The sequence below is a fragment of the Pseudomonas sp. GW822-FHT04H02 genome, from assembly GCF_058800645.1.
In genome coordinates, this window is the sequence record NZ_JBXAMM010000004.1 from 222,097 (window position 1) to 279,767 (window position 57,671).

A 57,671-nucleotide genomic window follows, 5' to 3' on the forward strand; every position below is an offset into this window, starting at 1 on the left:
AGCTCGGCGGCGGCAGCTGCGAGGTCAGGGCCGAGAGCCCGGCATCGGCGACAAAACCGTTGGGGCTGCTGTCCGGGTGATGGCCGATGGTGGCCTGGGCCTCGCCCTGCAGCGCCTTGACCCGCGCGGCGTCTATGCCGCCGCGCTTGAGCATGGCGCGGTTGGCCCAGCCGGTGTGGTAGTCCCAGCCAACGAACAGAATCGGTACATCGGCCCATTCGCCCTGGTTGAAGCGCTGTTCCAGGGCGTCCACCTGGCTCCAGTAGGTCGAGGGAAAACCGCTGACGCTGAGGATCTCGCCATGCCGCGCCTTGCCGTCATCGCGCCAGCCGCGCAGGCGCTGCTCCAGCTCGTCCAGGGGCAGTTGCTGGGTTTCCAGGTCGGCGGCCTTGAGCTTCAGGCCCCCGAAGATGGCATGACTGTGGCTGTCGATGAACCCCGGCATCAGCACCTTGCCCTGCAGGTCGATAACCTGGGTGCCCGGAGCCTTCAGCGCCAGCACCTGGGCATCGCTGCCGACCATGGCGATACGCCCCTGCTCCACCGCCACCGCCTGTTGCAGGGGCTGGCCCTGCTCGGCGGTGAACACCTTGGCGTTGTGCAGCACCAGGTCCACCGCGGCCTGGCTGTACAGCGAGACCAGGGCCAGGGCCGAGGCCAGCGTGATATTCAGCGTCTTTTTCATTGTTGTTCGCACCCTTGGCTCAGAATGCGCCAGAGACTAGCCAAGTCACCGGTGCTTAAGAATACTGCTTCGCGCAACCCATCCTTTCCAAAGAGGCAAGACTGCAATGGACCAGCTGGGCGCCATCACCATGTTCGTGACCACGGTCGATCAGGGCAGCTTCACCCGCGCCGCCGCGTGCCTGGGCAAGACCACCTCGGCCCTGACCAAGGCAGTGAGCCACCTGGAGAGCCAGCTCGGCACCCGCTTGCTGGAGCGCTCCACACGCCGGATCGCCCTCACCGAGGCCGGGCATATCTACCTGGCCAGCGCCCGGCAGGTATTGCGCCAGCTGCAACAGGCCGGGGAAGACATCGAGCGCCTGCAGCAGGAAATGTGCGGCACCCTGCGCCTGGTGGCGCCGCCCTCCTTCGCCCCGGCCTTTCTCAATGGCGCCTGCTACGGCTTTCTTGAGCAGTACCCGCAGATGCGCCTGGACGTGGAGCTCACCGACGAATTCGTCGACCTGCAAAGTGGCGGCTATGACCTGGCCGTGCGCGACGGGCCGGTGGAACTGCCGGACCTGATCGCCCGCCCGTTGACGGCCAACCGCATCCTGCTCTGCGCCAGCCCGCGCTATCTGCAGCGCCAGCCCTTGCCGGTGACCCCGGCGCATTTTGCCGAGCATGACTGGCTGATCTTCCGTCACCCGGCATTGAACCCGCATTTCTGGCGCTTCACCTTGAATGGCGAGCAGCAGCGTGTGCCCCAGCCGGTGCCGCGGCTGGCCAGTGACAATTACGATTTCCTGTTCGGTGCCCTACTGGCCGGGCTGGGCCTGCAACTGTGCCCGCAGTGGAGCGCCGCGCCCTACCTGCGTCGCGGCGAGCTGGTGCAACTGCTGCCCGAGGCGCAGCTGGACCCGGAGCAGTTCGGCCCGAGGATCCATGTGATCTACCCCGCCCACAGGCGCCAGACCCGCAAGCACCAGGCCTTCATCCAATGCCTGAACCGCTACCTGGACGAGCAGCAATTGCATTGATGGGCCAGCTCCCGGCCCATCTGGCGCTGGCAGCCCTGTCGAGTGCGGCCGCAGCCACCACGGGTCGGATTGCGCCAGAGCCCAGGCATACACATCAACCAGTGGTTTGGCCGGGCAATGAATACTGGGGCAAATAGGCTTTTGCGATTGAGTGACTATCACATCATGAATGTGACTAAAGACCTGGTGAAATCAATTCATTAGTACTCAATTAATAGCTCGACATAAGATGCGCCTCAATAATAGACAACATAAAGACTACCGAGAAAAAGTAGCCAGGAACAAAACTGGAAAGCACTGAAAGCCAACAAACAAGTTCAGGACTTATCTCGGAAATCAGGATGCCAGATCACAATGAACAACGATTTCACATTCACCATCAAGAGCATTTGCTTCGACGAAGATTATCACCCGTCCGAGAATACGCGCATCACCACCAACTTTGCCAACCTGGCCAGGGGCAAGAGTCGCCAAGAAAACTTGCGCAATACCTTGAGGATGATTGACAACCGCTTCAATGCCTTGGCGCATTGGGACAACCCCAAGGGCGATCGTTATACAGTCGAGCTTGAAATCATCTCCGTGGAGATGGACATCGACACTCAAAGCAGTGGCCATGCCATCCCTCTGATTGAAATATTGAAAACCAATATTTTCGATCGAAAGACCAACGAACGCTTTGAGGGCGTTGTAGGAAACAACTTTTCCTCTTACGTACGGGACTACGACTTCAGCGTGCTATTGCCGGAGCACAACAGGGAGCGACCAAAGTTCAGCATTCCGGAAAACTTCGGAGAGCTGCATGGAAAGCTATTCAAGCATTTCATCAACTCCAGCACTTACAAGGAAAACTTCAACAAGCCACCGGTGATCTGCCTGAGCGTTTCGAGCAGCAAGACCTACCATCGGACTGAAAACCAGCACCCTGTACTGGGCATTGAATACCAGCAGGACGAATATTCTCTAACAGATGAATACTTCAACAAGATGGGGTTGAAAGTTCGCTACTTCATGCCGTCCAACAGCGTTGCGCCTTTGGCTTTCTACTTTGCCGGCGATTTGCTCAGTGATTACACCAACCTGGAACTGATCAGCACCATCAGCACGATGGACACCTTCCAGAAGATTTACCGGCCAGAGATCTACAATGCCAACTCTGCGGCAGGCAAATCCTATCAACCGAGCCTGAAGCACCAGGACTATTCATTGACTCGAATTGTCTATGACCGAGAAGAACGTAGCCGCCTGGCGATTGAGCAAGGGCAGTTTGTCGAGAACAACTTCATCAAGCCATACCAGAACATTCTTGAGCAGTGGTCCGCCAATTACGCTCTTTGACTCATCAAAAATACAAGGTCACCCATGATGAAAAAGTTGTTACCCACTTCAACTGCCGGCAGCTTGCCTAAACCTTCCTGGCTTGCACAGCCTGAAACGCTCTGGTCGCCCTGGAAGTTGCAAGAGGAAGAACTGGTTGAAGGCAAGCAGGACGCCTTGCGCTTGTCACTGCAAGAACAACAGCAAGCAGGCATTGATATCGTCAGTGATGGCGAGCAGACACGTCAGCACTTTGTCACGACGTTCATCGAACACCTCAGCGGCGTTGATTTTGCAAAACGTGAAACCGTCAGGATTCGTGATCGCTATGATGCGAGCGTCCCCACGGTGGTGGGGGCTGTCAGTCGCCAGAAGCCGGTTTTCGTGGAAGATGCCAGGTTTCTGCGCCAGCAGACCGAGCAACCCATAAAGTGGGCGCTGCCAGGCCCGATGACGATGATCGACACGCTTTATGACAGCCATTACAAAAGCCGCGAAAAACTGGCCTGGGAATTCGCCAAGATCCTCAACCAGGAAGCCAGGGAGCTGGAGGCGGCCGGCGTGGATATCATCCAGTTTGATGAGCCCGCCTTTAACGTCTTCTTCGATGAAGTGAATGACTGGGGTGTGGCCACCCTGGAAAGAGCCATTGAAGGTCTTAAATGCGAAACGGCGGTGCACATTTGCTATGGCTATGGCATCAAGGCCAATACGGACTGGAAAAAGACCCTGGGCTCAGAGTGGCGGCAATATGAAGAGGCGTTCCCCAAGCTGCAGAAATCCAGTATCGATATAGTCTCGCTGGAATGTCACAACTCTCATGTCCCAATGGATCTCATTGAACTCATCAGAGGCAAGAAGGTGATGGTCGGGGCCATTGATGTGGCCTCCAACACCATTGAAACACCCGAGGAAGTGGCCGACACCTTGCGCAAGGCATTGCAGTTCGTGGATGCCGACAAGCTCTATCCCTGCACCAACTGTGGCATGGCACCCTTATCCCGTGGCGTGGCAAGGGGCAAGCTGAAGGCTTTGAGTGCCGGCGCAGAAATCATCCGCAGAGAACTCTCGAACCTGCGCTGAGCTAAAGCCGCAAGTGGTGTGCCAGAGGGGTGAAGCGGTGGATTGAAAAGCCGCCGCTTCACCCCTCTGCGCGCTGTCGGACAGTACCCAATATTCAGGACCCGCCATGTCACTTCCCAGTACGGCTATCGAGCCAATGCGCTTTCGCGAAGCGCTCGGGCACTACGCATCCGGCATCACGGTGATTACCTCACAGGTTGATGGCGAGCCGCTCGGCTTCACGTGCCAGTCGTTCTATAGCGTGTCGATGAGCCCGCCGCTGGTGTCATTCAGCGTCATGTCCAGCTCGGCCAGCTACCCCAAGATTCGTCAGGCGGGCCGCTTCATGGTCAATATCCTCTCAGGCGAGCAGGTCAGGATTTCCAACCAGTTCGCAAGCAAAGGCACGGACAAGTGGCAGGGAGTTCAATGGCAGGAGTCGCCGCTGGGCAACCCGATCATTGCCGGCAGCCTGCACTGGCTCGATTGTGAAATTCACGCCGAACACGTCGCAGGTGACCACCTGATCGTGATAGGTGAAGTCAAGGCGCTGAACCTGCAGCAAGCGGCTGCTGCGCAGCCATTGCTGTATTTCAAAGGACAATATTGCAACCTCGCGGCCCCGGGCGCGGTGTGAACCCTGGCCGGCGCTCCTTCGCTTTGGGCCTGTTTCAGACAGCAAGGTTGCTTGTGAATCGCAAGGACGCTGGCGCCCCACCTGCGCTCACTCTTGTACCGGAATCTGCCGCAACGGCTTGACCGACTTGAAGGAAAAACTCGAATAGATCTCCTTCACCGCCGGCAGGGTCTGCAACACTTCACGGGCGAATTCGCCGAAGGATTCCAAGTCCTTGGCCAGCACTTCGAGGAGAAAGTCGTAGCGCCCGGAGACGTTGTGGCAGGCGATGATTTCCGGGATCTCCAGCAGCCGTTGTTCGAAGGCCCGGGCGGTGTCCTGGGAGTGGGATTCCATCATCACGCTGACAAAGGCGGTGACCCCATAGCCCAGCGCCTTGGGCGAGAGGATCGCCTGGTAACCGGTAATCACCCCGCTCTCTTCGAGAATCTTCACCCGGCGCCAGCACGGCGAGGTGGTCAAGGCGACGCTGTCCGCCAGCTCGGCGTTGGTCAGCCGGGCGTTGTCTTGCAGGGCGATCAGCAGGGCTTTGTCGATACGGTCCAGATCGAGGGGCATGTCTTACCTTTTTATCTTATTTTTATGGTTATTTATTCCAATTATTCGGTTTTAAAGGGCCGATATTGGAAATTATTGCGCCGGGTTTGAGCATAGCATTAGAGCAAATCCGGGAGCGTTCACCATGAACAATAAAAACAGTGACCTTGGTTTTTCCACCCGTGCCATCCATCACGGCTACAACCCCCAGGAGCATCAGGGCGCGCTGATCCCGCCGATCTACCTGACCTCCACCTTCACCTTCGCCACCGCCGAATACGGCGCCTGCTGTTTTGCCGGTGAAGAACCCGGCTACTTCTATACCCGCATCGGCAACCCGACCCTGGCGTTGCTGGAAGCGCGCATGGCTGCCCTGGAAAACGGCGAAGCGGCCGTAGCGTTCGGCTCCGGCATGGGGGCGATTGCCGCGACCTTGTGGACCCTGCTGCGCCCGGGCGACGAGGTCATCGTCGGCCAGACTTTGTACGGTTGCACCTTTGCCCTGCTGCACCACGGCCTTGGCGAATTCGGCGTCAAGGTACGCCATGTCGACCTGACCGACCTGGGCGAGCTACGGGCGGCCATCGGCCCGGCCACGCGGATGATCTATTTCGAAACCCCGGCCAACCCCAACATGCAACTGGTGGACATCGCCGCCGTGGCCCAGGTGGCCCGCCAGCATCCCGGCCTGCTCGTGGCGGTGGACAACACCTACTGCACACCTTACCTGCAGCGCCCGCTGGAACTGGGCGCCGACCTGGTGCTGCACTCGGCCACCAAGTACCTCAGCGGCCATGGCGACATCACCGCCGGCATCGTGGTCACCGGCCAGGCCCTGGCCGAACGCATCCGCCTGCAGGGCCTGAAGGACCTGACCGGCGCGGTGCTCTCGCCCCAGGACGCTTTTCTCCTGATGCGCGGCCTCAAGACCCTGGCCCTGCGCATGGATCGCCATTGCGCCAACGCCCAGGCCGTCGCCCAGTTCCTCCAGGACCACCCCGCCGTGGCCTGGGTCGCCTACCCGGGGCTGGCATCCTTTGCCCAACACGCCCTGGCCGCAAGACAGATGAAGCTGCCCGGCGGCATGATCGCCTTCGAACTCAAGGGCGGGCTGGCCAGCGGGCGACGCTTCATGAACGCCCTGGGGCTGTTCAGCCGCGCGGTCAGCCTGGGGGATGCCGAATCCCTGGCCCAGCACCCGGCGAGCATGACCCATTCCACCTACACCCAGGAGGAACGGGCCGAACACGGCATCGCCGAGGGCCTGGTACGGCTGTCGGTGGGGCTGGAAGACATCGCCGACCTGCTGGCCGACATCGCCCAGGCCCTGGACGCCAGCGCCGAACCCGCGCGCCCCACCCTGGAGGCCGTGAGCCGAATCGGCAAGGCCCTGCCTTGAGCAGGATCAGCACATCTGGCGGCAAAGCCGACTACAACACCCTGCCGGCGCCCGGGCCCCGGCAGTCCAGGCAACACCCGCAACACCCTTAGAACCGTAACCCACAGGAGTGGAACAACCCATGAGTCGTATCAATAACAAAGCCACCCAACTGCTCAGCGCCATGATCCTTGCCGGCCTGGCCTGCCATTCCATGGCAGCCGACAGCATCCGGATCGGCATCGCCGGGGCCAAGACCGGCCCGGTGGCGCAATACGGTGACATGCAGTTCAGCGGCGCGCGCATGGCCATCGAGCAGATCAACGCCAAGGGTGGCGTCGACGGCAAGCAACTGGTGGCCGTGGAATACGACGATGCCTGCGACCCCAAGCAAGCGGTCGCCGTGGCCAACAAGGTGGTCAACGACGGCGTCAAGTTCGTGGTCGGACACCTGTGCTCCAGCTCCACCCAACCCGCGTCGGACATCTACGAAGACGAAGGCATCGTGATGATCACCCCGGCCGCCACCAGCCCAGAGCTGACCGCCCGTGGCTACAAGATGGTGTTCCGCACCATCGGCCTGGACAACGCCCAGGGCCCGGCGGCGGCACGCTACATCGCCCAGCTCAAGCCGACCAATGTGGCGGTGCTGCACGACAAGCAACAGTACGGCGAAGGCATTGCCAGCTCGGTCAAGGACATCCTCGGCAAGGAAGGCATCAAGGTGGCGATGTTCGAAGGCATCAACGTCGGCGAACGCGACTACTCCTCGATCCTGGCCAAGCTCAAGCAGGCCAATGTGGATTTCGTCTACTTCGGCGGCTACCACCCGGAAATGGGCCTGCTGTTGCGCCAGGCCAAGGAAAAGGGCCTGACCGCACGCTTCATGGGGCCTGAAGGCGTGGGCAACGACTCGATCTCGCAGATCGCCAAGGACGCTTCCGAAGGCATGCTGGTGACCCTGCCCAAGTCCTTCGACCAGGACCCGGCCAACAAGGCCCTGGTGGAGGCCTTCGAAGCCAAGAAGGAAAACCCCAGCGGCCCGTTCGTGCTGCCGTCCTACTCGGCCGTGGAAGTGATTGCCGGAGGCATCGCCGCAGCCAAGAGCGAAGACCCGGAAAAAGTCGCCGAGGCGATCCACAAGGGCACCTTCAAGACCCCCACCGGCGACCTGAGCTTCGACGAGAAAGGCGATCTCAAGGACTTCAAGTTCGTGGTCTATGAGTGGCACTACGGCAAGCCGAAAAGCGTAGCGGCGGAAAACGCCGGGCTCTAAGCCGGGCACCGGGTGCCGCCTGCCAGGGCAGCGGCGCCCTACCCGTTTCAGGTGCAAGGCCTGAAAGAAACTCTGCACACCGTTTGAACAACGCCCTTCAAGCCAGACTTAAAGCACTAATTCCCGAGTATTCTAGTTGGGAACAACTTAAAGAACGGGTAACAACAAGGACCGCTTCGGGTAACACTTTCCAAAGCCTCTGCTTATACTCCAGAACCCTCCCCATGGAAGCGGCCCATGCTTCCCGCCCAGGAAGATCGTTAGCCTGCTTTGTTTTCTTCTGAACTTTTCACTGCCGTCTCCCGCTCAACTAGAGCTCGTGATGAAAGGGCCTGAAAAGCCCGAACTAGAGGACTTTCGCGAGCAGCGCAATAACCCCCCGCCCACCCGCCGCAAGCCAGCATTCGATAGCCCCAAGCCCCTTATCCTTAGTGCCAAGCCGCTAGGCATGAGGCTTACCGCGCTGCGCTTATGCAGCAACTAAAACGTTAAAGCACAAGACTGTGACGCGCATCGAATGTTACCGATCAAGATGAACTTAATGTTACCGACCAAGTAAAAAAGATAAGCCGAAAACCCACTAACACCGGGAAGTAGTTCCTCTTTTTTCATGGATAGAAATACTGTTTGCTAACTAAATTCGATTTTGTATATCGTGCGCAACATCAAATTGCCAGCTGCGGAAAGTACTTCTGCCAGGCCTTTTTTCAAGGAGCGAAGAACATGGAACCCTTTCTCGGCGAGATTCGTCTGTTCCCTTGGGCCTGGGCCCCACAAGGCTGGCTTTTGTGTCAGGGCCAGGTGCTGGCGGTAAACGACTACATGGCGCTGGCAACACTGCTCGGCAACCGTTACGGCGGCGACGGCCGAACCACCTTCGGCCTGCCGGACCTGCGAGGCCGGGCAGCACTGGGGGAGAATCTCGATGCTTCGACCGCCCCTTTGCTGGATCTGCGGGAGCTGGCCAGCATGGACGGAACCGAACTGGTCGCGCTGAATGCCAGCAACCTGGCAACCCACAGCCATATCGCCAACGTCTCAACCGCAGCAGGTGTCGCCGGGCCGGCGGGCAATATTCCCGCCATCAGTTCGAACTCCAAAGGCGCTGTCTCGAGATCCACCTATGTAGCCTTCGGCGATACAAGTCACGTGACGCTCAACATCACCACGGTGGTGAGCCCCCCCGGCCTTCCGATGTTGAACATCCAGCCGTCGATCGGCGGCAACTTCTGCATTGCCATCACTGGTACCTACCCACCTCGGTAAGCAAACGCCCACAGCCTAACGACTAAGGAAAGCAATATGTCTGATGCATACCTCGGAGAGATCCGTATGTTTGCCGGCAACTTCGCCCCCAAGGGCTGGGCCTTGTGCAATGGCACCGAGTTGCCGGTCAAGGGCAACGACGCCCTGTTCAGCTTGATCGGCAGTACCTATGGTGGCGATGGCCGGAACACCTTCAAGCTCCCGGACTACCGCGGCAGAACCCCTGTCGGTCAGGGCAGCGGACCGGGCTTGTCTAGCTGGTCCCTGGCCGAGAGGGCGGGCGTCGAGCAGATCACTCTCACAGCAGAGAACACGCCGCCGCATATTCATGGATTCCAGGTCAGTGCCAACGAGGCGGCATCCGCCGTGCCGGTTGCCATCACCCCACCGATCAATAGCCTGAGTTTCGGCAAGTTCAAGCGGGTAAGCCCGACAGACAGCGTCACCGGGCTTTACAGCAAGGGAACCAACAATTCCACGATGGTCAGCTTGAACCCGAGTTTTCTCAGCCCGGCCCTGGGCGTGGCCAATAAATCGGTCGCCCCCCACAGCAACATGATGGGGTCCCTGGTGATCAACTACATCATCTGCATGACGGGCCTCTACCCATCGAAGCCCTAGTCCCTCTTTTTTCAGGAACGATCGACCATGGATGCTTTTACTGGTGAAATTCGGCTTTTTCCCTTCAACTTCGCCCCTGTGGACTGGGCCGTCTGCGACGGTCGACTGTTGCTCGTGAATGAGTATCAAGCGCTCTATTCAGTGATCGCCAACATTTATGGTGGCAGTAACGGGATCAACTTCAATCTGCCCGATCTCCGCGGCCGCGTCGCCATAGGTGAGGGTCAGGCCCCCACCCTGAGCATGCGCACCCTGGGCCAGAAACTGGGCGGCGATAAGACCATCTTGAAACCGGAAAACTTCGCCCCCCACACCCATCAGGTATTGGCCCAGGATGGTAGCGACAACGCCATGGCCCTGGACCTAGCCGATAACACGGCCTACCTGGCACAACCACGGGGGATTCGCTTGTACAACGCCAGAGTGCAGGCCACTGGCGGGCCCAGCCTGCACCCCGATACGGTGGCCCCTGCCGGGATGGACACCGCCAAGGCCGAGTCGCAGCGTTATGCGATGCAACCCTTTCTGACGCTGCGCTATTGCATCTGCCTGAACGGCGAGTATCCACAAAGGTGGTGATAAGCCCAGCCTGCGCCCCCCTCCTGCAAGCGGTGCTGCCGGTCGGTGGCGCTCTGCGCCTGCAGAACACCACCGACCAGGCCTTCCTGCGGGAGTTGTTCGTGTCTCGCCGCTGGGCCGAGGTCCGTGCCGTACCCGGCTGGAGCGACGCCCAGCGCCACGCATTCCTGCACAGCCAAGCCGAGCTGCAACGCCAGCACTATGAGCGGCACTACCCGGGAGCACAGTGGCTGATCATCGAACAGGCCGGCGAAGCAATCGGCCGCCTGTGCCTGCATCGGCAAGCCACTGACCTGCGCGTCGTCGATATCGCCCTGCTGCCTCACTGCCAGGGCCTGGGCCTGGGCAGCGCATTGCTGCGGGAAATCCTGACCGAAGCCGATACCCAGGGCCACTCTTGTAGCCTGAGCGTCGAACTCGGCAGCCGGGCCCAGGGCCTGTACCAGCGCCTAGGGTTTCTGGCCGGTGACGAAAACGGCCTGTATGTGCAAATGCGGCGCCCGGCACGGCAATTGCCTCGGGAGGAGCTGGACAACCCCTGAAAGCCCGGATGACGGCTGTAGGCAGGTCTCGCGGAACGGCGACCTGAATTTTACCCTTTGACCTTGACTCATTTAACGCTGGATGCGGCCGCGACAAAGCTGATCGCAAATGGCAGGGAGCCTTTATGAAAACATCGCGCAGTAGTTTCCACGGTTCGCTGGCACGTTCGCTGGTCCTGCTTTTTCTGCTTTTGAGCCTGCCAACGGCCGCCATGGCGCTGCTGCCGCCCCCCGTGATCACAAGTCCGGGGACGGGCACCACGCTGCCATCGGTCACGGTGGGCCAGTCGATGAGTATCCAGATCCTTTCCAGCGGCGGTGAAATGCCCCTGGATAAGTGGTACCAGTGTGATATCGACGATCCAGACGATACGGCCCCCTGCCTGCCACCGGGGCTGATCCTCGATGCCTCACCCAACAGTCCGACCACCACGCTGCATGGTGCACCTACCATCGCCGGCAACTACACCTTCAACATTTCCCTGAATGACGGCAGAAACCAGGCCGGGGTCGCCACCTATACCCTGGAGGTTACCGGCGCGGCGACCCCGACCCTGACCTCGGTTGCCCCCAACTCCGGCAGCACCGCTGGCGCCACCGCCGTCACCCTCACCGGCAGCAATTTTACCGGCGCCACCTCGGTCAGCTTCGGCGGCACGGCGGCCCCCAGTTATACCGTCAACAACGCCACGACCATCACGGCCACCACACCGGCTCATGCCGCGGGCGCAGTGAACGTAACGATCATTACCCCTGGCGGCAGCGCGACCCTGACCAATGGCTATACCTACGCCGTGCCCACCCCCACAGTCGGCCCGGTCAGCGCCACGGTGGCCGCCAACAGCAGCGCCAACTCGATCACTCTGAGCCTCAGTGGCGGCGCCGCCACCAGCGTCGCCGTGGCCAGCGCCGCCAGCCATGGGACTGCCACGGCCAGCGGCACCAGCATCAGCTACACCCCCACCGCCGGTTTCTCCGGCACCGACAGCTTCACCTATACCGCCACCAACGCCAGCGGCACTTCCAGCCCGGCTACGGTGACCATCACCGTCACCCCGCCCACCCTGGCGATAACACCGACGACTCTGCCCAACGGCACTCAAAGCACGGCCTACAGCCAGACCCTGAGCACCTCCGCGGGCACCGCCCCCTACAGCTACGCGATCACTGCCGGCAGCCTGCCGGCCGGCATGAGCCTGAACACCGGCACCGGTACACTCAGCGGCACCCCCACTGCCGGTGGTGCCTTCAACCTGACCATCACCGCCACCGACGCCTACAGCGCCACCGGCTCTCGCGCCTACACCTTGTTGATCAACGGCCTGCCACCAGTTGCCAACGCACTGAGCACCACGGTCGCGGCCAACAGCAGCGCCAACACGATTCCCTTGAACATCACCGGTGGTGCCGCCACCAGCGTCGCCGTGGCCAGCGCCCCCAGCCATGGCAGCGCCACGGCCAGCGGGACCAGCATCAGCTACACGCCTGCCGCCGGTTTCTCCGGTGCCGACAGTTTCACCTACACCGCCACCAACGCCAGCGGCACTTCCAGCCCGGCCACGGTGAGCATCACCGTCGGTGCCCCGAGCATCACCCTGAGCCCCGGTTCCCTGAGCAACGGCACCGCCGGCACGCCCTATAGCGCTACCCTCAACGCCACCGGCGGCACTGTGCCCTACAGCTACAGCATCACATCCGGCAGCCTGCCGACCGGCCTCAGCCTGAACACCGGCACCGGTGCGATTAGCGGCATACCAAGCGCCGCTGGCACCTTCAACCTGACCATCACCGCCACCGATACCAACGGCGCCACCGGGTCCCAGGCCTACTCGATCACCATCAATATTCAGGCACCGGTTGCCAGCGCCGTCAGCGCCACGGTCGCGGCCAACAGCAGCGCCAACCCGATCCCTCTGAGCCTCAGTGGCGGCGCCGCCACCAGCGTCGCCGTGGCCAGCGCCGCCAGCCACGGGACTGCCACGGCCAGCGGCACCAGCATCAGCTACACCCCCACCGCCGGTTTCTCCGGCGCCGACAGTTTCACCTACACCGCCACCAACGCCAGCGGCACTTCCAGCCCGGCCACGGTGAGCATTACCGTCAGCGCGCCCAGCCTGGTACTGACCCCGGCGTCCCTGGGGGCCGGCACGGCAGGCAGCCCCTACGGCGCAACTCTCAGCGCCACCGGTGGCACCGTTCCCTACAGCTACAGCATCACCAGCGGTAGCCTGCCGACGGGCCTGAGCCTGAACTCTGCCAGCGGCCTGATCAGCGGTACGCCGACTACCAGCGGCAGCAGCAACCTGGTCATCACCGCCACCGATGCCAACGGTGCCACGGGCTCACAGGCCTATTCGATCACCATCGCTGCCGTGGCGATCACCGTGCCCGCCTCCAGCCAGATCCTCGCAGCGGGCCAGTCGGCCACCGTCGACTTGACCCAGGGCGCCACCGGCGGCCCGTTCACCCACGCCACCCTGGGCACGGTGACCCCGGCCTCGGCCGGCCGGGCGATGATGATGGGCCCCTTCTCGATGCGCTTCGTGCCATCGGCGGCCTTCGCCGGTACGGCGGTCGTCAGCTTCGGCCTGCACAACCTCAGCGGTTCCAGCGCCTCCAGCACCATGAGCTTCATCATCCAGACCCGTGCGGACCCGACCAGGGACGCCGAGGTCATCGGCCTGCTCAACGCCCAGACCCGCGCCGCGGAACGCTTTGCCAGTACCCAGATGGACAACTTCAACCAGCGTATGGAGCAGTTGCACCAGATGCGCTGCGACCGCAATTCGTTCAACGCCAGCTTGCGCAAGGACGGCAGCAACGTACCGCTGGGCGAGGTCGCCAAGGTGATCAAGGAACAACTGGGAGATTCGGCCCACCAGACCGAGCAGGAAAAACGCGAGGCCGCCGCGGCCGCGCAGGACAACTGCAAGCAGGATGACCTGGCGTTCTGGAGCGACGGTTTCGTCAACACCGGCTCGACCCACGCCCGTGGCGCCCAGGGCAACAGTTTCACCACCCTGGGCCTGAGCGCCGGCGTCGACTATCGGCTGTCGCCCACGCTGATCGCCGGGGTCGGGATCGGCTACGGCAACGACCGCAGCGAGATCGGCAGCAACAAGACCCGCAGCGATGCGGACGCCATCGGCATCGCCACCTACCTGAGCCTGAACCTGGCGCCCCAGGTGTTTGTCGACGGCCTGCTGGGCTACAACCGCATCAGCTTCGACTCGCGTCGCTACATCACGGGCAGTAACGACGACTATGCCCGTGGCTCGCGCGATGCCGACCAGTTGTTCGCCTCGCTGACCGCCAGCTACGAGTACCGCCAGGGACCACTGTCGCTGACCCCCTACAGCCGCTTGAACGCCAGCGTCACACGCCTGGACGCCTTCAGTGAAAAAGGCGGAGGCATCTACGGGCTTTCCTATGACGAGCAAAACCAGCAGAACTTCACTTCCTACCTGGGCCTGCGCACCGGTTACGACCTGATGACCCGGGTCGGCGTGGTCACCCCCAAGGTCGGCCTGGCCTGGGGTCACAACTTCAGTAGCAGCAGCGACTACAAGATGCGCTATACCGACCAGGGCGATGAAGGCCTTCTCTACCGGCTCAAGCCCGACGCCCTGGACCGCGACTTCGCCAGCCTGGACATGGGTGTTGACTTCAACCTCGGGCGTGCCTGGCAAATGGGCTTCTCCTATAAGACCGCGCTGGGTTCGGATGAACGCAACGACAGCCTGCGCATCGGTTTGAACGGGAAGTTCTAGAGGCTGACCACAGGCTAACGCCCCATCACCGGGGCATGCAGAAGGAAATGCTTCCCCTGCCGAGTGACAGGTAAAAAAAAGCCGCCGCAGCCAGGCTGCGGCGGGTGATGCCACTCAAGGGGGGCGGGTCTGTGTCGCGCTTAGCTGCTCGGCAGGGTACCGGCCTCGATTTCCCCGGCGGTGCGTTCCACTGCGCGGCGGGTCTTGTCCACCAGCTCGTCAATGTCGCCACGGCTGGCCACCAGGGCCGGGGCCATGATCATCCGCCCGAAGGTCGAGCGAATGATCACCCCCTCTTCGAAGCCCAGGGTGCGGCAGCGCCAGGCGATGTCGTTCTCGTTGGCGAAACGCTTGCGGCTGGCCTTGTCCTCGGCGAACTGCAACGCCGCCACCAGCCCGGTGCCCTGGATCTCGCCGATCAGCGGGTGGTTGCCGAACACTTCCCGCAGGCACTGCTGCAGGTAGGGGCCGGTATCGTTCTTGACCTGGCTCACCACCCCTTCATCGCGCAGGGCCTTGAGGTTGGCGATGGCCACGGCCGCTGCCACCGGGTGCCCGGAATAGGTCAGGCCGTGGGCGAACACCCCGCCCTGCTCCACCAGTACCTGGGCAATGCGCTTGCTCAGCACCAGGCCGCCCATGGGGATGTAGCCGGAGGTCAGGCCCTTGGCGATGGACAGGGTATCGGGCTCGAAACCGAAATGCTGGTGGGCGAACCATTCGCCGGTACGACCGAAACCACCGATCACTTCGTCGGCGCACAGCAGCACGTCGTACTGACGACAGATGCGCTGGATTTGTGGCCAGTAGCTTTCCGGCGGGAAGATCATGCCGCCCGCGCCCTGGAACGGCTCGGCTATGAAACCGGCGACGTTCTCGGCCCCCAGTTCGAGGATCTTCTCCTCCAGCTGGCGGGCGCAGCGCAGGCCGAATTCGGCGGGTGTCAGGTTGCCTTCGTGGGCGAACCAGTAAGGCTCGTCGATATGCGCCACGTCCGGGATCAACCCGCCCATGTCGTGCATGAACTTCATTCCGCCCAGGGCCGTGGCCGCCAGGGTCGAGCCGTGGTAGCCATTCCAGCGGCCGATCATCACCTTCTTCTGCGGCTGGCCGAGGATCTGCCAGTAGCGGCGCACGCTGCGGATCAGCACCTCGTTGGCCTCGGAACCGGAGTTGGTGTAGATGGCGTGGCTGTAGTGCCCGGGCAGCAGGCTGAACAGCAACTCGGACAGCTCCACCACCGCCGGGTGGGTGGTGTGGAAGAACATGTTGTAGTACGGCAATTGCTCCAGCTGGGCGCTGGCGGCAGCGGCCAGGTCCTTGCGGCCATAGCCCAGGTTGGTGCACCACAGGCCGGACATGCCGTCCAGGTAGCGCTTGCCGTCGTTGTCCCACAGGTGCAGGCCCTCACCGCGGACGATCACCCGCGGGCCCTCGGCGTTCAGCGCCTTCTGGTCGAGGAAGGCATGGATATGGTGCGCGGCGTCGGCGGCCTGGTAGTCCTGGGTGCTGCGGGGCGCGGCCGGCTGCGGCTGTTGGTTGGAGGTGCTCATGGTCATTCTCCTGCACGGTAGGCGGGTTCAAGGGAAGGTTGGGTTGCCAGGGTCGGTTCGCCGGGCAGCAGCGGTTCGGGAACGAACAGCGGCTTGCGCATCACCAGCTTGATCCAGACCACGGCGATCAGCGAAATCACCCCCAGCACCACGCCGGCACTGCCGAAGATCCGCGCGGTCATCTCGGGGGATGGGGAAACGTGGTAGATCGCAAACAGCATGCCGACGATACCCAGCACCTGGGGCCAGGGGTAGAACGGCGAGCGGAACGGCCGTGGCGCATCGGGGTAGCGGCGGCGCAGGGCGATCACGTCGATGTGCACGACGATATAGGCCAGCAGCCACGCCAGGGCGGCGGCCAACAGCAGCAGGCTGATGGAATCCGGGTCCTGGCCCAGCAGCAGGATCGGCAGCCCGGTCAGCGCCGCCACGAACAGCACCGCCACCCAGGGCGTACGGCCACGGGGGCTCAAGCGCTTGAACTGGGGAAAGGCCTGGCCGTTCTGGGCCATGCCGTAGAGCATCCGCGGCAGCGCCGCCAGGGACGAGTTGACCGTGCTGCAGGTGGCAGTGATCACCGCCCCCACCAGGAACAGCTTGCCGGCCTCGCCGAACACCGTGGTGGCGAACAGGAAATGCGGCAGCGGATCGCTGGCCAGTTGCGCCCGCGGCACACAGAGCAAGGCGCCCAGGCAATAGAGGGTAATCACCAGGAAGATCACGCTCAGGCCGATGATCATCGAACGCGGGATATTGCGCTCCGGGTTGCGGGTTTCCTCCACCAGCGGGCAGACGAACTCGGCACCGACAAAGCCCCAGATGGCCATGGCCGCCAGCGCCAGGGCGCCGACTTGCAAGGGGTTCCAGCCCTGGTCCAGGGGCAGTTGCAGGTCGGCCTGGGCACTGCTCACCGCGCCCAGGCCCAGGGTCAGCAGGATCACCACCATCACCACCGCCAGCACCGTCTGCAGCTTGGCGAAGACGTCGATGCCCAACAGGTTGAGCAAGGTGAACACCCCGAGTACCCCATAGGCCACCAGCATCGGCGGCAACGCGCCGGGGTAGACCTTGCCGATGATCAGGTCCAGGAGCAGCAGCTCGGCGGACAGGGCGAACATCGCCACCACCATGTAGCCGGAGAAGGTCGCGAGGATCGCCGGGAAATGCCCGATGGCCACCTCGGTGTAGCTGCTCAGGCTGCCGGCCCGGGGCACCATCAGCGCCAGTTCGGAAAACGACAGGGCATAGGTCAGGGCCAGCAGGTAGGCCAGCAGCAGCGGGATGAAGAAGCCCAGCCCGGCCATCCCCGCCCCTTGCAGCATCAGCACCATCACCCCCTGGGACACCACCAGGCCGACAGCCACCGAGACCAGTGAACCCAGGCCCAGGACCCGGCGCAGGCCGCCCTTGCTGGTGGGGCTCAAGGCCCCCGTGGAGAGATTTGCAGTCATGGCACGCACTCCGTTCTTATTGTTGTTGTGGGCCTGCCGCCGGGGCGGCAGGTGCAGCGGCGCCAGCCCGGCGCCGCAGAGGGTTCACAGCGCTCAGCGCAGCTGGAACCAGGTGGTTTTCAGTTGGGTGTACTTGTCGAAGGCATGCAGCGACAGGTCGCGACCGAACCCCGACTGCCGGCCACCGCCAAACGGCACGGTGACGTCCAGGGCATCCACGGTATTGACCGACACCGTGCCGGCCCGCAAGCGCCCGGCGACCCGGTGGGCGCGGTTGAGGTCGTCGCTCCACAGCGAGGCGGCCAGGCCGTAGACGCTGTCATTGGCCAGCGCAATGGCCTGTTCCTCGTCGTCGAACGGCGTCACCGCCAGCACCGGGCCGAACACTTCTTCCCGGGCGATGGCCATCGCCGGGCCCACGCCGGTGAGGATGGTCGGCTCGATGTAGTTGTCGCTGCCATCGATGCTCAGTTGCCGGCCGCCACAGGCCAGCTGCGCGCCCTGCTCCCGGGCCACCGCGATATGCCCCATGACGCTGGCGGTCTGGCGCGCGTCGACCATGGCCCCGGCACGGCTGGCCGGGTCCAGCGGGTTGCCCGGCCGCCAGTCCCCGGCCTTGGCCTTGAGGCGCTCCACAAACTGTTCATGGATGCTGCGCTGCACCAGCAGCCGCGAGTTGGCGGAACACACCTCGCCCTGATTGAAGAAGATGCCGAAGGCGGCCTTCTCTGCGGCCAGGTCCAGGTCCTGGCAGTCGTCGAACACCAGGTTCGGGCTCTTGCCACCGCATTCGAGCCAGACCTGCTTGAGGTTGGACTGCGCCGAATACTGCATGAAGAACTTGCCCACCTCGGTGGAGCCGGTGAACACCAGGCAATCCACGTCCGGGTGCAGGCCCAGGGCCCGTCCGGCTTCGCTGCCCAGGCCCGGCACCACGTTGAGCACGCCTTCCGGCAAACCGGCCTCCAGGGCCAGTTCGGCCAGGCGCAGCGCCGAGAACGGCGACTGCTCGGCGGGCTTGAGCACCACCGAGTTGCCCACCGCCAGAGCCGGCGCCAGCTTCCAGGCGGCCATGTCCAGGGGGAAGTTCCAGGGCACCACCGCGCCGATCACCCCCAGGGGCACGCGGCTGATGCTGGCGTGGCTGTTGCGGGCGCCGGGGGCCACTTGATCGTAGAGCTTGTCGATGCTTTCGGCGTACCAGGCGAAGACATTGGCCGCGCCGGGCACGTCGATGTTCCAGGCGTCCATCACCGGCTTGCCCATGTTCAGGCTGTCCAGCAGGGCCAGTTCCTCGCGGTGGGCCAGCATCAGTTCGGCCAGGCGCAGCAGGACCTTCTTGCGCTCCACCGGGGCCATGCGCGCCCAGGGCCCGTGCTCGAAGGCCCGACGCGCGGCGGCCACCGCCAGGTCCACCTCGGCTGCGCCACAGGCGCTGACCCGGGCCAGCACCTGGCGGGTGGCCGGGTTGATGGCATCGAAGGTAGCGCCGGATTCGGCGGACAACCGCTGGCCGCCGATCAGCGCCTGGTCAATGAATGTTTGTCGGGCAGCCCGCTGCTGCCAGTAACCGAGATCGAACACGCTGCATTCCCTCGTCGGCCGTTGCGACGGCCTGCTGGTTATTGGGTCCAGAGCGATGGTGCGTCACAGCGGGCCAGAGGAAAAATACTAAAAATATGTTCGAGTCCCATGAAAAAGCTCTGCAACCAGACGGCCTGGCGCCCCACGCAAAACGCCGCCATCCGGAGGTCCGGATGGCGGCGAATGGGCACTGTCCCGTGGCTAGGGCGCCTGGGTGGAGCGCATCCGGTTCAGGCCGGGTGCTCCAGCCAGTCGCCCAGGCGCAGCAACAGGGCGTCGCAGGCGTGCAGTTGCTCAAGGCTGATGAACTCGTCGGGCTTGTGGCCCTGGTCCATGCTGCCCGGGCCGCAGACCACCGTGGGAATCCCGGCCTGATGGAACAGCCCGCCCTCGGTGCCGAAGGCCACGGTGCCGAACTCCCGCGAGCCGCTGAGCAGCGCCAGCAGTTCGGCGGCCTCGCTGTCGGCAGCGGTGGCCAGCCCCGGGTAGGCACTCAGAGGTTGCAGGGCGATCCCGGTGTCGGCCTGCACCGCCTGCATCTGCGGCAGCAGCTGTTCCCGGGCATAGCCTTGCAACTGGTCCACCACCGCCTGGGCGTCATAGCCCGGCAGGGTGCGCACCTCGAAATCGAACTGGCACTCGGCCGGCACAATGTTCAGGGCCCGGCCGCCCTGGATGGTGCCGGTCTGCACCGTGGAGAACGGCGGATCGAAACGTGGGTCGTGGTGCTCGGGTTGCGCCAAGCGGCTGCCTATCTCCCCCAGCTTGCCAATCAGCCGCGCCGCGTACTCGATGGCATTGACCCCATAGGGCGCATAGGCGGAATGGCAGGCCGCGCCGCGCACCTGGCAACGCATGGCCAGCTTGCCCTTGTGGCCGAGCACCGGGCGCAGCTCGGTGGGCTCGCCGATCAGGCACAGCAGCGGTTTGTGCGGCCGCTGCTGCATTCGTTCAAGCATCGGCCGCACCCCCAGGCACCCCACCTCCTCGTCATAGGAAAAGGCCAGGTGCACCGGCAGCCGCAAGCGGCGCCGGGTCAGGCCCGGCACCGCAGCCAGCACCGAGGCGATGAAACCTTTCATGTCGGCGGTACCGCGGCCGTACAGGCGCCCTTCGCGCTCGCTGAGGACAAAGGGCTCGACGCTCCAGGCCTGGCCGTCCACTGGCACCACGTCGGTGTGGCCGGACAGCACCACACCGCCACGATCCTCGGGGCCGATGCTGGCAAACAGGTTGGCCTTGGTCCGCTCCGGGTTGTAGATCAGCTCGCTGTGCACGCCATGGCTGGCCAGGTAATCGCGGATGAAGCCGATCAGCTCCAGGTTGGAGTCGCGGCTGACCGTGGCAAAGCCCACCAGCCGCGCCAACAACTCGCGGCTCGATTGTTCACTCATTGCCCGGCACTCCGTAGCTGGGCGCCGCTGTCGGGTCCAGGGCGCGGGTCAGGTAGTCCTGCATCTGCGGCCGGTAGGCCTGCCACAGGCCGGCGAGCTGGCCGATGGGGTCGGCGTCGGCCCAGTCCACCCGCAAGTCGACGATGGGCCAGGTCAGGTCGTCCACCACGCTCAGCGCCGCCGAATGCACCGGCCCCGCCTCGCCCCCCGCCGCCATCGCTGCCTGCATCGCCGCCAGCAGGCGCTCCACCAGCATGCCCGGGGTGTTTTCAAAGGCCTGGACCATGGCCTCGATCACCTGCGGGCCTGCCAGCAGGTTGCCGGCCGCCACGCACTGCTCCCCCGCCACAGCGTTGTGCTGGCCCAGGGCTTCCTGGCCGCTGAACAACGCGGTGCGGCCCTGGCTGTCGATCACCGTGACCTGGCGATACTGGCTCCAGCCGTTGCTGCCCAGGGCCCGGTCCAGGGCGCTGGCCGGGTCGAGCTTCTGGCCCTCCAGCAGGTCGAGGATCTGCGGGCCCAGGGCCGGCAAGGTGACGTTCTGGGTCGCCACCGCGCCCACTCCGGCCCGCACCCAGGGGCAGCGCGCGCCCACGGCGATGCTGGAAGAACTGATGGCGATGCCCAGCTGGCCGGTTTCGGCGCAGCGTCCAACGATGGAAAAAGTCATGCAAACTCCCTGGCCCACAGGGCCTTGTGGCAAGCGCGGCACAAGGCCGCCGGAACCTTCGGCAACCCCCTCACTCGGGGATCACCGCGATCACGTCGATCTCCATCAGCCACTGCGGCTGGCCGAGGGCCGAGACCACCAGCCCGGTGGAGATCGGGAACACCCCCTTGAGCCACTTGCCTACCTCCTGGTACACCGGCTCGCGATAGCGCGGGTCGGTGAGGTAGGTGGTGGTCTTGACGATGTGGCTCAGATCGCTGCCGGCCTCTTCCAGCAGTTGCTTGACGTTTTTCATCGCCTGCTCGGCCTGGGCCCGCGGGTCGCCGAGGCCGACCAGCCGGCCGTCGAAGTCGGTGCCGACCTGGCCGCGCACATACACCGTGTTGCCGGCGCGCACGGCCTGGCACAGGTCGTTGTCCAGGGACTGGTTGGGGTAGGTGTCCTTGGTGTTGAACATGCGGATGCGAGTATGAGTAGGCATCAGTGGGCTCCCACGGGGCTGAGGTTGAGGGCCGGTGCTTCGGCGGTAGCCACCGGCTGCCGGGCGTCGCTGTAGGCCTGGTACTTGCGCTGGGTGGCGATGTGATCGGCGACATGCTTGGCGTCGTGCCACACCCCCCAGATAAACGACGAGCCACGGCGCGACAGCCAGGGCAGGCCGAGGAAGTAGACCCCCGGCTCGCGGGACACGCCGCGCTGGTGCAGGGGCTTGCCCTGTTCGCTGAAGGTGTCGACCTGCAGCCAGGAAAAGTCCACGGCGTAGCCGGTGGCCCAGATGATCGAGGTGATGCCGGCCTGTTGCAGGTCGAGTTCGAGGATCGGCTGCTTGACGCAGTCCGGGTCCGGCAGGCGCCGGCGGGCTTCGGGCTCCAGGGGCAGGTCGAGGCCGTTGCGGGCGATGTAGGCATCCGCCGCGTCCAGCAATGCCAGGTAGTTCTCGTCGCCCCGGGCCAGGTTGTCCAGCAGGTCGGCCTGGAAGGTCACGTGCTCGCCGGCAAAGGCCTTGGTCAGCCCCACCAGGGTGATGCCCTGGTGCGCCAGGGCGCGGAAGTCGATGGTCTGGCCGCCGCGGGCGCCGCTGACGGCAATGGTCACGTGCTCGCGCCCCGGCTTGGCGATCTCGGCGTCCCACTCTCCCAGCACCCCGAGCCACCAGCAGAAATCCCGGTTGCGATAGGAGCGCGGTGGCCGGTCGTGAGCCCCCACCGACAGGTAGACCCGGCGCCCCGCACGCTGCAGCTCATCGGCGATCTGCACCCCGGACGACCCCGCGCCCACCACCAGCACCGCGCCCTCGGGCAGTTGCTGCGGGTTGCGGTATTCGGCGGAGTGGATCTGCGTCAGCCGGTCATTGGCCGGGGCAATCGGCGGGATCACCGGACGCTGGAAAGGCCCGGTGGCGGCCACCACCCGTTGGGCCTGGATCAGCCCTTCGGAGGTTTCCACGGTGAAGCCCGGGCGGCCGACATTGCGCAGTACCTTGCGCACTTCCACGCCGGTGCGGATCGGCGCATTGAACTTGCGCGCATAGGCTTCGAAATAGTCCGCCACCTGGTCCTTGGCCGGAAAGGCATCGGCGGCGACATCGAATTCCATCCCGGGAAAGCGGTCGTGCCAGGCCGGCCCGTTGGCCACCAGGGAATCCCAGCGCCCGGTGCGCCAGGCCTCGGCCACCCGGCTGCGCTCCAGCACCAGGTGCGGCACCCCGAGCTTGCTCAGGTGCTCGCTTATAGCCACGCCGGCCTGGCCTGCGCCCACCACCAGGGTGTCCACTTGTATGGGTTGTTCTACGGTCATGTCTGTGTCCTTCTGCGAGACGAATGGCGCCGGCCGGAAGGCTGGGCGCACGCTGTTCAGAACCCGGGGGTAAGTCGGATGCCACAGATGGTGCGACAGACGCCTGCGAAGGAAAAATATTAAAAATGTGCTCGCTGGATAAGAAAAAGCGAGGCAGCGCGCGAGCATGCGAAGCGTGCAACTTCACAACACCGGCGCTGCATCGCAAGCACTCGGGCCCGCGGCCTGGAGCCCAGGCTCAGCTTCGCTCACTGATAAAGGTGTAGCGGCTCAGAGCCTCGGCCAGTCGCGAGGTTTCATCTGTGCAGCGATAGCTCGCCACCAGGCCTTGCCTGGCGCTCTGCACCACCCTCACCTCTTGCAGCTCGATGGCCAGCAAGGCGGCTTCCTGGCGTATGACTGTCTCGATTTCAGCCATGACCAGCGCGGGCTTGAAAATCTTGCCCACTCCGGTGACGGGTAGCGCGTCGGCCAGGATGATCGCCTTGGGCACCGCTGCGCGCTCGCTGATATGCCGCGTCGCGTAGTCCAGCAACTGGGCGCTGCTGATGGCACTCCCGGCGCGCACCTGCACATAGGCCACCGGTACTTCCCCGGCATGCGCGTCGGGCCGGCCCACCGCTGCACACAACGCCACATCGGGGTGCGTGGCCAGCACCTCCTCGATGTATTTGGGCTCAATGTTGTGCCCCCCGCGGATGATCAGTTCCTTCTTGCGCCCGGTGAGCCAGAAGTAACCTTCGCCATCGCAGCGCCCAAGGTCCCCGGTGTTGAACCAGCGCTGTTCGGACACACCGTCGAGGGCGACAGTATCGAACCACGCCCCCTGATCATGGGCGCTGTCCAGATAGCCGATGAAGACATTGGGACCGCTGATGCAGATCGCCCCCACCTCATCGACTTGCGCATCACGCAACCAGGCACCTCGCTCATCGAGGATCATCACCCGCATGTCCTGCCAGGGTAGGCGCAGGCCGACCGAGCCAATGCGCGACTCACCGCGCGCCGGATTGACCGACGACGCGCAAGTGCCCTCGGTCAAGCCATAGCCTTCGAGAATGCGCTGGCCTGTCTGTTGCTCGAACTTGCGCAGCAAGTCCCTGGGCATCGGCGCCGCGCCGCAGATCGCCACCGTCAGCGAGCTTGTGTCATGCCCCGCGCAGGGCACCTGCAACAGGCCGGCGTAGACCGTGGGCACAGCTGAATAGCTGCTGACCTGATGGGTTTCGACTATCTCCCAGAACCGCGGCATGAATCCCGGCGTGCGAAACCCCGCCGGTGGTGCCAGCAGCACATGACCGCCCTGGGCAAATGCCGCCAGGCCACAACCGATCAGCGCATTGACGTGAAACAGCGGTAACGCGGTCAGCACGGTGCGTCCTGGCCGCAGGACCGGCGCGCCGATCACCGCATCCAGTTGCCCGCAGAAGATCACTTCATTGCGCTGGCTGTGACGGGCAATTTTCGGCAAGCCGGTGGTGCCGCCGGTGCAATAGTAGGCCGCCACGTCGTTCAGGCCCGGCGGGGCAAACCGCAGGCGCTCGCCTGGCTCGAGGGCCAGTTCGGCGAAAAAATCCAGGACCGGCACCCCGGCCACTTCAGCGGGCAGCGGCGCGCTCTGCCCATGGCCCGGCAGGTGCCGCATCGGGTCGACAGCCAATACGCCTTGCAGGCCGGGCAAGCGGGCAATCGCACCCTCGACCCGCTGCCAGATCTGCGCATCCGGCTCGGGGCCTACCGTGACTATCCAGCGGACCTTGGCCGTCGCCAGCAACTCGGCCATCTGCGTGCCGTCCAGCAAGACGTTGACCGCAAAGGCGATACCCGCGGTCTGCGCACCCCACATGGCGATATGGGTTTGCGGCAAGTTCGGCAGGATCAGCGCAACCACGTCGCCCCGCCGTACCCCCAAGCGCTCGAACAGGTTGGCTGCGCGAGTGATGTCCGCCAGCAGTTGGGCGTATGTCCAGCGCACCGGCCGCGTATGATCCTCGACCCGCAGAAAGAAGCTCAGGGCCGGGGCCTGTGGCCATTGGCTCGCGCTGCGTTCGATCAACGCATAGGTGTTGTTGATATCGGCAAAGGGCTGAGGCCCCGCCTCGATCTGCAGAACGTCCTGATAGTCGCAAAGCATTTCCAAGACCTCCAATCATGAATTTTCTTGACTTGAGATGCTGGCATGGGGCGAATTAGGTTACTTGGCATTTGATAACAAGAATTTGGCATTCGGGAACAAAATGAACCGTCCCCCCTTGTTTGTCAGGGCCCCTGCCCTGACCGGCTTCACCCGACTGGTCAGCGAGCATGGCGGTGACGCCCAGGCCCTGCTGGCCCGTGTCGGCATGACCCAGGCCCAGCTCGACGACGCCCATTTCAGCCTGCCCCTGGAGAAGGTCGCGCAGTTGCTGGAGATCACCTCGCAGGCCTTGTCGCTGGCGGATTTCGGCGCTCGCCTGGCGAACCTGCAGGACGTCTCCATCCTCGGGCCGCTGGCCCTCATCGTGCTCCACGCCAGCCACCTGGCCGATGCCCTGGAACGGGTCGCTCGCTACATGCCCTACCACTCCCCCGGGCTGAACCTGCGCCTGAGCGTCGAGGGCCAATATGCCGCCTGGCACCTGCAGCATGACCTGAGCGTAAGCAGGCTGGGCGACCGGCAATTGAGCGAGCTGGTCCATGGCATTGCCCTGGCTTTCCTGCGCCGGGTTACCCACCACACCGGCAAGCAATGGCAAATCAATTTCAGGCATGACAGCCCCCTCGACGCCAAGGCCTATCGCGCCCTGTATGGCTGCCGGGTACGCATCAACCAGGCTGAAAACGCCCTGCTCTTTCCCGCCAGCTTGCTCAGTACCCCGCTGGCCAGCGCCAGCCCGGCAATGCTTGAGACCACCGAGCGCATTGTCCGCCGCCTGATCCAGAGCCACCCCCTGGACCTGGGGCGCCAGGTGGAAATACTGGTGGAGCGCCTGCTGGTGACGGGCAACTGCACGCTGCCGGTCCTGGCCGGACAACTGGGCATGCCCCGGCATATGCTCCAGCGCCGCCTGCTAGCCCAAGGCTTGCGGGTGGAGGAAATCATCGATGACTTGCGCCGCAAGCGCCTTGAGTCGCTGCTGCCCCACCCGCAGATCGCCCTGACCGAAGTGGCGTTCCTGTTGGGCTACGGCGACCCCAGCTCGCTGACCCGCGCCTGCTATCGCTGGTTCGGCCAGAGCCCCAGCGCATGTCGCCAAAGGCACCTTGCGCAACCTTAGGCTCTGTACGAAAACTACCTGTGCTTCGATCAGACTGCGTTGAAGACAGGCTCGGCATGCTCATTCAGGCCGCAGAACTCGGCTTCCTCGCCTGCTTTTGCCTTGCCTGATCTTTGCTCGGCGAGTTTTCGTACAGATCTTTGGGGCGGCCGGTTGAGCCCCCCCGGCACCCGCGGTTCAAGCACCCGGGAATGTCGACAGCCCGGCACTCCCCGGGGCTTCGCTGACGATCATGTCCACGGCTTGCTGGGCAATCGGTGAAAGCGTGCGTCCGGCATGGGTCACCACGGCGTAGCGGATGGTCAGCACATCCGCCGGCCAGGGCGGCTGTATGAAAGGTGCCAGGTCCACCAGCAGCCCGTTGTGCAGGTCCTGGTCGAGCCACGAGCGCCAGGTCAGGAGCAACGAGTCGCTGCTCAGGGTGGTTTCGCGCAACAGGTTCAGATCGTTGGAGCTCAGGGTCCAGGGCAGCAAGGTGCCCGGCGCCAGATCGAACAGGGCATACAGCGAAGCTTCGTTGGACGGCGACACGCCACTCCACTGGTAGTCGAGGATCTGGGCACGGGCAATCGGACCTGCCTGGCGGGCCAGCGGGTGATCGCGGCGACAGAACACCGAGGCCGGCTGAGGCGGCAGATGGGTCACGGAAAAGCGCGGGTCGATTTCCTCGCCCGACTTGAGGCTGGCGACCACGAAATCCAGTTGCTCGGTTTCCAGCAGGTGGCACAACTGATTCCAGTACCCGACCTGGACATTGAGCACCAGCCTGGGGACCTGTTTGCGCAACCTGATGAGAATATCGACGGTGTTGAGCGTGGCCGCCATCGGGTTGATGCCCAGGCGCAGTTCCCCACCTTCGGCGCCGGCAATATCGATGGCTTGCGCCACCAGCTTCCTGGCGCAACCGAGCAGCTCATGAGCACGCCCGATCAACTGCTGCCCGGCAGCGGTGAGCATCACCGTGCGCGTATCACGATCGAAGAGCCGAACGCCCAGGTCCGCTTCCAGCGACTGGATGCTGCGGCTGAACGCCGTCTGCGACAGGTTGGCCCGAGCCGCAGCGCGGGAAAAATGCAGTTCCTCGCTCAGATAGACCAGATGGCGCACACGTTTCAGATCGATTAAGTCGTTCACTGCATTAATCCAGCCCTATCTTTGCATTGGACACTCTTAACACGCTCCCAGAAGATTCTCCACCACCAGCATCGCCCGGCAGACAACACGTACTGCCTCCAATAAAAAAAACGATGGGGAAGTTCTGTGGCGCACCAATTCCAGCTTGATCCATTCCGCTTACTGGGCCTGCCAACGCTGCTTGCACTGAGCATCAGCGCACCTGGCCAGGCCGCTACCTTCGACATCGGCGAGATCCAGGGCCAATTCGATTCTTCGTTGTCCATTGGCGCCAGCTGGGCACTGCGCAACCCGGACCGGGCCTTCATCGGCACGTGGAACGCAGGGCACGCTTCAAGCCAATCCTCCGACGACGGCCGGCTGAACTTTCGCAAGGGCGAAACCTTCTCGAAGATCTTCAAGGGCGTGCACGACCTGCAGCTCAGCTACGGCGACAGCGGGCTGTTCCTGCGGGGCAAGTACTGGTACGACTTCGAACTCAAGGACGAGAGCCGGCGCTATGTGCAGATCAGCGATGAGCATCGCAAGGAGGCCGCCAAGTCCTCGGGCGCGCAGCTGCTGGACGCTTTTGTCTATCACAACTATTTCATCGCCGATCAGCCCGGCAATGCGCGCCTGGGCAAACAGGTGGTCAGTTGGGGGGAAAGCACCTTCATCGGCAATGGCATCAACGTGATCAACCCGACGGATGTCGCCGCCTTCCGGCGCCCGGGAGCCGAAATCAAGGAAGGCCTGATTCCGGTCAACATGCTGTTTCTGTCCCAGGGGCTGAGCGAAAACCTCTCTGCCGAATTTTTCTATCAACTGGAATGGGACCAGACCGTCGTCGACAATTGCGGGACCTTTTTCGGCTCCGACGTGATGGCCGATGGATGCAATACCCGCATGGGTTTCTCGCCCCCCTGGGACCCCAATGGCCAGTATCACTTCACCCGGGGTGGCGACCGCGACGCGCGGGACAGTGGCCAGTTCGGGATGGCCCTGCGCTGGCAGGTCGAGGCGCTGAACAACACCGAGTTCGGCCTGTATGCCCTGAACTACCACAGCCGCGCGCCTTTCCTCGGTGGTACGGTCGGCGCCGCCCCCTTTGCGGTAAAGCCAGGGACCAGGGCGTCAAGCGCCGAGTACTTCATCGAGTACCCGGAAGACATCCGCCTCTATGGCCTGAGCTTTGCCACCACCCTGGGCACCACTGCGGTTTCCGGCGAACTGAGCTACCGGCCGAACATGCCGCTGTCACTCAACGGCAGCGACGTGACCATTGCCGCGCTCGCCGGCCCGATGGCGGCCGATCTCGGTGCGCCGATCTTCACCAGCGGCTTTGCGCAGCCAGTGCCAGGCGAGAGCTTCCACGGTTATGTGCGAAAGCCGGTGACCCAGGCGCAAATCACCCTCACCCATTTCATCGACCAGGTCTGGGCCGCCGAGCGCCTGAGCCTGATTACCGAGATCGGCTACAACCACCTGGGGGATATCAACAGCAACGCCTTGCGCTTCGGCCGGGACAGTATCTTCGGCAACGGCGAACTGCCCGACAACCGCAATTGCGCGCTGATGGCCAACCCGGTCAACCCGCAGAACTGCAACAACAAGGGCTTCTACACCGCCAATTCCTGGGGTTATCGCGGCCGCGCCATCCTCGACTATCAGAACGTGATCGCCGGGGTGAACCTCAAGCCCAGCCTGTCCTGGTCCCATGACGTGCAAGGCTACGGCCCCAACTTCAACCAAGGCAGCAAGGCCATCAGCCTCGCCCTGGATGCCGACCTTCGCAATACCTACTCGGCGAGTCTTTCCTACACCGATTTCTTCGGTGGCGCCTACAACACTTCGACTGATCGCGACTTCGTCGCCCTCAGCTTCGGCGTGAGCTTTTGAATCCGCAATCAGCAATCGAACAGGACAGGGTGCGATGAACATTTCGAAGTCGGTTTTTCACGGCAGTGCGTTGTCGCTGCTGCTTTGCACGTCGGCCATGGCCGCAGTGTCGCCCGAAGAGGCGGCCAAGCTCGAGACCACGCTGACCCCGGTGGGTGCCGAGCGCGCCGGCAATGCCGACGGCACCATTCCGGCCTGGACCGGCGGCCTGGCGAAGAATGCCGGGACGGTCGACAGCGCCGGTTTTCTCGCCGACCCCTATGGCAGCGAACATGCGTTGTTCAGCATTACCTCGCAGAACGTCGAGCAGTACAAAAGCCGCCTGACCCCGGGCCAGGTCGCGATGTTCAAGCGCTACCCCGATTACCGGATGAACGTCTACCCCACTCACCGCAGCGCCAACGTACCGCCGAGCATCGTCGAGGCAGCCCGCAAGAACGCCCTGAACACCACCCTGGTTGCCGGCGGTAACGGCCTGGAGCACTTCACCAAGGCCTATCCGTTTCCGATTCCCAGGAATGGGCTGGAGGTGATCTGGAACCACATCACCCGTTATCGCGGTGACAGCGTGAAGCGCCAGATGGTGCAGATCGTGCCGGATGTCCAGGGCAACGGCACACCCGTGACCTTTGCCCACCAGTACGTGTTGCGCGAGAGCCTCGCCGACTACGATCCGGCCAAGCCGAGCAACGTGCTGTTCTACAACAAGCAGACCGTGGTCGCGCCAGCGCGCCTGGCCGGCAACGTGGAACTGGTTCACGAGACCCTCGATCAGGTCAAGGAACCTCGCCAGGCCTGGATCTACAACGCCGGCCAGCGCCGTGTGCGGCGGGCCCCGCAGGTGGCCTACGACGGGCCGGCCGCCAGTACCGACGGCCAGCGCGTGGTGGACAACTACGACATGTTCAACGGCGCGCCGGATCGCTATGACTGGCAACTGGTGGGCAAGCAGGAACTGTACATCCCCTACAACAGTTACAAGCTCGATTCGCCCACGCTCAAGTACGCCGAGATCACCAAGGCCGGGCACATCAACCAGGACCTGGCGCGCTATGAACTGCACCGTGTGTGGCACGTGGTCGCGACCTTGAAACCCGGCCAGCGCCATGTGTATGCCAAGCGCGATTTCTACATCGACGAGGACTCCTGGCAGGCCGCGGTCATCGATCACTACGACGGGCGCAATACCCTGTGGCGGGTTGCCGAAGCCCACCAGCTTTCCTACTACAACAGCCAGGTGCCCTGGTACACCGCCGAGACCCTGAATGACATGGTCAGCGGCCGCTACCTGGTGCTGGGCCTGAAGAACGAAGAGAAGAGCAACTATCAGTTCGGCGTCAAGGCGCTGGAGGCCGAGTTCACGCCCAACGCCTTGCGCCAGAGTGGGGTGCGCTGAACTCGGGTCACGACGGCTCGAACAACAGCGCCTTCGCCGAGGGGGCGCCAGGACCTCGTACTGGCGGTGGGCACAGCCTCTGTGCCAACCGCCACTCTTTGGAAAATGCCATGAAAAGCACCCCCGCTCCTTCGCTACCGCTTCAATACGCGCCGAGCACAGCACCGGCAATACCCCGCGGCAACATGCGCCGGGTGGTCGTCGCCTCCTCCCTGGGCAATGCGCTGGAGATGTACGACTTCACCGTCTACAGCTTTTTCGCGGTGATCATCGGCCAGCTGTTCTTCCCCTCCGACTCCCCATTGGCATCGCTGATGATGTCGCTGGTGACCTTCGCCCTGGGTTTTGTCGTCCGCCCGCTAGGGGCGGTACTGATTGGCCGGGTGGCCGACCGCTACGGCCGCAAGCAGGCGCTGTCGCTGACCATTGCCTTGATGACCATCGGCACGGGCATCATTGCCTTTACCCCCACCTATTCCAGCATCGGGATCTTCGCCACCATCATGCTGGTGCTGGGGCGGATGCTGCAGGGCTTTTCCGCGGGCGGTGAGGTTGGCGCCGCGTCGGCCTTCCTGATGGAGTCCGGGCGCACCGACAACCGCTGCTTCATGGTCTGCTGGCAAGGCGCGAGCCAGGGCGCTGCCGCCCTGCTCGGGGCGCTTTCCGGGTTGGCGCTGACCAGTGTTCTGTCGGAGCAGGCGCTGCACAGCTGGGGCTGGCGCGTTCCGTTCATCATCGGCCTGCTGATAGGCCCGGTGGGCTGGTACATCCGCAAGCACCTGGATGAAACCCACCAGAACCCGGAGAACCCGACGCCGTTTCGCGACCTGTTGCGCAAGCACGCGCGCACCCTGGGGCTGGGCATACTGCTCATGGCCAGTTCGACGGTCACCTCCTACATGGTGGTGTTCTACATGCCGACCTACCTCACCCGGACCTTGCACTACTCCAGCAGCTTCGCCTTTTCGCTGGTGGCCTTCGCTTGCGTCCTGCTGACGGTCGTTCCCCCGCTGGCCTCGCGATGGGCTGACCGCATGCCACGGCGCAAGCCCTTGCTGTACTGGCTGTGCGGGCTGCAGATCATCCTGACCTACCCGGCCTTCATGCTGCTGGGCCTGCAAAGCACCCTGCTCTGCCTGGTGGCGGTGTCGATGCTGATCCTGCCGATGGCCATCAGCGGCGGCGCCGGCCTGGCGCTGCTGATGGAAGCCTTCGCCCGTGACGAGCGAGTCACCGGGCTGTCGATCGTCTACAGCTTCGGGGTCACCCTGTTCGGGGGGTTCTCGCCGCTGATCGTGACCTGGCTGATCGCCGTGACCGCAAGCCCGCTGGTACCTGCCTGGTATCTGTGCAGCGCCATCGTGCTCAGTGGCGTGGCCCTGCGTTTCTACCCGGAATATCCCGGCCGTCCCTGAATCCGACCTGCAACTGCCCCTCTACCTGGAACAAGGAATCCGTTGTGAACATGACCTCTCTGCAAGACCGACTGCAAGCCAGCACCGAGCGCTTCCTGAAGATCAGGCGCAACATCCACGCCCATCCGGAGCTGGGTGAAGACACCCTGGACACCGCAGCCCTGGTCACCGGCCTGCTCGAAGGCTGGGGTTATGAAGTCCACACCGGGGTGGGCGGCCATGGCGTGGTCGGCGTCCTGCGTCGCGGCTCGGGCTCCAGGACCCTGGGCCTGCGGGCGGACATGGATGCCCTGCCGATCATCGAGCGCAACGGCTTGCCCTGGGCCAGCCAACGCGCCGGGGTGATGCACGCCTGTGGTCATGACGGCCACACCGCCACCCTGCTGGCGGCGGCCGAACAACTGGCCCTGCACGGCGAGTTCGACGGCACGCTGAACCTGATCTTCCAACCGGATGAAGAAGGCCTGACCGGCGCCAGGAGCATGATGGCCGACGGGCTGTTCCGGCGCTTCCCCTGCGATGCGGTGTACGCCTTCCACAACATGCCGGGGTTTCCCGTGGGCTACGCGATCATCAAGAGCGGCGGGGTCATGGCCTCGTCCGAGCGGGTCGGCATTACCCTGACCGGCAAAGGCGGACACGGCGCCGTGCCGGAGCGCGCCGTCGATCCGATCCCGGCCCTGGCCGGCATCATCAGTGCCCTGCAAACCGTGGTCTCGCGCAACATCAGCGCCAACGATGCGGTGGTGATCAGCATCGGCAAGGTACACGCCGGAACCGCCACCAACATCATTCCCGAATCGGCCATGCTGGAACTCAGCGTGCGCACGGTTGACCCGGCGATCCGCCAACAGGTCGAGCAGCGGATCCGCACCATCGTCGAGGGCCAGGCCGCAGCATTCGGGGTCACCGCCGAGATCGACTATCAGTTGCTGGCCCCGGTCCTGGTGAACACCGTCGCCGAGACGCGACAGATGCTCGACGCCGCGCGCAAGGCCCTGGGCGACGAGAACGTGGTGGAGCAAGTGTCATTCAGGGCCATGGGCAGCGAGGATTTTGCCTGGATGCTGGATGAAGTTCCCGGCTGCTATTTCGGCCTGGGCAATGGCACCGGGGAGTTCAACGGCTGCTCGGTGCACAACGATCACTACGACTTCAACGATCAATTGATTCCCCTGGGCGCAGCGTGCTGGGTGGAACTGGTCGAAGGCTTCTTGCGCTGAGGCGCTTGGTTCTCGGGGTGCCCCGAACTGGGCGCCCACACACTGTCTTGTGCAGGCCAGCCCTGCACCCGCCTATCAGGACACTGCCATGCCAAACGCTACCGCCATCGCCGACATGAGCGCCATCGAGCTGCTCGGTCATTACCGTGACAAGCAGCTGTCTCCCGTGGAGGTCACCCAGGACGCACTGGCCCGCATCGAGCGCTTCAACCCGCGGGTCAATGCCTTTTGCTACACCGATCCCGAAGGCGCGCTGAGCACCGCACGCGAAGCTGAAAAGCGCTGGATGAAGGGCCAGCCCTGCGGCGCCCTCGACGGCCTGCCCACATCGATCAAGGAATTGACCCCGACCCGGGGCATGCCCACGCGCAAAGCATCGATGACCATTTCGGCCGAAGGCCCCTGGGACATCGACGCGCCCGTCACCACTTTCATGCGGGAGGCCGGCGCCGTGGTGCTGGGCAAGACCACCAGCCCGGAGTTCGGCTGGAAAGGCGTGACCGACAGCCCGCTCTACGGCATCACCCGCAACCCCTGGGACACCCGCATGACCTGCGGCGGTTCCTCCGGCGGCGCAGCGGTGGCCGCGGCGCTCAATCTGGGCGTGCTGCATCAGGGCAGCGATGCCGGAGGCTCGATCCGCATCCCCGCCAGCTTTACCGGCACTTTCGGCTTCAAGCCCACCTTTGGCTACATCCCCCAGTACCCGGCCAGCGCGACGACCCTGGTGTCTCACCTGGGCCCCATGACCCGTACCGTGGAGGATGCCGTACTGCTCCTGCAGGCCATCGCCCGCCCCGACCCGCGGGACGCGCTGATGGGGGCCCCGCGACACACCCCGTGGCTGCCCGACAGCACCCACCTCAACGGCCTGCGCATCGCCTACAGCGCAGACTTCGGCTATGTGCAGGTTGATCCGCAGGTCGCTCGCCAAGTAGCGCAGGCCGTGGCGCGGCTGGAACAACTGGGGGCGATCGTCGAAGCGGTCGACCCGGGATTCGACGACCCCCTGCAACTGTTCAAGAGCGTGATCTACGCCGGCGCACAGACGCTGGCCCGGCAACTGAGCACGGCCCAGAAAGCCATGCTCGATCCGGGCCTGTTGCGCTTTACCGAAGAATGCCGCCACACCACCCTCGCCGACTTCACCGCGGCCCAGGAAGCCCGGGCGGCCTTGATGGCCCACATGAACATGTTTCACAGCCGCTACGACCTGCTGGTCTGTCCGATGCTGCCGATCACCGCGTTCGAGGCCGGCCACGACACCCCGCCCGGCAGTGCAATCGATGACTGGATGAAGTGGTCGCCTTTCAGCTACCCCTTCAACCTGACCCAGCAACCTGCTGCCTCATTGCCCTGCGGGTTCTCGGAGGCGGGATTGCCCATCGGCCTGCAGGTGGTTGGCGCGCGATTTGCCGACGATCAGGTGCTGCGGGTATGCCGGGCTTACGAGCGTGCATTTCCCGCGCCCTTTCCACAGGCCCCCATGACCGGCGCGGCCATGGCCCAGCAGGTGTCGCCGGTGTAGGGTTTGCACCCTCTTGCCGTGCGCCGCAGTCAGCCCGCCGCAGACTGCGCCAGGACCTGGGCCAGGGCGTCCCTCAACTGCGCCTGGCTGAAGGGCTTGAAGATCCGTGGCAGCTCCGGCACCGGGCCGTCCTGGCGCTGGGCATAACCGCTGGCCAGGATGATCGGCAACTGCGGGTGCAGGCGCCGCACCGCTTCGGCCAACTGGCGGCCATCCATGTGTGGCATGGCCATGTCGCTGATCATCAGCTGGATGTCCCGGTGCTGCTCAAGACACTGCAGCGCCTGGGCTCCGCTGGCGGCGCGGATGACTCGATGGCCCAGGTCCTCCAGCAGCAGCGTGGTGCTGTCCAGGACCAGGCTGTCGTCATCCACCAGCAGCACGCACAGCGGCGGGTGGTCCGGGCCCGGGGCCGGCATGGCCTCACTGCCCGGCGACCCCTTGGCCGCGCTCGCCAGGGGCAGCCACAGCTCGGCGCGGGTGCCCTGGCCCAGGCGGCTCTGGAGCACCAGGCGCCCGCCCAGTTGCTCGGCCAGGCCGTGGACCATCGACAGGCCCAGGCCGGTGCCCTTGCCCAGGCCCTTGGTGGTGAAGAACGGATCGGCGGCGCAGGCCAGGGTCTGTTCGTCCATGCCCTGGCCATCGTCGATCACCGCCAGGCAGACGTACTGCCCCCGGGCCAGGTTGCCCGTGGCCCCGCGCAATTGCGCCTCGATCAGGATCGAACCGCCCTCGGGCATGGCATCCCGGGCATTGCTCACCAGGTTCAGCAGCGCCAGTTCCAGCTGGTTGAGATCAGCCTGCACCGCCGGCAGGTCCGGCGCCATCTCCACCCGCAGGGCAATCCTGGGCCCCACCGAACTGCACAGCAGGCCGCTGAGGCTGGCCACCAGTTGGCCCAGATCCAGGGCCTGGGATTTCAACTCCTGGCGCCGGGCGAAGGCCAGCATGCGCTGGGTCAGGGTCACGCCGCGCTCGGTGCCCTGCAGCGCGTTGTCCAGCAGGCGCCGCAGCCTGGGGTCATCGCCGACCCGTTTGTGCAGCAGCTCCAGGTTGCCGCGGATCACCGTCAGCAGGTTGTTGAAGTCATGGGCGATGCCGCCGCTGAGCTGGCCGATGGCCTGGAGCTTCTGCGACTGGAACAGCGCTTCGCGGGCGACCTCCAGTTCCTTCTGCGCCTGGACCACCTCGGTGATGTCGCGGGTGATCTTGGCGAAACCGATGATGGCCCCGGAGTCGGCGCGGATCGGGTCGACAATCACATGGGCCAGGAACCGTGTACCGTCCTTGCGCAGGCGCCAGCCCTGCTTCTCGAAACGGCCTTCGCGGGCGGCGGCTTCCAGGGCCTTGCGCGGCTCGTCGCTGGCCCGGTCCTCGGCGGTATAGAACAGTGAAAAGTGCTGGCCGATGACTTCCTCTGGGGCATAGCCCTTGATCCGCTGCGCCCCCAGGTTCCAGCTGCTGACCCGGCCCTGGGCATCGAGCATGTAGATCGCGTAGTCGGTCACGCTCTGCACCAGCAGGCGGAACTGCTGTTCGCTCTGTTTCAGGGTCTGCTCGGCGGCCCGCTGCTCGGTCATGTCCCGGGTGACCTTGGCAAAGCCGATCAGCCCGCCGGCGCTGTCGCGGATCGGGTCGATCACCACATGGCACCAGAACCGCGTGCCATCCTTGCGCAGGCGCCAGCCCTCGCCTTCGAAACGCCCGCACTGCGCGGCACTGTCCAGCGCCCTCTGGGGCAAACCGGCCTGGCGATCCTCGGGGGTATAGAAGCAGGAAAAGTGCCGGCCCAGCACTTCCTCCTCCCGGTAGCCCTTGAAGCGCTGGGCACCGCTGTTCCAACTGGCGACCCGGCCCTGGGCGTCGAGCATGTAGATCGCGTAGTCCACCACCGCATCGACCAGCAGGCGGAAGCGATCGTCAGTGAGAGGGCGGTACGGCTCGGGCAGATCAGGCATGGCAGTTTCCGTCGGGTATTTTTTTCATCGAATCGGCGAAACGTTGCAGCGCCGCAGCATTCATCGACCGGGGCTCGGGCCAGTGTGCACCGCCTGCAGCTGTCTGTGTGGAATCGCATGCCTGGCTCGACAACGCAAGGGACAGACGGTTGACCGTGGAAAATATATTTCCGAGCTTTCGATCTAGTGGCACTGCGGGCACAATGCGTACCTTTTTGGCTGGCCCTGCCGGAGACCCTGAAATGATCAAGACGCCGTACTACCTCATCGACAAGCAGAAGCTTTTGAGCAACATGCAGAAGATCGCCTACGTGCGCGAGCAGTCCGGCGCCAAGGCCCTGCTGGCCCTCAAGTGCTTCGCCACCTGGTCGGTGTTCGACCTGATGCAGCAGTACATGGACGGCACCACCTCCTCGTCGCTCTACGAGCTCAAGCTCGGCCGGCAGAAGTTCGAAGGCGAGACCCACGCCTACAGCGTGGCCTGGGCCGACGACGAGATCGAGGAGATGCTCGCCAACTGCGACAAGATCATCTTCAACTCCATCAGCCAGCTGCAGCGCTTTGCCGACGCCAGCGCGGGCAAGGTGCGCGGCCTGCGGGTCAACCCCCAGGTCAGCAGTTCGGACTACCTGCTGGCCGACCCGGCGCGCCCGTTCAGCCGCCTGGGCGAGTGGGACCCAGCCAAGATCGAGCAGGTCATCGAGCAGATCTCCGGCTTCATGTTCCACAACAACTGCGAGAACGGCGACTTCGGCCTGTTCGACCAGATGCTGACCACCATCGAGGAACGCTTCGGCCACCTGCTGCACAAGGTCGAGTGGGTCAGCCTCGGCGGCGGCATCCACTTCACCGGCGAGGACTACGCCCTGGACGCCTTCTGTGCGCGCCTCAAGGCTTTCTCCCAGAAGTACGGCGTGCAGGTCTACCTGGAGCCGGGCGAAGCGGCGATCACCCAGAGCGCCTCCCTGGAAGTGACCGTGCTCGACACCCTGTACAACGGCAAGCACCTGGCCGTGGTGGACAGCTCCATCGAAGCCCACATGCTCGACCTGCTGATCTATCGCCTGAACGCCAAGCTGTCACCAAGCGCGGGCGAACATACCTACATGGTGTGCGGCAAGTCCTGCCTGGCCGGGGATATCTTCGGCGAATACCAATTTGATCGTCCGCTGGCCATCGGCGATCGACTGTCGTTCATTGATGCGGCGGGTTACACCATGGTCAAGAAAAACTGGTTCAACGGTCTGAAAATGCCGTCCATTGTCGTGAAACAACTCGATGGCAGCATCGAGGTGGTACGCGAGTTTGGTTTCGAAGACTACCTGTCCAGCCTTTCCTGAGCGGACAGGTCACGAGGAGAAGTAAATAAATTGAAGAAGAATGTTCTTATCATTGGTGCAGGAGGTGTCGCCAAGGTGGTGGCCCACAAGTGCGCGCAGCACAACGACGAACTCGGTCGTATTGCTATCGCGTCGCGCAACATCTCCAAATGCCAGGCCATCATCGACAGCGTCAAGGCCAAGGGCAGCCTCAAACAGCCCGCTGAAATAAAAGCCTATGCGCTCAACGCGCTGGACATCGAGGCAACCAAGGCGCTGATCCGCGAGACCGAGTCGCAGATCGTCATCAACGTCGGTTCCGCCTTCCTCAACATGTCGGTGCTGCGTGCCTGCATCGATACCGGTGTGGCCTACCTGGACACCGCGATCCACGAAGAACCGGGCAAGATCTGCGAGACCCCGCCCTGGTACGGCAACTACGAGTGGAAGCATCTCGAAGAGTGCCAGCAGAAGAACATCACCGCGATCCTCGGCGTCGGCTTCGACCCGGGCGTGGTCAACGCCTATGCGGCCCTGGCCCAGCAGGAACATTTCGACCGCATCGACTCGATCGACATTCTCGACGTCAATGCCGGTTCCCACGGCAAATATTTCGCCACCAATTTCGACCCGGAAATCAACTTCCGCGAATTCACCGGGCAGGTGTGGAGCTGGCAGGACAGCCAGTGGACCAGCAACACCATGTTCGAAGTCAAGCGTACCGACGACCTGCCTGTGGTCGGCTCGCAAAACCTGTACCTGACCGGCCACGATGAAGTGCACTCGCTGTCGAAGAACCTCGACGTGCCCAACGTGCGGTTCTGGATGAGCTTCGGCGAGCACTACATCAATGTGTTCACCGTGCTGCGCAACCTGGGCCTGCTCTCCGAGCAACCGGTGAAGACCGCCGAAGGCCTGGAAGTGGTGCCGCTCAAAGTGGTCAAGGCCGTGCTGCCTGACCCGGCCTCCCTGGCCCCGGGCTACACCGGCAAGACCTGCATCGGTGACCTGGTCAAGGGCAGCAAGAATGGCCAGCCGCGCGAAGTCTTCATCTACAACGTGGCCGACCACGAAGAAGCCTACGCCGAGACCGACAGCCAGGGCATTTCCTACACCGCCGGCGTACCGCCCGTGGCCGCCGCCCTGCTGGTGGCCCGTGGCGAGTGGGACGTGCAGCGCATGGCCAACGTCGAGGAACTGCCGGCCAAGCCGTTCCTCAAGGCGCTGGACCTGATGGGCCTGCCGACCCGCATCAAGGACGAACAGGGCGACCGCCCATGGGACGCCAAGGCTTGATGCACTAGCCACGACAGGAGGCGCCGATGCAGGCGCCTCCTGCCTGGATGAATGTTTCGTTTGTGCGTCGCTTTTGCGTTTCTGTGCGACAGATCCCACTTCAGGGGCTCCCGCCCTGCTCCTTCGCAGTGTTAGCTTGGCAAGGTTTCTGACTAACAGCTCAGATAATCCTTACCCCCTGCAAAGGAATGCCCTCCGCAATGGATTTTTCTCTCAAGCACCTGGCTGCGGCCACCCTGATGCTCGCCAGCCTGTCGTCCTACACCTCGATCGCCCAGGCCAACATTACCCCGCAACAAAGCGCGGCCATCCTCAAGACCTTCAATGACGCCACGGTCACGGATTTCCGCCAGTTCCTCGGCACCCTGGCCAAGAGCGACCAGCTCGCCCCGACCATCGAGGCCTTCCTGGCCAACAAGCCCCTGAACGCCGAACAGCAGAACGAGATCCACCGCCTGCTGGGCCTCTACGCCCGGATCAAGTACGGCAAGGCCGCCACCGAAACCCTGCGCGAGCTGGTGGCCATCCCCACCTTCAACATCGACGGCGTGCCGCAGTACAAGAACCCCGAGTTCCTCAAGATCGCCGCCAAGATCCAGGACCTGGCCAAGGCCTTCAACCTGAACTTTCGCAACATCGACAACCGGGTCTACGAGATCTCCCTGGAAGGCAGCGGCGATGAAGTCGTCGGCATCCACGCCCACGCCGACGTGGTGCCGGTGACCCCGGAAAACTGGGTGCTCGAAGACGGCACCCGCCTCGACCCGTTCAAGGTCACCCTGATCGGCGACCGCATGTACGGCCGCGGCACCGAGGACGACAAGAACGGCATCGTGGTAGCGCTCTACGCGATGAAGATCATCAAGGAAGAGAAGCTGCCCCTGGCGCGCAACTTCAAGCTGCTGGTGGACACCACCGAGGAAACCAGCGGCGATGCCATTCCCTACTACTTCGAACACAACCCGACGCCCAACTACAACCTGGCGCTGGACGGCGGCTACCCGGTGGTGATCGCCGAGAAAGGCTACGGCACGGTGATGGCCAGCTTCGCCCGGCGCGCCGCCGAGGGCAAAGGGGCGGAGATCACCCACCTCACCGGTGGCCTGGCCACCAACCAGATCCCCTCGACCTCGGTAGCCACCCTGGTCACCGAGCAGCCCGCGGAACTGGCCGCCAGCCTGCAAAAGGCCGGCGCCGAATATGCCAAGCAGCACGGCGGCAACTTCCAGGTCGCGGCCAAGGTGGTGGGCAAGGATGTGCAACTGACGGTCACCGGCGTCTCGGCCCACTCCTCCGAGCCCGAGTCCGGGGTCAACCCGGTGGCGCGGATGCTGGACTTCATCAACAGCCAGGACGGCAAGATCGCCTTCAAGCACAACGCCTTCACCGATGGTGCCCGCTACGCCGCCGACAACTGGGGCCTGGACTACCTGGGCAACAAGCTGGGCATCGGCTTCTCCGACGACTTCATGGGGCCGCTGACCACCTCCCTGACCCAGGTCAGCGTGGATGACAAGACCTTCAAGCTGGCGGTCAACCTGCGGGTACCCAAGGGCAAGACCCCGCAAGTGCTGAAGGGCGAAATCACCGACAAGCTGGCGGCCTGGAGCAAGAAGACCCAAGTGGCGGTGAACATCGACACCAAGATCGCCGAACCTATGTACCGCAACCCCGAGGGTGAATGGGTCAAGGCACTGCTGGCGGTGGCCAGCGAGAACCTGGGCATGGCGCACAAGTTCGGCACCTCCGCCGGCGCCACCTCGGTGCACGAGTTGCCCAACGGCGTGCAGTTCGGCCTGGCGCGGCCCGAGGTCAAGTACACCGGCCACACCGACAACGAGTTCAAGACCGTGGAGCAGTTCCTCCTGGACCTGCAGATCGTCACCGAGATGGTCGGCCGCATCGGCCAGTTGCCCAAGCTCTGACCGCCCTCACGGGCCCGCCACCCATGGCGGGCCCGTGCTCCCCCTCCTCCACGCCTAGCGCACCGATGACCTCCAGTCGGGGTCGCTGACATCTCGCAGTACCCCGCCATACCCCTGGTAGAGGTTGCCCTCGGGCAGCAACTGCGCCGTGGCCAGTTGCCGGTGCAGGCCGCCCAGGTGGTAGAACGGCACACGCACATAGAGGTGATGCTCGATGTGGTAGTGGATGGCGTGGGGGCCGAACAGGAAGGTCTGCACGCTGGGCCGTACGATGCTGCGGGCGTTGCGGCTCTGGTCGGCGGCAACCGGCAAGCCGGCATGCTCCATGATGGCTCGCACCCGGCCCAGCAAGGGCAGCAGGGTAATCGCCGGCAACAGCCACAACCCCAGGTACAGCCAGGGGTGGCCGCTCCAGGCCAGCAGGCCGAACAGCAGGCCGTTGCTGACCAGCATGGACAGCACTTCCTCCAGGGCCTGGCGCGGCGACTTGTCGACCCGGGGCATGATCGCGCGGTAGTCACCCCGGGCGAACCTCAAGGCGCTGATGAAGTAGCCCACCCCGCACAGGTCCGCCAGCAGGCGCAGGGCCAGCTTGCCCCGGGGCAAGGGGTAATCCCCCAGGCCGAAGACCGCCACCACCGGGTCGTCATGCTCCATCGGATGCAGGTGATGCTTGAGGTGGCCGGCGCGGTAGGTGCAGAGGGACAGGAACAGCGGGCCGGCGGCCAGCCACTGGCCCAGCCGATCATTGGCTTTCTGCCCGCGCAGCAGCAGGCCGTGGGCGCTCTCGTGCATCAGCACCGCCAGCGCCAACTGGCTGCGGGCGATCAGCAGCGCGGCCAGCAGGTAGGTGACGGGGTGCGGCCAGAGCGCAGCGCAGGCGAATGCGGCGGCGATCAGCCCCCAGTCGGCCAGCAGCGCCAGGCCACCGGTCCAGGGCTTGAGCAGGAACAGCGCGGCGTCGGGGGCAAAGGCACGCAGGGCCCGATTCTCTCCGGCACGGGGTTCAGGCTGGGACACGGGCAGGGTTTCCTTGTCGTTGGGTGGCCAGGGCACAGGCCAGGGCCAGGAACAGGCCGCCCGCCACATCGATCAGCGTGTGCTGCTTGAGGGTCAGGGTCGAGAGGCAGATCAGCAGGCCGATGACAGCGCTCAGCTCTTTGCAAGGGCGGCGCCAGAGCGCGCGACAGGCCAGGCAGGTCACTGCCACATGCAGGCTGGGAAAACCGTTGCAGGCCAGGTCCAGCTGCCACATCCGGCCCAGCCGCTGTTGCAGGAAGCCATTGTCGAGGGCGGCGATATCCGGCCTCGGCACATATTCGGGGAACAGCCAGAAGCACAGCAGCCCAACGGCGAAGGCCATGCCGGTGGCGTTGCGCAGGGCCCTGAAGCCCTCCTGGCTGGCATAGGCCGCCGCCAGCAGCACAAAGGGAAAGAACAGCACATAGACGAACCAGGACTGGGCGATAAAGGGGATCAGCTCATCCAATGGCGTGACCCAGTTGTAGCGCGGCGTCACCAGGCGCTGCAGCCCCATGAACGCGCCCAGCCCCAACAGCAGGGCGAACACCGCAGCCAGGGCCTGCCGAAGGTTGGCGGCGGCTATCAGGCGCTGCAAGGTGCCGGTCATGGCTGCTGGCCCGGTGCGGGCATGGAGCGGTGACGACTCACGGCCGCGCCCTCACAAGCCGAGCAAGCGGCCGGCCCAGGCATCGATCCGTGCCTGGGCCCGCTGGTTGCCCGAGATCACGTCGGGCGCTGGCGCCACCGCGCTCAATTGCCGCGCCGCCTCGGCCACCTGACGGCGAAAATCGGCAGGGTCGCCGCGCCAGGTCACCACCCGATGCAGCAACTGCAATTGCCGGGCCCGGGCGGCGTTGCGGGTCTGTTCCGGCTGGTCGCTCACCACCAGGATGATCGGCCGCTGGTAGACCCGGGCGATGGACAGCGCCGCCATGCCCGGTGCCGAGACCAGGAGTTGCGCCCGGGCAGCGCGGCTGGCCCAGAGCGGATCGACCTGCAGCCAGCCACTGCGCCCGGCATACCCCTCGCCCACGCGGTGAGCGTCCAGGCCCGCATCCTCCAGGCCACGGCTCAAGGCATCGGCCAGGTCGGGCTCACGAAAATGCGGGTTGAGGTACACCGCTGCGCCCACGACGGCCTGTTCCGGCAAGGCTTCGGCCAGGGCCACCGGGGTCGGCAGGCGATACAGTGCCGGGGCCTGGGTATCGTCGACTTCATAGGCGAAATCGTGCTCGATGCGCGCCCGCGCCGTATCGATCTGGCGCCCGACAATCCAGCCGAACAGGCGCCCGAACTGGCGCGGCCACATGCCGGCAAAGTTGTTCAGCAGCGCCACCTTGAGGCTGGCCCCGTACACGTGCACCACCTGGCGCCGCCAGCCCGGGAGCATGCCCATGTAGAGCAGCGCCGGGTGGAAGGAATCGTTGATCACCAGGTCCACGCCGCGCAGCCGGCGCCGCAGTTGGAGGATGTCCCGCAGCATACGCCCGGGGCGAAACAGGTAGTGGGCGACATTGCGGTTGGTGGCCTGGCGCAGCATGTTCTGCTGTCTGTCGAACTGCACCGCGTAATGCAGCGAGAGAATCTGCGCCGCAATGCCGAAGCGCTGCAGGAAGTCCTGCCCCTGCTGCGAGGTGGTCAGCACCTCGACCTCGGCCCCGGCCGCACGCAAGGCATGTACCAGCAGTTGGGCGCGCATCAAGTGCCCACGGGCATCGGCGGTCGCCAGGTAAAGAATCCGTGCACTCATCGCCCCACTCGGCCCCGACCACCGAGCAGCCAGCCGGCACCATACATCGCCAGGGCACCGGTCACGCCAAAGCTCGCATCGACGCGGCGAATGTCCTTGAGCAGGCGCGCCAGATGGCCCGCCTCATGGGGCGCCACGATGCGCCGCAAGGTGTTCTGGCACAGGCGCACGTGGGCTTTCTCGTCGGCCAGCACCCGCGCCAGCAGCGGATACAAGCCATGCCCGGCATCCAGCACCGCACAATGGCGGGTCAATACCCGCTCGGCCATCTGCTCGGCACACAGCCCGGTGGCATAGGCCGGCACCAGCAGGCCCTGTTCGAAATGCCCCGCATAACGACGGGCCAGGCGCTGCCAGCGCTGGATCTTGCGCCGGCTCAGCCAGTCCGGCTCCAGGCGGGCTTGAGCGTCGTCGCCCCGCTCGCGCAGGGCCTCGGCAAACAGGGTCACGTGGCGCTGCTCATCGGCCAGGTGCTGTTCTACCTGCCGTTCGAGCCAGGGTGGCGACTGCGGCAACAACTCATCGAGCAACGCACGCTCGGTGGCGTCTTCACCGGCCAGGTACATGCGCAACAGCAGGCGTTCGCCTCGCGGGCTGCGGTGCAGGCGCAACAAGGCGGCGCGCTTGATGCGGTCCACCAGCCGCGCCTGCAGCGCCCCCAGGCCCTGGGGCCGGGGCATGCTCAGGCAGTCGAAGTTGGCCTCGCCGGCAACCGCTTGCCCCGCATTCATTGCACGGGCTGCGCGGCGCTGGCAGTGGCCGTCCTGGCCCCGTGCGAATGGCGCTGCCAGGCCAGGATCAGGCCGATAAAGCTGTCACGCATGAAGGCCATGCCGCTGGCCGCGGCGCCGGGAAAGCTCTCCTCCTGGCCGTTGTAGCGCAGGTAACCCTGGCCGTTGACCGCGCCCAGCTCCAGGCTGTCGCCCTTGTTCAAGCCCCGCTGACGCACCTCCCTGAGCAACGGGCTGTCCTCCAGCGCAAAGACAAACAGCTGGCGCTGTACCACCCACAGTGGGATCTGCCCGCTCAGGGCCTGCAGGTCGAGGTTCCAGGTGCCCTGCTGCAGCACCTGCTCCAGCGCTTCGCTGCCCGGCTGCCTGGTACTGAAGCTGGCACGCATCAGCGACTTCGACACTCGGCCGACGCCCAGGCCGATGGTGATGTCGCCCGCTGTCGGGTGCTGCGCATCGCTGGGGCGCACCACCACGAAATAACTGGCCAGGCGCGCCGCGATCGACGGCTGGGCCAATACGTTGCGCGCCTGTTCGGGGCTGAACAGCACGCGCTCACGGGTGCCTTCACGGACGCTGATCTGATAGGGATCGAGGCTGATGTCACGGAACTTGCCACGCACCGGTGCGTGCACATAGGTATCGGATTTCCACACCTTGCCCGATCGGCGCAGCAGCACCTGCAGGCTCAGGGGTACACGCTGGCCGTCGCTGGCGATGCCGCTGCCGTGCAGCAGAATGTCGCCGATCACGGTCTTGCTGTCGTGGTTGCTGTCGGCGTCGATGACGATGGCATGGGTTTGCCGGTCGACACTGGCCCGCGCATCACTCACGTCCAGGGCGATGCGGTTGCAGTCGAGGTTGCTGGAGGCGAACGTGGCGCAGCCACTGTCCGAAGCGAAGTGGTATACCCCGCGACCGGCGAACTCGCTGGGAGCGGCCTGGGCCTGGGCACCGAGTGCCAGCAAGGCCAGGCACGCCAGGGAACGGCCGAATGAGGCAAGAGAAGGGTTCTGCATGGGGACTTCCTCTGGGCACGCGAACGGCGTGCGACGATACGGCGCGACGCGGATCAATCCAGGTTGCGGTGGTAGGACAACGCTTCACTGTGCCGGGCACTGGAGCGGCCGATGGACAGCCCGCAGCCACGCACCACGGCGCCGGCAGTGTCGAGCAACGAGATGGCAGTGACCATGGCCATGGCCCCCAGGCGCCGGGCTCCGTGCAGGGGCGGCAGGTCCTGGTGGTTGAGGGCCCGCAGGCTGTAGCCCAGGCGCCCGACCATCACGCACAAAGGCCCCAGCGGCCCACTGCGCCCGAGCCATTGCAGCCAGCCCGGCAGGTAGGCGCGCACCAGGTACGGGGTCAGGCCGACGCTGTCGCCGCCCCTGAGCCAGCGCAGCTTGAACACCTCGCCCTGGCTGTCGGGCAGCCGGTGCTCGGTGTGTGCCGCCGGCGCATAGGCCACCGCCACCCCCGCCGCTTGCAGGCGCAGGCCCATGACCTGGCAATGGGCACGATAGATGCCATCCAGGGGCTCGTAGCGATACTGCTCGAAGGTGGCACAGCGAAAAGCCACGTTGTTGGCGTAGAAGTTACGCGTGGCGCCGTGGCGCAAGGGGCTGGGGAAATACATGAAGTCGATGGCGGTCAGCGCACTGCCGGCGACGCTCGGCGCGTAGCTGGTGCGCCCGGCCACCGCCACGGGCGCCTCGGGTTGCACAAAGGGCAGCAGCAACTCTTCCAGCCAACGGGCATCGGGCAGGCAGTCGGCATCGGCGAATACCACGTACTGGCAGCGCGCCTGGTCGACGCCATCGAAACCGACATTCTTGGCATCGTAGTAACCGGTGCCGGCATCGATCTCGATGAACTCCAACGCACAGCCGGCCAGGCTGCACAGCGCCTGGCGTGCCTCAAGGTCGAGGCCGTCATGGGTGATGATCCACTGGGCAAAAGCCTGGGGCGCCAGACTTTGCAGGGCCAGCCGGGCAATCAGCCGCTGGAGGCTGCTCAAGGCTTCGCCTGCATTCTTGCCGCCGCGCAGATTGTTGGTTTCCAACACCAGTGCGGTCTGGGCAGCAATCCCTTGCAGGCGCGTGAACAGGTCATCGCCGGAAGGCAACTGCGACATCCTGGCTGTCGTTTCTTGGCTATCCATTTCGCAGTGTCTCTGAAAAAAGCAGGGCCGCCGGGGGGCGTGACGGGCGCAATCACAGCATTATTCCGGGGATTATTCAAACACCGGCTGCGCCGGTTGTGATGCCCCGCGCAATCGCTTCTGGCCACCCATGTCATCCGCCAGGTAAGCCGCTCCCTGGCATCGCTGCAACGATTGGGGCTCTGACGGCAGAACTCGCTCCCCCCTAGAAGCGCGCCGCCAGCTGCTGATACAGCGCCATGGGCAAGCTGATTCCTTCTATTTGCGCCCGGGCCCAGGCCTGCTGCTTGGCCTGCCCCGGAGGGTGAACTCCCAGGGTGGCCAGGCGCTGCATCTGCCGCGCCAGTCGAGCCTCGAACTGCTCGTCGAGCAGGTGCGGGGCGATGGCGATCACCAGCAGGCCCGAACCCGGCGATTGTGCGCCGCTTCGAAAATCGGGCGCATCCAGCGACCAGTTGCCCCCGGCGACACCGCCGGCGAGCACTTCGACCAGCAAGGCGATGTTGGCCCCGCGACTGCCGCCGAACGCCAGCAAGGCACCGTGCATGGCCTCCCGGGCACTCAGGGTGGCTGCGCCCTGGGCATCCACTGCCCAGCCTTCGGGGATCGCCTCCCCGGCCTCGGCCGCCTTGAGGAGGTTGACGAAGGCCGTGGCGCTGCTGGCCTGGTCGATCAGCAGCAGGCGCCCGTCGCCGCAGGGAGCGGCGAAGGCCAGGGGGTTGGTGGAATAGATCGGCTGGCGCTGGCCGGCCACGGTCAACAGCGCCGGGCCGTTGCAGAACGCCAATGCCACCAGGCCTTCGGCGGCCAGGCGCCGGGTGTAGTAGCCCAGCTCGCCACAGGTAAACCCGTTGTGCAGGGCAAACAGGCTGATTCCCAACTGCCGGGTGCTGTCACACACAGCGCCAAAGGCCTGATCGAACCCCAGTTGCGCAATGCCCGCGCGCGCATCGCAACGGATCATTGCCGGGGCCAGCTGGGTGATCAGTGGCTTGGCCAAGCCCGCTATGCGCCCGCTGGCAAACCCGTGCAGGTAATCGGCCAGATGCTCGAAACCCACACTGGCCAGGCCATGACCCTGGGCCGATACCGTGGCCTCGGCCAGAGCCTGGGCCACTTCCTGGCTGCTGCCCGCCTGCAGGCAGCAGCGCCGGGCAAGATCCCTGGCCTCTGCCAGCGACAGACACTTGAACGCTGCACTCTCTTGCATCGATTGCTCCCTGACGCTGCTGCACAACCGCCCTGGCCACCGGGCCCGGGGCTGCGGGTCATTCCACCAGGCGTGGCGCCCCCACGTTGGCGGCTTGTTTATCCAGGCCGAACGAGCCGAGTATCTCGGCAATTTCGCCAGAAGCATGCAAGGCCTGGATGTTTTCATTGAGCGCCTCACTCAGCGCCGTATTGGCCTTGGTGTGGGGAAAACTGGTCTGCCCCGGCTCCAGGGTAGCCTTAACCCGCGGGTCGGGCTCCGAGACCTTGATGCTCATGCCCCGGTAGGCACCCTTCTGCTGCGAAGCCACACCCACCGCAAAGCTGTCGATGCCCAGCGCAATCCGCTTGGCCGCCAGGTCCTGGGCCATGGCCACCGGGTTGGGGTAGAGCACCAGATTGTCGCCAAAGGCCTTTTTCAAGTCGTCGACCCACAGGTAACCCTGCACCGTGCCGATGCGCTGGCCTTCGAGCTCGGAGATTTTCGAATAGCCCTCGCTGGAAATGATCCCCATCACGTCCAGGTACAGCGGCGCGGTCAGACCCAGGACCTTGCTGCGCTCGGCGGTACGGTACCAGTCGCCGATGCCGACGTCGGCCCGCCGTGCGATCACCGACTGGACCACCGCCGCCGGGTCCACCACTGTCAGCTTGATATCCAGGCACTCCCTGGCAGCGATGCGCTTGATGATTTCACCATCGACCCCGCTCAACTGGTTGCCCGGCCCGGGGATCGAGTACGGCGGGAAGACCCAGGCCGCGACGCTCAACACCCCCGGAGTCAGGGTTTCAAACGAGTGGGCCGGCTTGCAGTCGGCCAGAGCCTGGGGGGCACCGAGCAGCACCGAACCTCCCGCCAGGGAGGAACAAAGGAACGCCCAACGAACAATGCGTTTGAATGAACGGATCATGGCTTCACCTGTGCATGGGTTGCATTAAGAGAATGGCAGCCGAAAGACGGCTCGAGCAGGTCATGCGTGCTGGCTGGGGGCCAGTTTTTTCTCCAGCGCCGCCACGCCCAGGGTCGCGGGCGCACACACAGCGGCATACATCAGGCCGGCCAGGGTCAGCACCGGCATGTACTCGAAGGTGGATGAACCGATGGCGGAGGCGCGGCTGACGATCTCCGGGAGCGCGATGGTGAAACACAACGACGCGGCCTGGAACATCATGATCGAGAACCCCAGCAACGACGGCAGAGCCACCCGCATCGCCTGGGGCAAGATGATGAAACGCAGTGCATCGAAGCGGTTCAGGCCGATCACCTCGGCCGCCTCGTTCTGCCCCTGGGCCACCGCCTCGATGCCGCCACGGATGATCTCGCTGGTGTAGGCCGCAGTGCAGTAGGCCAGCGCCAGGGCTGCCGCCCAGAAAGAACTCAGGGTCAGGCCCGCCGAAGGCAGGCCGAAATAGAAGTACTGCAACAGGATCAACGCCGGCGCGCCACGCCCCAGCTCGACAATCAGCAACGAGGGGTAGCGCACTGCCCGGCGGGGCGCCGACACACCCAGCGCCAGCAACAACCCAAGGACCACCCCCAGTGCCAGGCTGGCGGCGGTGACCTGAATTGACAGCACAAAGCCCTTCCACAGCTCGGGAAACCAGGCCAGCCACATCGTCAGGATCTCGTTCATCGGGCAATCCTCTGCTTCAGGGTGGCCGACAGCCAGCGCGAGAACAGCGCCACCGGTACGCTGAGAATCAGGTAGACCAGCGCCGCCACGCTGTACACCTCCAGCCCTTGAAAGGTTTGCTGAGACATCTGGTACGCCTGGAAGCTGACGTCACCGACACCGATGGTCGAGGCCACGGCCGAGTCCTTGAGCAAGCCAATGGCATAGGTGGCCGAGGTGGGAATGGCGATGCGCACCAGTTGCGGCAGCATCACATCGAAAAAGCGCTGGGGCGCCGACAGATTGAGCACCTGCGCCGCCTCGTACTGCCCCTGGGGGATCGCCGCAAAGGCACCGCGATACACCTCCGACATATGCGCCGCGGTGATCAGCCCCAGGCCCAGCACCGCGGCAGCGAACGGCGACAAGGCGATGTAGCCGCCTCCGACGCCGAAGAAGATGAAGAACAGCCAGACGATGGGCGGTATCGAACGCAGGGTCAGCACCAGCATCGCCGCCAGCCAGCGACACAGCTTCAGGTTCGACAGACGCAGGGCACAGAGTGGAAAGCCCAGCACCACGCCGATGCAGAAAGCGCCCAGGGTCACGCTCAGGGTCCAGGGCACGCCGCGCAACAGGACCAGCAGAATATCCGCCATCAGCGATTCCTCACGGCCTGGAGAAACTGCGCCACCCGCGCGTGCTGCGGCTCGCGCATCACCTGGGCACTGGGCCCCTGCTCGATGATCCGCCCTTCGGCCATCACCACCACCCGGTCGGACACCGTCTCGGCAAAGTGCATCTCGTGGGTCACCACCAGCATCGACATGCCCTCGCGCGCCAGCTCCTTCATCACCGCCAGCACTTCCAGGCCCAGCTCGGGGTCCAGGGCCGAGGTCGGCTCATCGAACAGCATCAGCTCCGGATCCAGCGCCAGGGCCCGGGCGATGGCGATGCGTTGCTGCTGGCCGCCGGAGCAACGCGCCGGATAGGCGTTGGCCTTGTCCGCGAGCCCCACCCGGTCCAGCAACTGCAAAGAGCGGGCGTCAGCTTCCTCGGCGCTGCGGCCGAGGGTGCGGACCTGCGCCAGGCTGACGTTGCGCAGCACCGTAAGGTGCGGAAACAGGTTGAACGACTGGAACACCATGCCGATGCGCCGGCGCAGATTGAGCAGCTCGCTCCGGGGCAGCGGGCGCCCGGCTTCGATAGCCACCCCGCCCATGCTGACCCGCCCCCGGGTCGCGGGCTCCAGTTGGTTGATGCAACGCAGCAAGGTGCTTTTACCCGAGCCGCTGGGGCCGATGATCGCCACCACCTCACCCTTGGCCATCTCGAAACACACGTCGTGCAATACGGGGTAAGGCCCGAATTGCTTATGGATCGCCTCCAGTCGCAGGAAAGGTTCGGCGCTGGGTACCGGGGGCGGTGCCAGGGGGCTGGCGTTTTCGATCACGGTCATGCTGCTCATTGTTTTTCTCCGGACAGGGTAGACGCCGTGCCTGCAAGAATCAGGCAACAACCACTGCTATCGATCGCCGTCGACTAACGGGGTACGGGAAAGCTTGACCGCTCCAGCAGCGGTAACCAGCACCTGCTCTTCGAGCTTCACGCCTTCATGGCCGCCCCGCTCGCCGATGTAGCTCTCCACCGAGAGCACCATGTTTTCCTCGAAGTGGCCGTCATAGCCCCACTCGGCAAAGTCCACCGCGTAGGCCACGCTGGGGTACTCATCGACCAGGCCCACACCGTGCAGCATCATCATGTAGCGGTTGTGCTCGAACTGCCTGGGCACCGGCCAGCAGCCCTCGGCGAACTCGCGAAACGACAGCCCCGGGCGCAGCAGGTCGAGATTGAAACTGATTTGCTGCGAGGCGATGTCCAGCAGGTCGCGCTGGGCCGCCGTCGGCGCCTTGCCGGGGCAGATGAAGCTGCGGGAGATGTCCGAGAGATAACCGCCCGGGCCCACCATGTCGGTGTCGAAACAGACCATCTCCCCGGCCGCGATGAGCTTGTCCGAGGCGTCCTGGAACCAGGGGTTGGTGCGCGGCCCGGAGTTCAGCAGGCGGCTCTCGGCCCACTCCCCGCCCTGGGCCACGTTGGTCCCGTGCATGATGCTCCACAGCTGGTTTTCGGTGATGCCCGGCACCAGGCTGGCGCGCATGCGGGCAATCGCCAGGTCGCACACATCCATCGACACCCGGTGGCTGGCAATCTCCTGCACCGACTTGATCAGCCGCGCCTGCTCCATCAGCGGCTGGGCATCGAACAGCTGGATGCCCCTGGCCTTGAGCTTTTCCGCGCCCCAGGGGTCGCAGCGGTCCACTGCCAGGCGACGATTGCCGGCGCCATGCCGGGTCAGCAGGTCGGCCACCTCTAGGGCCCAGCGTTCGGCCTTCTCCTCGACCCGTGGGCCGGCCAGGAAATACAGCCAGGGGATCGCCGGGCGAATTTCATCGATGGTCTCGATGTGCTCACTGTTGTGCCGGCTGCTGTCGAACTCGAACAGCACCACCGGGCCATCGGTGGCCACGAATACGTAACGGCTAGGGGAATGCATCACCCACAGGCCGAGGTTATTGGTATCGGTGGCGTAACGGATATTGATCGGGTCGGCCAGCAGCACGCCGGCGTAATCCTGCTTGCGCAGTTGCTGGCGAATGCGCTCCAGGCGGTACTGGCGCAGCGCCGGCCGGTCGATCGCGGCATAGGCCGCCAGCAGGCCGTGGTCCACCGGGGCCAGGGCATGGCCGGTGACGCTGGCATCACTGCGATAGTGCAGAGGGCTTGGGGGAACGACATTGAGCAGCTCGGTGAAATCGGTATCCGTGTGCATGCAACAACCTCCGCTGGGAAGAGTTTGAGGTTTATCAAAACCAGTCAGACCAACGTTCGGGGCAGTGACTTGACGCTAGGGAAACGGATGACGGCTGTCTTTCTTATTGTGCAAAACAGGGCGCAAGCAGTGGCTAGAGGTCCTTGACCAGGCGCAGTGCGTCGTAAATGGCCGCGTGGGTATTGCGCGATGACACCGCATCGCCGATCCGGAACAACTGGAAACGCCCCTGAGGGTTGGTCACCAGGTTTTGCGCGGTGCCGGCAATCAGGTCCTTGTACTCCACGGCGCCTTCGTTGGTGGCCATGGGCTGCAGCTCGAAATACAGCTCGTCCAGGGGCCGGGTGCCGTGGTTGACCACGATCTGGTCCACCAGTCGGGTTTTCTCCAGGTCGCTGTAGTCGGTGCCGATGGTCGCCAGCAACTGCTCGCCCTGGCGCTCCACGGCCTTGAGCCGGTAAGTGACGGTAAAGGTGGTGTCCAACTGCTGCAGCGAGCGCATGTAAGGCACCAGGTTCATGCCCATCACCTCCGGCGCGAACGAGCGATCGGGGGTCATGATCTCGGTCCTGGCGCCGCTGCGGGCAATGAACTCGGCAGCCTGCAAACCTGCGTGATCGCCGGCATCGTCGTATACCAGCACATTGCGCCCAGGCTTCACGTCGCCGGAAATGATGTCCCAGCTCGACACCAGCCACTGGTTGCCGCTGTGCAGGACTTCGGTATGGGGCAAACCGCCGGTGGCGACGATCACCACGTCGGGGTTTTCATCGAGGACCATCGCCGCATCGGCCCAGGTGTTGAAACGAAACTTCACCCCCAGGCGCTCGCACTGCGCCATGCGCCAATCGATGATGCTGATCATCTCCTTGCGCCGCTCGGACTGCGCGGTCAGGCGCACCTGCCCGCCGGGCTGGTCGGCCACCTCCAGCACCAGCACTTCATGCCCGCGCTCGCCGGCGACCCGCGCCGCCTCCAGGCCACCGGGGCCGGCGCCGATGATCAGGACCTTGCGCGGGTGCGCGGCCTTCGGCACCTCGTGGGGCATGCTGGTTTCGCGGCCAGTGGCGGCATTGTGAATGCAGTAGGCGGCGCCGGCGTTGTAGATCCGGTCCAGGCAATAATTGGCGCCGACACAGGGGCGGATTTCATCTTCTCGGTTCTCGATGATCTTGCGCACGATGTGCGGGTCGGTCATGTGCGCACGGGTCATGCCCACCATGTCCACCAGGCCCGAGGCAATCGCGTGGCGGGCGGTGGCGACATCGGGGATCTTCGCCGCATGGAAGGTGGGGAAACCGGTCAGGGCACGAATCTCCCCGGCAAAGTCCAGGTGCGGTGCATTGCGCATGCCCTGGATCGGGATGATGTCGGTCAACCCGGCATCGGTGGCGATATTGCCGCGAATCACGTTGAGAAAATCGACCATGCCGCTGTCTTTCAACAGCTGCGAGATGTGCAGCCCCTCCTCTTTCTCAAGGCCGCCGGCCAGCACCTCATCGCCGGTGTAGCGGATGCCGACGATAAACTCCGGGCCCACCCGCTGGCGAATCGCACTCAGCACCTCGAAGGTAAACCGCAGGCGGTTGTGCAATGAACCGCCGTAGGCGCCCTCCAGCTCGTTGGTCAATGGCGACCAGAACTGGTCCATCAGGTGGCCATAGGCCTGCAGTTCGATACCATCCAGGCCGGCGGCCTGCATGCGTTCGGCGGCGTCGGCGTAATCGCGGATGATGCGTTCGATATCCCAGATTTCCAGCTTCTTGGGAAAGGCTCGGTGTGCCGGCTCCTGATTGTGCGAGGGCGACACCACCGGCAGCCAATCGCCCTTGTCCCAGCGGGTGCGGCGCCCCAGGTGGGTGAGCTGGATCATCACCGCCGCGCCATGCTCGTGGCATTCGTCGGTGAGGTCTTTCATCCAGCCGACCACTTCGTCCTTGTACGCCAGGATGTTGTTGAACACCGGAGGGCTATCGCGGGAGATCGCCGCCGAGCCTGCAGTCATGGTCATGGCCACGCCGGCCTTGGCACGCTCGACGTGGTAGGCCCGGTACAATTTCTTCGGCATGCCCTCTTCGGGGTACGCCGGCTCGTGGGAGGTGGTGATAATGCGGTTGCGAAGTGTCAGGTGCTTGAGGCGATAGGGCTGAAGAAGCGGATCGTTATTCATATCGGTCTCGCATACTGGTCATCAGGCAAGGCAGACGATAGACCTCAATGTACACCAGTGTCAATGATGCTGACAGTGGTGTACATTCGCCCCGTCAAGGTTAAACGGACAAGGAAAAAATGCCCCATGAAAGCAACCAGCAACAATGTGGAAGCTGCCGGCCGCGGCTCTCTGGAAAGCTGGCTCAACGCGGCCTATGAGAGCCTCAAGGAATCGGGAGTGGATGCGGTGCGGGTGATGCCGCTGGCGAAGAAACTCAACCTGTCGCGCACCAGTTTCTACTGGTATTTCCAGGACCGCGAAGCCCTGCTCGAAGCCCTGGTTAATCTGTGGAAGAACAAGAACACCTTGAGCCTGGTGTCACAGTCCGAGGCCTATGCCGAATCCATCACCGAGGCGATTCTCAACGTCTTCGACTGCTGGCTGAACAGCGAATTGTTCGATTCACAGTTCGAGTTCGCCATGCGCAGCTGGGCCCTGCAATCCCCCGAAGTGGCGCACGAGATCCGCCAGGCCGATGCACAGCGGGTGCAGGCCCTGGCACAGATGTTCGACCGTTTCGGTTTCGCCCATGACGCCGCCGTCACCCGCGCGCGCTCGATCTACCTGACCCAGATCGGCTACATCAGCATGAACACCCAGGAACCGATGGCGCAGCGCATGCGCTACATCCCCGAGTACTTGAAGATCTTCACCGGCGTGGAGCCCCTGCCCCGGGAGCTGGACCGATTCTTCCAGCGCAACGGTTTTTCAGCGGCCGAGCTTTAGAACCGAGGCGGGCCGCCGCTTGGCCCGCCGGCGTTGCTCAATACCCTGTTCAGCCTGGGCCGGTTCGGCCGGGGACTGAGCAATCTCGACCAGGCATCCCGACACGCCCCCCACCCCCGTGTAAAAAACCAAGCCTGCACGCATTGACAAGGCAGAGGCAAAAACTCAACATGCCAGCACTTGTAGGACAACCAACAACCAACAACTAACAAGTGCCGCTTTTCAACCGTGATGACGCGCGAAAGGCTGTCGAGGGGATGAAATCCATGTCTCACTTGCGACCCGCCACCGACTCGCCGCCTTTGTGCGCGCCCCCTGGAGCAGAGGTCCGGGCCCCGAGCTTCGTAATGCCGGCCGGGGCATGCGACACCCATGCACACGTAATCTCCGGCGATCTTGAGCGCTATCCACTGGTACCCGACCGTAGCTACACCCCGCCTCCGGCACCTGAGGCGCTGTATCTGGAGGTGTTGCGGGCGATGGGGATGCAGCGAGGGGTTTTGGTGCAGCCGAGCGTCTATGGCACCGACAACCGGTACATGCTCGAAGTGTTGCAACGTCATCAGGAGCAACTGAGAGGGGTCGCGGTAGTAGACGAACACGTTGGCGACGACGAACTGGCGAATATGCATGCCTTGGGTGTGCGTGGTGTTCGCATCAACGTTCTGTTTCGAGGCGGAGTGAATCTGGACTTGATGGAGCACCTTGCCCATCGAATTGCCGACCTTGGCTGGCATATGCAGTTTCTGATTGATGTTCGGCTTCTAAGTGAGATTGAGGCTCGGATGGCCAAGTTGCCTTGCGCTGTCGTGATTGATCACTTCGGGCACTTCCCGGCCCATCTGGGCATTAAGGAACCGGGGTTTGAGTTGCTGCTGAGGAACGTGGCGGAGCACGGTTGGTGGGTCAAGTTGTCGGGCGCTTACCGCCTGAGTGATCAACGTCCGGACTATGCCGATACAGATGCGCTCGCCCATGCCTTGCTGGCCGTTGCCCCGGAACGAATGGTGTGGGGCAGCGACTGGCCTCACGTAGCACTCGAAAGTACGCCCGACACAAGTTCATTGCTGGATCGCTTGCTTTCATGGGCGCCCAGCGAACACCAACGACAGAGCATTCTGGTTGATAACCCTGGCGCCCTGTACGACTTCAAATAACAAAAACAATAACCAAGCAGAACTGCGGTGCTGCCCGGAGAATAATAATGAGTTGGTTTAGCGAACTTAATACCGTTGAAAAACGCACCTTCTATTCCGCATTTGGTGGCTGGGCCTTGGACGCCCTGGATTTCATGGTGTTCACCTTTGTCATCGCCTCGCTGATGACCCTTTGGCACATTGACAAGGGTTCAGTGGGGCTACTGAGTACCGTGACGTTACTTTTCTCGTCCATTGGCGGATGGGGAGCGGGCATTCTGGCAGACCGATACGGTCGTGTGCGGTTGCTGCAGATCAGTATTCTGTGGTTCTCGATCTGCACCGTATTGATCGGCTTTGCGCAAAACTTCGAACAGTTATTTGTCCTTCGGGCACTGCAGGGGCTCGGGTTCGGAGGTGAGTGGGCCGTGGGATCGGTACTGATCGGCGAAATGGTTCGAGCGCAACATCGCGGCAAAGCCGTGGGTATCGTGCAAAGCGGATGGGCCATTGGCTGGGGCGCCGCCGCACTGCTCTACACACTGTCTTTCAGCTTGCTTCCCGAAGATATTGCCTGGCGGTCGCTGTTTTGGATCGGCATCGTTCCGGCACTTCTGGTCCTCTACATTCGTAAATATGTACCAGAGCCCGAGGTATTCCTGCGGACTAAAAAGCACCAGAGCGAAACAGGCAACTCGGTTCCTTTCTGGCACATTTTCTCACCCTCGCTCCTGCGCACCACGCTGCTATCCGCCCTGCTCTGCATGGGCGTTCAAGGTGGCTACTACGCAATCACCACGTGGTTGCC

48 protein-coding genes (2 of these 48 only partly in view) are annotated in these 57,671 nt (G+C 64.1%); 23 read left to right on the top strand and 25 right to left on the bottom strand.

Annotated features, from left to right (window positions below):
• Positions 1 to 685: the start of an amidohydrolase gene (locus AC1RMG_RS18545; RefSeq protein ID WP_493169851.1), read on the bottom strand. It extends 1,055 nt beyond the left edge of the window; 685 of the gene's 1,740 nt are visible here — the first part of the coding sequence; its start codon is at positions 683 to 685; its stop codon lies beyond the left edge, outside the window.
• A 106-nt stretch (positions 686 to 791) separates the two neighbouring features.
• Between AC1RMG_RS18545 and AC1RMG_RS18550 the strand changes: the two genes are divergently transcribed.
• From AC1RMG_RS18550 to AC1RMG_RS18565, 4 genes are all read left to right on the top strand, one after another.
• A complete protein-coding gene (locus tag AC1RMG_RS18550; RefSeq protein ID WP_019094508.1) occupies positions 792 to 1,706 on the top strand; it encodes a LysR family transcriptional regulator in 915 nt (304 codons plus the stop codon).
• Positions 1,707 to 2,060: 354 nt separating this feature from the next.
• Entirely contained in the window at positions 2,061 to 3,044 is a 984-nt protein-coding gene (locus AC1RMG_RS18555; protein ID WP_072450085.1) for a DUF1852 domain-containing protein, read from the top strand.
• A 27-nt stretch (positions 3,045 to 3,071) separates the two neighbouring features.
• On the top strand, positions 3,072 to 4,106 hold the full coding sequence (locus tag AC1RMG_RS18560; protein WP_176707094.1) for a methionine synthase: 1,035 nt from the start codon (positions 3,072 to 3,074) through the stop codon (positions 4,104 to 4,106).
• A gap of 106 nt (positions 4,107 to 4,212) precedes the next feature.
• On the top strand, positions 4,213 to 4,722 hold the full coding sequence (locus AC1RMG_RS18565; protein ID WP_011061792.1) for a flavin reductase family protein: 510 nt from the start codon (positions 4,213 to 4,215) through the stop codon (positions 4,720 to 4,722).
• 87 nt (positions 4,723 to 4,809) lie between these two features.
• On the opposite strand, the gene AC1RMG_RS18570 is transcribed toward AC1RMG_RS18565, so the two are convergent.
• On the bottom strand, positions 4,810 to 5,280 hold the full coding sequence (locus AC1RMG_RS18570) for an Lrp/AsnC family transcriptional regulator (RefSeq protein ID WP_011061793.1): 471 nt from the start codon (positions 5,278 to 5,280) through the stop codon (positions 4,810 to 4,812).
• A 124-nt stretch (positions 5,281 to 5,404) separates the two neighbouring features.
• On the opposite strand from AC1RMG_RS18570, the gene AC1RMG_RS18575 reads away from it, so the two are divergent.
• The 7 genes from AC1RMG_RS18575 (at position 5,405) to AC1RMG_RS18605 (ending at position 14,691) form a co-directional block, all read left to right on the top strand.
• Positions 5,405 to 6,658: a methionine gamma-lyase gene (locus tag AC1RMG_RS18575; protein ID WP_493169854.1), complete on the top strand. Its 1,254-nt coding sequence runs from the start codon at positions 5,405 to 5,407 to the stop codon at positions 6,656 to 6,658.
• 121 nt (positions 6,659 to 6,779) lie between these two features.
• A complete protein-coding gene (locus tag AC1RMG_RS18580) occupies positions 6,780 to 7,913 on the top strand; it encodes a branched-chain amino acid ABC transporter substrate-binding protein (RefSeq protein WP_011061795.1) in 1,134 nt (377 codons plus the stop codon).
• Between the two features lie 723 nt (positions 7,914 to 8,636).
• Positions 8,637 to 9,179, top strand: coding sequence for a phage tail protein (locus AC1RMG_RS18585; RefSeq protein ID WP_125063030.1), 543 nt, complete (start codon positions 8,637 to 8,639; stop codon positions 9,177 to 9,179).
• A gap of 36 nt (positions 9,180 to 9,215) precedes the next feature.
• Positions 9,216 to 9,800, top strand: a complete 585-nt coding sequence (locus AC1RMG_RS18590; RefSeq protein ID WP_015635979.1) for a phage tail protein — start codon at positions 9,216 to 9,218, stop codon at positions 9,798 to 9,800.
• 27 nt (positions 9,801 to 9,827) lie between these two features.
• The gene (locus AC1RMG_RS18595; protein WP_015635980.1) at positions 9,828 to 10,379 is read left to right on the top strand and encodes a phage tail protein; all 552 of its coding nucleotides are present in this window, start codon (positions 9,828 to 9,830) and stop codon (positions 10,377 to 10,379) included.
• Positions 10,373 to 10,921 (top strand): GNAT family N-acetyltransferase, encoded by a 549-nt coding sequence (locus AC1RMG_RS18600; RefSeq protein WP_015635981.1) that lies wholly within the window; start codon positions 10,373 to 10,375, stop codon positions 10,919 to 10,921. The genes AC1RMG_RS18595 and AC1RMG_RS18600 overlap by 7 nt, the downstream gene beginning before the upstream one ends.
• Before the next feature lie 290 nt (positions 10,922 to 11,211).
• The gene (locus tag AC1RMG_RS18605) at positions 11,212 to 14,691 is read left to right on the top strand and encodes an autotransporter domain-containing protein (protein WP_493169857.1); all 3,480 of its coding nucleotides are present in this window, start codon (positions 11,212 to 11,214) and stop codon (positions 14,689 to 14,691) included.
• 140 nt (positions 14,692 to 14,831) lie between these two features.
• Here AC1RMG_RS18605 and AC1RMG_RS18610 read toward each other — a convergent pair whose 3' ends face one another.
• The 8 genes from AC1RMG_RS18610 to AC1RMG_RS18645 form a co-directional block, all read right to left on the bottom strand.
• Positions 14,832 to 16,244, bottom strand: a complete 1,413-nt coding sequence (locus AC1RMG_RS18610; protein WP_011061801.1) for an aspartate aminotransferase family protein — start codon at positions 16,242 to 16,244, stop codon at positions 14,832 to 14,834.
• Positions 16,245 to 16,246: 2 nt separating this feature from the next.
• Positions 16,247 to 17,695 carry an APC family permease gene (locus AC1RMG_RS18615; protein ID WP_011061802.1) on the bottom strand — a complete coding sequence of 483 codons (1,449 nt, stop codon included), beginning with the start codon at positions 17,693 to 17,695 and terminating at the stop codon, positions 16,247 to 16,249.
• 93 nt (positions 17,696 to 17,788) lie between these two features.
• Positions 17,789 to 19,279: an aldehyde dehydrogenase gene (locus AC1RMG_RS18620; RefSeq protein WP_493169860.1), complete on the bottom strand. Its 1,491-nt coding sequence runs from the start codon at positions 19,277 to 19,279 to the stop codon at positions 17,789 to 17,791.
• A 230-nt stretch (positions 19,280 to 19,509) separates the two neighbouring features.
• Positions 19,510 to 20,673 (bottom strand): acetylornithine deacetylase, encoded by a 1,164-nt coding sequence (argE, locus tag AC1RMG_RS18625; RefSeq protein WP_019094862.1) that lies wholly within the window; start codon positions 20,671 to 20,673, stop codon positions 19,510 to 19,512.
• Complete coding sequence (locus AC1RMG_RS18630; protein WP_011061805.1) at positions 20,666 to 21,343, bottom strand: DUF1028 domain-containing protein; 678 nt, start codon at positions 21,341 to 21,343, stop codon at positions 20,666 to 20,668. Before AC1RMG_RS18630 ends, argE begins: the two co-directional genes overlap by 8 nt.
• A 70-nt stretch (positions 21,344 to 21,413) precedes the next feature.
• Positions 21,414 to 21,824 carry a RidA family protein gene (locus AC1RMG_RS18635; RefSeq protein ID WP_011061806.1) on the bottom strand — a complete coding sequence of 137 codons (411 nt, stop codon included), beginning with the start codon at positions 21,822 to 21,824 and terminating at the stop codon, positions 21,414 to 21,416.
• Complete coding sequence (locus tag AC1RMG_RS18640) at positions 21,824 to 23,140, bottom strand: flavin-containing monooxygenase (RefSeq protein ID WP_493169862.1); 1,317 nt, start codon at positions 23,138 to 23,140, stop codon at positions 21,824 to 21,826. The genes AC1RMG_RS18635 and AC1RMG_RS18640 overlap by 1 nt, the downstream gene beginning before the upstream one ends.
• A gap of 238 nt (positions 23,141 to 23,378) precedes the next feature.
• Entirely contained in the window at positions 23,379 to 25,274 is a 1,896-nt protein-coding gene (locus AC1RMG_RS18645) for an acyl-CoA synthetase (RefSeq protein WP_493169864.1), read from the bottom strand.
• 103 nt (positions 25,275 to 25,377) lie between these two features.
• On the opposite strand from AC1RMG_RS18645, the gene AC1RMG_RS18650 reads away from it, so the two are divergent.
• A complete protein-coding gene (locus AC1RMG_RS18650) occupies positions 25,378 to 26,397 on the top strand; it encodes an AraC family transcriptional regulator (protein WP_011061809.1) in 1,020 nt (339 codons plus the stop codon).
• A gap of 177 nt (positions 26,398 to 26,574) precedes the next feature.
• Here the strand turns inward: AC1RMG_RS18650 and AC1RMG_RS18655 are convergent, their stop codons facing one another.
• The gene (locus AC1RMG_RS18655) at positions 26,575 to 27,531 is read right to left on the bottom strand and encodes a LysR family transcriptional regulator (RefSeq protein WP_015635988.1); all 957 of its coding nucleotides are present in this window, start codon (positions 27,529 to 27,531) and stop codon (positions 26,575 to 26,577) included.
• Between the two features lie 126 nt (positions 27,532 to 27,657).
• Here AC1RMG_RS18655 and AC1RMG_RS18660 point away from each other — a divergent pair, with 126 nt between their 5' ends.
• The 5 genes from AC1RMG_RS18660 to AC1RMG_RS18680 all read left to right on the top strand — a co-directional run bounded on the left by AC1RMG_RS18660 (position 27,658) and on the right by AC1RMG_RS18680 (position 34,971).
• Positions 27,658 to 29,409, top strand: coding sequence for a DUF1302 domain-containing protein (locus AC1RMG_RS18660; protein WP_125063035.1), 1,752 nt, complete (start codon positions 27,658 to 27,660; stop codon positions 29,407 to 29,409).
• A gap of 34 nt (positions 29,410 to 29,443) precedes the next feature.
• Positions 29,444 to 30,805: a DUF1329 domain-containing protein gene (locus AC1RMG_RS18665; RefSeq protein ID WP_493169867.1), complete on the top strand. Its 1,362-nt coding sequence runs from the start codon at positions 29,444 to 29,446 to the stop codon at positions 30,803 to 30,805.
• A 110-nt stretch (positions 30,806 to 30,915) separates the two neighbouring features.
• Complete coding sequence (locus AC1RMG_RS18670) at positions 30,916 to 32,220, top strand: MFS transporter (protein ID WP_015635991.1); 1,305 nt, start codon at positions 30,916 to 30,918, stop codon at positions 32,218 to 32,220.
• A gap of 50 nt (positions 32,221 to 32,270) precedes the next feature.
• Positions 32,271 to 33,443, top strand: a complete 1,173-nt coding sequence (locus tag AC1RMG_RS18675) for an amidohydrolase (protein WP_493169869.1) — start codon at positions 32,271 to 32,273, stop codon at positions 33,441 to 33,443.
• Between the two features lie 88 nt (positions 33,444 to 33,531).
• Positions 33,532 to 34,971: an amidase gene (locus AC1RMG_RS18680; RefSeq protein ID WP_493169871.1), complete on the top strand. Its 1,440-nt coding sequence runs from the start codon at positions 33,532 to 33,534 to the stop codon at positions 34,969 to 34,971.
• A gap of 29 nt (positions 34,972 to 35,000) precedes the next feature.
• Here AC1RMG_RS18680 and AC1RMG_RS18685 read toward each other — a convergent pair whose 3' ends face one another.
• Positions 35,001 to 36,929, bottom strand: coding sequence for a hybrid sensor histidine kinase/response regulator (locus AC1RMG_RS18685; protein WP_210458490.1), 1,929 nt, complete (start codon positions 36,927 to 36,929; stop codon positions 35,001 to 35,003).
• A gap of 242 nt (positions 36,930 to 37,171) precedes the next feature.
• Here AC1RMG_RS18685 and AC1RMG_RS18690 point away from each other — a divergent pair, with 242 nt between their 5' ends.
• The 3 genes from AC1RMG_RS18690 to AC1RMG_RS18700 all read left to right on the top strand — a co-directional run bounded on the left by AC1RMG_RS18690 (position 37,172) and on the right by AC1RMG_RS18700 (position 41,469).
• Positions 37,172 to 38,269 (top strand): carboxynorspermidine decarboxylase, encoded by a 1,098-nt coding sequence (locus AC1RMG_RS18690; RefSeq protein ID WP_011061817.1) that lies wholly within the window; start codon positions 37,172 to 37,174, stop codon positions 38,267 to 38,269.
• Between the two features lie 30 nt (positions 38,270 to 38,299).
• Complete coding sequence (locus AC1RMG_RS18695; protein ID WP_011061818.1) at positions 38,300 to 39,544, top strand: saccharopine dehydrogenase family protein; 1,245 nt, start codon at positions 38,300 to 38,302, stop codon at positions 39,542 to 39,544.
• Positions 39,545 to 39,744: 200 nt separating this feature from the next.
• Complete coding sequence (locus AC1RMG_RS18700; RefSeq protein ID WP_077934380.1) at positions 39,745 to 41,469, top strand: dipeptidase; 1,725 nt, start codon at positions 39,745 to 39,747, stop codon at positions 41,467 to 41,469.
• 54 nt (positions 41,470 to 41,523) lie between these two features.
• Here the strand turns inward: AC1RMG_RS18700 and AC1RMG_RS18705 are convergent, their stop codons facing one another.
• The 13 genes from AC1RMG_RS18705 to AC1RMG_RS18765 form a co-directional block, all read right to left on the bottom strand.
• Entirely contained in the window at positions 41,524 to 42,489 is a 966-nt protein-coding gene (locus tag AC1RMG_RS18705) for a fatty acid desaturase family protein (protein WP_493169874.1), read from the bottom strand.
• Complete coding sequence (locus AC1RMG_RS18710; protein ID WP_053152341.1) at positions 42,476 to 43,099, bottom strand: phosphatase PAP2 family protein; 624 nt, start codon at positions 43,097 to 43,099, stop codon at positions 42,476 to 42,478. Before AC1RMG_RS18710 ends, AC1RMG_RS18705 begins: the two co-directional genes overlap by 14 nt.
• 51 nt (positions 43,100 to 43,150) lie before the next feature.
• The gene (locus AC1RMG_RS18715) at positions 43,151 to 44,242 is read right to left on the bottom strand and encodes a glycosyltransferase family protein (RefSeq protein ID WP_493169876.1); all 1,092 of its coding nucleotides are present in this window, start codon (positions 44,240 to 44,242) and stop codon (positions 43,151 to 43,153) included.
• Positions 44,239 to 44,973, bottom strand: coding sequence for a hypothetical protein (locus tag AC1RMG_RS18720; protein WP_401018014.1), 735 nt, complete (start codon positions 44,971 to 44,973; stop codon positions 44,239 to 44,241). Before AC1RMG_RS18720 ends, AC1RMG_RS18715 begins: the two co-directional genes overlap by 4 nt.
• Positions 44,970 to 45,992, bottom strand: coding sequence for a hypothetical protein (locus AC1RMG_RS18725; RefSeq protein ID WP_493169879.1), 1,023 nt, complete (start codon positions 45,990 to 45,992; stop codon positions 44,970 to 44,972). The genes AC1RMG_RS18720 and AC1RMG_RS18725 overlap by 4 nt, the downstream gene beginning before the upstream one ends.
• Before the next feature lie 53 nt (positions 45,993 to 46,045).
• A complete protein-coding gene (locus AC1RMG_RS18730; RefSeq protein ID WP_493169881.1) occupies positions 46,046 to 47,107 on the bottom strand; it encodes a glycosyltransferase family 2 protein in 1,062 nt (353 codons plus the stop codon).
• A 232-nt stretch (positions 47,108 to 47,339) separates the two neighbouring features.
• A complete protein-coding gene (locus tag AC1RMG_RS18735; protein WP_368995434.1) occupies positions 47,340 to 48,344 on the bottom strand; it encodes an Ldh family oxidoreductase in 1,005 nt (334 codons plus the stop codon).
• Between the two features lie 58 nt (positions 48,345 to 48,402).
• Positions 48,403 to 49,254 (bottom strand): substrate-binding periplasmic protein, encoded by an 852-nt coding sequence (locus AC1RMG_RS18740; protein ID WP_015636002.1) that lies wholly within the window; start codon positions 49,252 to 49,254, stop codon positions 48,403 to 48,405.
• A 60-nt stretch (positions 49,255 to 49,314) separates the two neighbouring features.
• Complete coding sequence (locus AC1RMG_RS18745) at positions 49,315 to 49,977, bottom strand: amino acid ABC transporter permease (RefSeq protein ID WP_019094845.1); 663 nt, start codon at positions 49,975 to 49,977, stop codon at positions 49,315 to 49,317.
• Positions 49,974 to 50,615 carry an amino acid ABC transporter permease gene (locus AC1RMG_RS18750; protein WP_493169886.1) on the bottom strand — a complete coding sequence of 214 codons (642 nt, stop codon included), beginning with the start codon at positions 50,613 to 50,615 and terminating at the stop codon, positions 49,974 to 49,976. Before AC1RMG_RS18750 ends, AC1RMG_RS18745 begins: the two co-directional genes overlap by 4 nt.
• Positions 50,615 to 51,424, bottom strand: coding sequence for an amino acid ABC transporter ATP-binding protein (locus AC1RMG_RS18755; RefSeq protein WP_011061830.1), 810 nt, complete (start codon positions 51,422 to 51,424; stop codon positions 50,615 to 50,617). Before AC1RMG_RS18755 ends, AC1RMG_RS18750 begins: the two co-directional genes overlap by 1 nt.
• Before the next feature lie 57 nt (positions 51,425 to 51,481).
• The gene (locus tag AC1RMG_RS18760; RefSeq protein ID WP_493169890.1) at positions 51,482 to 52,789 is read right to left on the bottom strand and encodes a M24 family metallopeptidase; all 1,308 of its coding nucleotides are present in this window, start codon (positions 52,787 to 52,789) and stop codon (positions 51,482 to 51,484) included.
• A gap of 133 nt (positions 52,790 to 52,922) precedes the next feature.
• On the bottom strand, positions 52,923 to 54,959 hold the full coding sequence (locus AC1RMG_RS18765) for an NADH:flavin oxidoreductase (protein WP_011061832.1): 2,037 nt from the start codon (positions 54,957 to 54,959) through the stop codon (positions 52,923 to 52,925).
• A 126-nt stretch (positions 54,960 to 55,085) separates the two neighbouring features.
• Here AC1RMG_RS18765 and AC1RMG_RS18770 point away from each other — a divergent pair, with 126 nt between their 5' ends.
• The 3 genes from AC1RMG_RS18770 to AC1RMG_RS18780 form a co-directional block, all read left to right on the top strand.
• Complete coding sequence (locus AC1RMG_RS18770; protein ID WP_011061833.1) at positions 55,086 to 55,727, top strand: TetR/AcrR family transcriptional regulator; 642 nt, start codon at positions 55,086 to 55,088, stop codon at positions 55,725 to 55,727.
• A gap of 347 nt (positions 55,728 to 56,074) precedes the next feature.
• Entirely contained in the window at positions 56,075 to 56,884 is an 810-nt protein-coding gene (locus AC1RMG_RS18775) for an amidohydrolase family protein (RefSeq protein ID WP_493169893.1), read from the top strand.
• Between the two features lie 47 nt (positions 56,885 to 56,931).
• Positions 56,932 to 57,671: the 5' portion of an MFS transporter gene (locus AC1RMG_RS18780; RefSeq protein ID WP_011061835.1), read on the top strand. It continues 490 nt past the right edge of the window; the window shows 740 of its 1,230 coding nt (coding positions 1-740); it begins with the start codon at positions 56,932 to 56,934; its stop codon lies off the right edge, out of view.

Excerpts from the sequence above, each read along its gene's own strand:
- AC1RMG_RS18550 (WP_019094508.1), top strand. The coding sequence starts at position 792 with ATGGACCAGCTGGGCGCCATCACCATGTTCGTGACCACGGTCGATCAG.
- AC1RMG_RS18555 (WP_072450085.1), top strand. The coding sequence starts at position 2,061 with ATGAACAACGATTTCACATTCACCATCAAGAGCATTTGCTTCGACGAA.
- AC1RMG_RS18560 (WP_176707094.1), top strand. The coding sequence starts at position 3,072 with ATGAAAAAGTTGTTACCCACTTCAACTGCCGGCAGCTTGCCTAAACCT.
- AC1RMG_RS18565 (WP_011061792.1), top strand. The coding sequence starts at position 4,213 with ATGTCACTTCCCAGTACGGCTATCGAGCCAATGCGCTTTCGCGAAGCG.
- AC1RMG_RS18570 (WP_011061793.1), bottom strand. The coding sequence starts at position 5,280 with ATGCCCCTCGATCTGGACCGTATCGACAAAGCCCTGCTGATCGCCCTG.
- AC1RMG_RS18575 (WP_493169854.1), top strand. The coding sequence starts at position 5,405 with ATGAACAATAAAAACAGTGACCTTGGTTTTTCCACCCGTGCCATCCAT.
- AC1RMG_RS18580 (WP_011061795.1), top strand. The coding sequence starts at position 6,780 with ATGAGTCGTATCAATAACAAAGCCACCCAACTGCTCAGCGCCATGATC.
- AC1RMG_RS18585 (WP_125063030.1), top strand. The coding sequence starts at position 8,637 with ATGGAACCCTTTCTCGGCGAGATTCGTCTGTTCCCTTGGGCCTGGGCC.
- AC1RMG_RS18590 (WP_015635979.1), top strand. The coding sequence starts at position 9,216 with ATGTCTGATGCATACCTCGGAGAGATCCGTATGTTTGCCGGCAACTTC.
- AC1RMG_RS18595 (WP_015635980.1), top strand. The coding sequence starts at position 9,828 with ATGGATGCTTTTACTGGTGAAATTCGGCTTTTTCCCTTCAACTTCGCC.
- AC1RMG_RS18605 (WP_493169857.1), top strand. The coding sequence starts at position 11,212 with ATGAGTATCCAGATCCTTTCCAGCGGCGGTGAAATGCCCCTGGATAAG.
- AC1RMG_RS18610 (WP_011061801.1), bottom strand. The coding sequence starts at position 16,244 with ATGAGCACCTCCAACCAACAGCCGCAGCCGGCCGCGCCCCGCAGCACC.
- AC1RMG_RS18615 (WP_011061802.1), bottom strand. The coding sequence starts at position 17,695 with ATGACTGCAAATCTCTCCACGGGGGCCTTGAGCCCCACCAGCAAGGGC.
- argE (WP_019094862.1), bottom strand. The coding sequence starts at position 20,673 with ATGAGTGAACAATCGAGCCGCGAGTTGTTGGCGCGGCTGGTGGGCTTT.
- AC1RMG_RS18630 (WP_011061805.1), bottom strand. The coding sequence starts at position 21,343 with ATGACTTTTTCCATCGTTGGACGCTGCGCCGAAACCGGCCAGCTGGGC.
- AC1RMG_RS18635 (WP_011061806.1), bottom strand. The coding sequence starts at position 21,824 with ATGCCTACTCATACTCGCATCCGCATGTTCAACACCAAGGACACCTAC.
- AC1RMG_RS18640 (WP_493169862.1), bottom strand. The coding sequence starts at position 23,140 with ATGACCGTAGAACAACCCATACAAGTGGACACCCTGGTGGTGGGCGCA.
- AC1RMG_RS18645 (WP_493169864.1), bottom strand. The coding sequence starts at position 25,274 with ATGCTTTGCGACTATCAGGACGTTCTGCAGATCGAGGCGGGGCCTCAG.
- AC1RMG_RS18650 (WP_011061809.1), top strand. The coding sequence starts at position 25,378 with ATGAACCGTCCCCCCTTGTTTGTCAGGGCCCCTGCCCTGACCGGCTTC.
- AC1RMG_RS18665 (WP_493169867.1), top strand. The coding sequence starts at position 29,444 with ATGAACATTTCGAAGTCGGTTTTTCACGGCAGTGCGTTGTCGCTGCTG.
- AC1RMG_RS18670 (WP_015635991.1), top strand. The coding sequence starts at position 30,916 with ATGAAAAGCACCCCCGCTCCTTCGCTACCGCTTCAATACGCGCCGAGC.
- AC1RMG_RS18675 (WP_493169869.1), top strand. The coding sequence starts at position 32,271 with ATGACCTCTCTGCAAGACCGACTGCAAGCCAGCACCGAGCGCTTCCTG.
- AC1RMG_RS18680 (WP_493169871.1), top strand. The coding sequence starts at position 33,532 with ATGCCAAACGCTACCGCCATCGCCGACATGAGCGCCATCGAGCTGCTC.
- AC1RMG_RS18685 (WP_210458490.1), bottom strand. The coding sequence starts at position 36,929 with ATGCCTGATCTGCCCGAGCCGTACCGCCCTCTCACTGACGATCGCTTC.
- AC1RMG_RS18690 (WP_011061817.1), top strand. The coding sequence starts at position 37,172 with ATGATCAAGACGCCGTACTACCTCATCGACAAGCAGAAGCTTTTGAGC.
- AC1RMG_RS18700 (WP_077934380.1), top strand. The coding sequence starts at position 39,745 with ATGGATTTTTCTCTCAAGCACCTGGCTGCGGCCACCCTGATGCTCGCC.
- AC1RMG_RS18710 (WP_053152341.1), bottom strand. The coding sequence starts at position 43,099 with ATGACCGGCACCTTGCAGCGCCTGATAGCCGCCGCCAACCTTCGGCAG.
- AC1RMG_RS18715 (WP_493169876.1), bottom strand. The coding sequence starts at position 44,242 with ATGAGTGCACGGATTCTTTACCTGGCGACCGCCGATGCCCGTGGGCAC.
- AC1RMG_RS18720 (WP_401018014.1), bottom strand. The coding sequence starts at position 44,973 with ATGAATGCGGGGCAAGCGGTTGCCGGCGAGGCCAACTTCGACTGCCTG.
- AC1RMG_RS18725 (WP_493169879.1), bottom strand. The coding sequence starts at position 45,992 with ATGCAGAACCCTTCTCTTGCCTCATTCGGCCGTTCCCTGGCGTGCCTG.
- AC1RMG_RS18730 (WP_493169881.1), bottom strand. The coding sequence starts at position 47,107 with ATGTCGCAGTTGCCTTCCGGCGATGACCTGTTCACGCGCCTGCAAGGG.
- AC1RMG_RS18735 (WP_368995434.1), bottom strand. The coding sequence starts at position 48,344 with ATGCAAGAGAGTGCAGCGTTCAAGTGTCTGTCGCTGGCAGAGGCCAGG.
- AC1RMG_RS18740 (WP_015636002.1), bottom strand. The coding sequence starts at position 49,254 with ATGATCCGTTCATTCAAACGCATTGTTCGTTGGGCGTTCCTTTGTTCC.
- AC1RMG_RS18745 (WP_019094845.1), bottom strand. The coding sequence starts at position 49,977 with ATGAACGAGATCCTGACGATGTGGCTGGCCTGGTTTCCCGAGCTGTGG.
- AC1RMG_RS18750 (WP_493169886.1), bottom strand. The coding sequence starts at position 50,615 with ATGGCGGATATTCTGCTGGTCCTGTTGCGCGGCGTGCCCTGGACCCTG.
- AC1RMG_RS18755 (WP_011061830.1), bottom strand. The coding sequence starts at position 51,424 with ATGAGCAGCATGACCGTGATCGAAAACGCCAGCCCCCTGGCACCGCCC.
- AC1RMG_RS18760 (WP_493169890.1), bottom strand. The coding sequence starts at position 52,789 with ATGCACACGGATACCGATTTCACCGAGCTGCTCAATGTCGTTCCCCCA.
- AC1RMG_RS18765 (WP_011061832.1), bottom strand. The coding sequence starts at position 54,959 with ATGAATAACGATCCGCTTCTTCAGCCCTATCGCCTCAAGCACCTGACA.
- AC1RMG_RS18770 (WP_011061833.1), top strand. The coding sequence starts at position 55,086 with ATGAAAGCAACCAGCAACAATGTGGAAGCTGCCGGCCGCGGCTCTCTG.
- AC1RMG_RS18775 (WP_493169893.1), top strand. The coding sequence starts at position 56,075 with ATGCCGGCCGGGGCATGCGACACCCATGCACACGTAATCTCCGGCGAT.